This is a genomic window from Pseudomonas fluorescens (assembly GCF_005938625.1).
In the GTDB taxonomy this organism is placed as follows: Bacteria; Pseudomonadota; Gammaproteobacteria; order Pseudomonadales; family Pseudomonadaceae; genus Aquipseudomonas; species Aquipseudomonas fluorescens_BD.
The window spans coordinates 1-40,982 of record NZ_VCNJ01000051.1 but is presented as its reverse complement, the minus strand read 5'-3'; the positions used below and the strand labels follow the sequence as shown (position 1 = coordinate 40,982).

The window sequence follows — 40,982 nt, the reverse complement described above, 5'->3', positions numbered from 1 at the left end:
CTGTGGGAGCGAGCCTGCTCGCGAAAGCGCCCGGACAGCCGACCAATCTCTGTCGTATGTACTCAATCCCTGTGGGAGCGAGCTTGCTCGCGAAAGCGCTCCCACAGTCACCTCATCTCTACTTGTCGACCCGCGCATTGGCATACAGATAATCCGTCGCCAACGAGGCCAATGTCCTCACGCCCACCACCAGCGCCGACTCATCCACAAAGAACCCGGGATTGTGATTCGGCGCTGCCTTGCTCATGTCTTGGTCTCGTGGTGTCACGCCGAGAAACACAAACAATCCCGGTACTTCCTTGGCGTAGAACGAGAAGTCTTCCGCGCCCCCCACCAGCGGTGCATTCACCACATCATCCTTGGCGGCCCACTTCAGCGTCGGTAGCATCTTTTCCGTCAGCGCCGGGTTGTTAATCGTCGGGTCGTATTTTTCGATGATGGTCACGTCGGCTTTTGCACCGCCGCTTTCGGCGATTTTTTCCACGGTCTGGCGTACGTCGGCATGCAGTTTCTGGCGGATGCCGTAGTCGTAGGAGCGGATCGTGCCGGTCATGTCCACGGATTCGGGAATGATGTTGTAGCGCTTGCCGCCGTTGATGGTGCCGATGCTGACCACTGACGGATACGACGAGATGTCGGTGCGACGGCTGACCACGGTTTGCAGGCCGACGATGGTTTGTGCGCCGACGGTGATCGGGTCGATGCCGTCCCAGGGGCGGCCGGCGTGGGTCTGTTTGCCGAGGATTTTGATGCGCAGGTCGTCGGAGCTGGCGAGGGTGGCGCCCGGACGGTAGGCGATCTGACCGGCGGGGACGCCGGCCCAGACGTGCAGGCCAAAGACCGCGTCGGATTTTGGTGATTTCATCACGCCTTCCTCGACCATCATTTTCGCACCCCAGGTGTTTTTGCCGTCGGGAATGAAGTCGCTCGGGCCTTCTTCGGCGGGCTGGAAGTAGAACACCACGGTGCCGGGTAATGTGTCGCGCATGCCTGTGAGAATTTTCGCCGTGCTGAGCAGGATGGCGGTGTGGGCGTCGTGGCCGCAGGCGTGCATGACGTCGACTTCTTTGTCGAGGTAAGTGCCTTTGGCTTTTGAGGCAAACGGCAGATTTGAGACTTCCTTGACCGGCAGTGCGTCCATGTCGGCGCGCAAGGCCACGGTAGGGCCGGGCAGGGCGCCTTTGAGGATGGCGACCACACCGGTGCGGGCGACGCCGGTTTTCACTTCCAGACCCATGGCCTTGAGTTGTTTGGCGACCAGCTCGGCGGTGCGTTTTTCCGTATTGCCGAGTTCCGGGTGGGCGTGGATGTCGCGGCGGGTTTCCAGCAGTTCCGGTTCAAGTTGTTTGGCTTGTGCGGCGATTTGTTCGCGGGTGCTGTCCAGCGTGGCAGCACCGGCGTGACCAGCGAGCAGGGTAATGAAAACGGCTTGGGCAATGCGTGTCAGCTGCATCGGGATTCTCCTTGTTTATTGTTCTTGGCTTCCCTGTCTGTGACAAACGCCCAGCAGGTAAGTGCTCTTGGGTGATTGAAGCGCTGCGCTACCTTCCAAAGTTGCTGAAGAAAAAGAGTAGTAGAGAAACTTCCTACTGCTTTATCAGTTCCGTCCGGCGTGACAGAAAAACCGCGCACGATAAATATGTACCGCACTGCGCAACATTTATTTTCATAAATTTCTCTAGGTGCCGGTCACGTTATTGGCTGTTTGAAGGTGACCGGCCAACGCGACAAAACTATTGTCCATGGAGGGTTTATAAATGCAGCGTAATGGAATAACGCTTCCGCCGAGTGTGGTGCGTCCGGATAAACAAGATGAATATTTACATTATTTAGGGGCGGGAGACGGTTCGGGGCAAAATATCAACTTTGCGCCTTTGGGTGAAATACTCGATATGGAAAGTATCTATAAAGATACTTCCAGGAATATTGCTCAGGTCATTGAATATGAACTGGCAGAAGTGCGGGCAGCAGGTGATCAAAGTGTATTGCCTCCTTTGGATGCGCTGGCGCGGGAGATGCGATTCAGGGAGTCGCTGACGACACGAAAATTCAATGCGTTTTTCGTGGCGAGAGACGTTGCCATTCAACGTTTCAGTCATGCCCAAATTGAAACTTTTTTTAACGGTGGCCGGTTACCACAGGTAAATCGGCGAGGCAGCGGTGTCAGCGTTCGGCAGGCCTATAGCGCCTTGTTTAATGCCAAGTTGCTGGTCGAAGGCATCAACTTGTTGAACAGCCAGTCGGACACGGTCAAAGGCATGATTGCTGTGGTGCAAGCGCAGGAAGCCGAGCGGATTGCCCAGGAGCAGGCGCGGTTGGCGGCGGAACACGCCAGGCAGGTTGCACAGGAACAGGCCCGCGTCGCTCAAGAGCAGGCTCGACGGCTGGCGGAAGAACTGGCGCGGCAGGCCGCCGCCAATGAACTCAGGCGACTTGAAGAAGAACAGGCCCGCCTGGCGGCTGAGGCACTGGAGCGCAAGCGTGCCGAGGTACAGGCGGCGCTTGAGGCTGAAGCCGAAGCGCGCAGGGTTGCTGAGGAGCAGCATCGGCGGGAGGCCATCGAAGAGGCCAATCGCCTGCTTGAGGAGCAGCAACGTAGCCGCGGTCATGGCAGCCTTTTACGCCTTCAGGGCAATGTCAGCCACGCCCAACTGGTATTTGCGACATCCAGCGGTGCGGTTGCGATTGCGGACAATCTGATGGCGGGATTAGCTGCCGTCATTCGCTCGGCAGTTGCCGGCCTGTCGGGTCTCGCGGCAGGCACGGCGTCGGGTCTGATGGTGGGTGTGAGTGCATTCATCTACTCACCGACGCTGGGCAATGGTGAGTTGCCTGAACGCTTTCTGCTCAGCCATCCGCTGTCGGACCTGCTTCCCGGGCCTTTACCGGATCTGCACAGGCTGGCAAGCGAAAGGGCGTTGCTGGATTTACCCGTACGTTTAAGTCCCCGGCCATTGACAGGCAATCTGGCGGAACTGCTCGTTGTTCCGGTAGGCGGCAAAAGACTCCCTTCCGGCGTGCGAGTGATTGCAGCCGGTTATAACCCCGGGGAAAACACCTACGGCACCACGCTTACTGACCTTCCGCCAACAACCGTGGTCTGGACGCCTTCAGTAACGCCGACTGACAGTTCAACGCAGTTGCCCGTCGAAGAATCAGCTCCACCGCGATACTTCGGCGGCAATCTCGTCCCGATTGAAGGACGGATCGATACCTATCCTGTCCCGGGCAACATTCACTTCGACGACTTCATTCTGGTTTTCCCGCCGGAATCGGGACTGCCACCGCAGTACGTCATGTTCCGGGATCGCCGGAATGATCCGGGGGTTGCCAGCGGCTATGGAGAGCCGGTACCGAGTAGATGGCTGGAGGCGGCTGCGCAAGGCGAGGGCGCGGCGATTCCTTCGCAGATTGCCGATCAGTTGAGGGGGAAAGAGTTCAAGAGTTTCAGGGTTTTTAGAGAGACGTTCTGGAAGACTGTTTTCAATGATGGAAAGTTGGCTGATTTGTTTAATGCGACAAGTTTGAACGAAATGAAAAAGGGCAAAGCCCCGATAGTTAGATTTGGCGATACAGCAGGGGCAAGAGTGAAATACGAACTACATCACAAGGTCGGCTTGGCAGAGGGAGGGGATTTATATAATGCTGACAACATAAATATCGTTACCCCGAAGGCACATGTTGAAATTCATAAAGGGCTTTGAAATGAAATCGATACAGGATATGAGAGAGGAAGATTTTCTTGAGTTTGTCAAGAAAATATATAATTCCGGGTTTGCTACAGAGAAACAGCAAATTACTGCCATTCTTGAGTTCTCCAGGCTAGTTGAGCATCCTTCTGGTCACGATTTGATTTACTACCCAGAGGAAGGCAAGGATGGGCCTGAAAATGTTGTCTTGGAGGTAAAAAACTGGCGCTCCGCTAACGGTAAACCCGGTTTCAAAGACAACTAAAAAAACAAGCCCCCTATTGGTTTTATCTTCCAATAGGGGGCCATCTCTGTTCAGCTTTCCTTTTTTTGATTTCCACTCTAGGCGTAATCACCTGCACACTCATCCGCGGCGTCGCCAGATCCAGCCCTGCCTCGTCCAGGTGACGTTTTAGCGACAGGTGAAGGCTCGGGAAACTTCCCACTGTTTGATCGGCTGGCCGACGTCGCGTATCAGTTTTAACGCGTCATCGATTTCCATGTTGTACGGCGCGGCAACGCGGAAGATCGCGTAGCCGAATTCCCGTGAATAGTCTTCCCGCCGGAATCGGGACTGCCACCGCAGTACGTCATGTTCCGGGATCGCCGGAATGACGCGGGAGTGGTCAGCGGTTATGGAGAGCCGGTTGTCGGCCGATGGCTGGAGGGGGCTGCGCAAGGTGAGGGGGCGGCGATTCCTTCGCAGATTGCTGATCAGTTGAGGGGGAAGGAGTTCAAGAGTTTCAGGGTTTTTAGAGAGACGTTTTGGAAGACTTTGGTTGCTGATACCGAACTAGCGATCTGATTTGATCCAGGTAGCTTAAAAGAAATGAGCAACGGGCGATCGCCGTTTGTAAAAAGAGATAATCGTGTTGGAAAAAGAGTGAAATTTGAGTTGCATCACAACGTTGCGTTGTCAAATGATGGGGGGTTGTATGATATGGAAAATTTGCTCGTACTGACTCCAAGGCAACATGTTGAAGTTCATAAAGGAGGTGTGTAGTGGCTAATTCGATTAGTGATATGTCCGAGAAGGAATTCTTGGATTTTGTATGGAAAATATATCAGTCCGAATATGCGACTGAGAAACAGCAAATTGCAGCTGTGATGGAGTATGAGAGGCTGAGCGAACATCCTGCGGGGTCTGATTTGCTTTACTACCCCGAGCCAGGAAAAGAAGGCCCGGAGCGTGTGGTCTTGGAAATAAAGAATTGGCGCAAAGCCAATGGAAAATCTGGTTTCAAAGATCAATAAAACTCTATTTTCTAAAGCGCACGTCGAAGTTCATAAAGGAGTTTGATATGAAATCGATACGTGAAATGAGTGAGGAGAGTTTTCTTGAATTTGTCAGAAAAATCTATAACTCAGAATTTCGTACAGAGAAACAGCAAATTGCTGCCATTCTTGAGTTTAAGCAGCTAGCTGAGCATCCTTCTGGCTCAGATTTGATCTACTACCCGGAAGAAGGTAAGGATGGGCCTGAGAAAGTTGTAATCGAGGTGAAAAAATGGCGCTCCGCTAACGGTAAGCCTGGTTTCAAAGATCAGTAGAAGTAACCCCCTATTGGCGTTTTCTGCCATAGGGGGCACCCTTCGGTTCAGTTGTCCTTTTTATACTCCGCGCCCGGTGTGATCACCTGCACGCTCATGCGCGGCGTTGCCAAGTCGAGTCCTGCTTCGTCCAGGTGACGTTTGAGCGACAGGTTGAAGGCCCGCGAAACTTCCCACTGTTTGATCGGCGCGGTCTTGAACCGTGCGCGCAGAATCGCGCTGCCGGACTCGAAACTCTCGACCCCCTGAATCTCCAGCGGCGACCAGATATTGCGCCGCTGCAGCGGGTCGGTGCGCATCTTCTGGCCGACTTCGCGCATCAGTTTGATCGCGTCGTCGATTTCCATGTTGTACGGCACCGCGACGCGGAAGATTGCGTAGCCGAATTCCCTTGAGTAGTTCTTGATGCTTTTGATTTCGCTGAACGGGATGGTGTGGACGATGCCGTCGATGTCGCGCAGGCGCACGGTGCGGATGGTCAGGCCTTCGACGGTGCCGAGGTGGCCGCCGACGTCGACGTAGTCATCGATGGCCAGCGAGTCTTCGATGATGATGAACAGGCCGGTGATCAAGTCCGCGACCAGCGACTGTGCACCGAAACCGATGGCCAGACCGATCACACCGGCACCGGCCAGCAGTGGCGTGACGTTCATGCCCATGTTCGCCAGGGCGACGATCAGCGCGATGATGAAAATCGCTACGAACAGCACGTTGCGGATTAGCGGCATCATCGTTTGCGCGCGGGCATTTGCCAGACCTTTGCGCGAGCGGGTGAGGGCGTGGTGCACGGCGGTGTCGGCGAGGATCCAGATCAGCCAGGAGAAAATCAGTGTGCCGATCAGGCTGAACAGTTTGACGCTGACGTCGTGCCCTTCGCCCTCGGCGAAACCGATCAGCGACTGGCCCCACACGCGCAGGCCGAGTTCGATGAAGACCAGCCAGACCACCAGGTGCGCGAGGGTGTAGAAGAAGCTTTTCAGGCGTTCGGAGTAGAGCGCATGACGTTTTGGCCCACGCTGTGGTTTCAAGGAGTGCCGGCGGACGAGGCCGTTGATCACCATGCACATCACCAGCAACACGGTGCAGATCAGTGACTGGCGCAATGCGGTGCTGGTGTCGCCGGCGGAAACGAACGTGGCGAACAGCGAGATGCCGACCAGTACCAATGCCGGCACGTACCAGAAGGTGCCGAGGATTTCGATGGTGTCGCTGAGGGCCCGGCGGGTCAGGCGTCGTGACAGCGGCTGATTGCGGATCAAGTGCGCGATCGGTCGACGGAAACGCAGGATGAAGAGGCCGGTCGACAGTGCCGCGAGTACATTGGCGATGGTCGCGGCGGTGTGGGCCAGATGCACGCCGAGGCTTTCGATCAGGCGTGGATCATTCAGCGCTTCACCGAACGCGGCGAAGCTACCGATCAGCCACAACGGCCGGAACGCCTGATGACGCAGGATGTAAAGCGCGCGATGGCGGTGCGGGCCGTCGAGCAGGGAAAACGCGATCACGCAGATTGCCGAGAAACAGGTGCCGACCACCAGCGCATAGGCCAGCACCATCGCCAGGCTTTTGCCCAGTGACGACGGCAAGGCGTAGCTCATGTAAACGGTCATTACCAACGCAATCAGCCACGGCCCGAGCTTGCGCAAAGCGAAGCGCAGCATGTCGAGAGCCTTGGGATGTTGCGGCAGTTCCTCGGTAAGGCCGAAGCGCATGCGCACCCGATGGCCGAGCCAGATCAGCGCGGCAGCGAGCAGGCTCCACACTGCGAGGATCATGGCGAAGCCGAAGATGATTGGCAGCCACTCGTTGGCCGGCAGCATCATTGCGCTCAGTTCGTCCTTGGCCAGGTCGAACTCGTTGCCCCAGCGATTGAGCGGGCTGTCAGCGCCGGTGAATTGTTTTTCGAAGTTGGACAGAGTGCCGCCGATCAGGCCAAGCACGCCTTCTTCGGGACTGGTTTGGGCTTTTTTGGTGGCGTCGCGCAGCTTCTTCAGATCGGTCAGCAACTGTGCGCGTTGCTTGTCGTTTTCCAGCGACTTGATGACTTCGTCGAGGGACTGGCCGAGCGGTTCCTGGGCTTCGGGTTGCGCTTTGTTGGTGTTGAGCAGGCCGGGCAAACCGACCGCGTGGGCGGGCGCCAGCGGCAGCAGCGTCATCAGGCAGACAAGGAACAGACTGGGCAAAGCAAAAAGACGAGCGAACACTAGGCGGTCAACCTCGCAAGGGGCGGATTCGCTGGAGTGTACGAGGCCCACTAAAGCAATGCGAGCCGGGCGCGGATTTATTCGTTGAGTTTGGCGAGGATCTTGTAGACCACAGTGGCGAGGATCATCAGCATGCCGACCCACATGGCGAACACACCAGCGTTCTTGTCACGGAAGTTGAAGCCGACCGCCAGCAGGAGCATCCCGGTCAGGATCGGGACGAGCATGGCGTGGAACGAAGACATCGAGATCATGGAGACTGCCTTGTCGAAATGAATGATGTAAGTCTAGGTCGGTTTCTGCCGGCCGGTATTGATCTGAGTAGGAGCTGCCGAAGGCTGCGATCCTTTGATTTTGTTTTTAAGATCAAAAGATCGCAGCCTTCGGCAGCTCCTACATTGAATCGCATTTTGCCGAAGCTTTTAAGGCAACTCGCGGCAGGCGTAGAACGCGCTCAGCACTTTGACCAGATGCGCCAGGTCGTGGCTGCCGCACAGTTCGCGGATCGAGTGCATGGCGAAGGTCGGCAGGCCGATATCGACGGTGCGCACGCCCAGGTGGCTGGCGGTGATCGGGCCGATGGTCGAGCCACAGCCCATGTCGCTACGCACCACGAAGCTTTGCACCGGCACTTCTTCGGCCATGCACAGATGGCGGAAGAAGCCTGCAGTTTCGCTGTTGGTGGCGTAGCGCTGGTTGCTGTTGACCTTGATCACCGGGCCGGCGTTGAGTTTCGGGCCGTGGTTGGCGTCATGCTTTTCTGCGTAGTTGGGGTGCACGCCGTGGGCGTTGTCGGCCGACACCAGCAGGGATTTCTGGATGGTGCGGACGAACTCGTCACCTTCCGGCAGCAGACGACGCAGGGTCTGTTCGAGCATCGGGCCGTCGGCACCGCAGGCCGAGCAGGAGCCGACTTCTTCGTGGTCGTTGCACACCAGCACGCAGGTTTCGTCGGTTTCGGCGGTGAGCAAGGCTTGCAGACCGGCGTAGCACGACAGCAGGTTATCGAGGCGTGCGCCGGCAATGAAGTCGCCGTTCAGGCCGATGACTGCAGCACTTTGCGTGTCGTAGAAGCTCAGCTCGTAATCGAGCACGACGTCGGCATTCAGGCCATGTTCGCGGGCCAGTTGATCGGTGAGCACGGCACGGAAGTCAACGCGCTCGTCACCGGCGAATTGCGCGAGGATCGGCGGCAGCTCGGTCTGCGCGTTGATCGCCCAGCCCTGATTGGCTTCACGGTTGAGGTGAATGGCCAGGTTCGGAATGATCGCGATCGGTGCCTTGAAGTCGATCAATTGGCTTTCGACTTTGCCGTCGCGGCGGAAGGTCACGCGGCCAGCCAGCGACAGGTCGCGGTCGAACCAAGGTGCCAGCAGTGCGCCGCCGTAGACTTCAACGCCCAGTTGCCAGAAGCCCTGACGCTGCAGTTCCGGTTGCGGCTTGACCCGCAGGCACGGGCTGTCGGTGTGCGCACCGACCAAGCGGATGCCGCCGTGCAGCGGCGAAGTGCGGCCCATTTTGATCGCGACAATCGAGGAGTCGTTGCGGGTGACGTAATAGCGGCCGTTCGGCTCGGTGGTCCATGGCTCGCGCTCGTCGAGGCGCACGTAACCGGCGGCCTCCAGACGCTGCACCAGACTGGCGGTGGCGTGGAACGGGGTAGGGGAGGCCTTGAGAAAGTCGATCAGGCCTTGGTTCAACTCTTCGCGCATAAGAAACTCCAGACAGCAATGGGCGGGAGTTTAACGCATCGGCTTGAAGCTTGGGGCATGACATGCGGTCTTGAAATGCATGCAAAAAACTGTGGGAGCGAGCTTGCTCGCGAAAGCGGTATCACATTCAACATTAATGTCGACTGATCAATTGCTTTCGCGAGCAAGCTCGCTCCCACAGGGGGGCGGCGTTGCTGTCAGAACGGGGCGGGACACTCGAAGCGCAGGCGTTCGCCGGTTTGCGGATGGGTGAAACTGAGCATGCTCGCGTGCAGGCACAGGCGTGGCCATGCCGCCAGTGCCTGTTCGTGGGCGTAGAGCCCGTCACCGAGCAGCGGATGCCCGATCGACAGCATGTGTACGCGCAATTGATGCGAACGGCCGGTGATCGGTGTCAGCTCAACGCGACACCAGTCGCCGCAGCGCTCCAGCACACGCCAGAAAGTCAGCGCATGCTTGCCGAATTCATGATCAACCACGTGGCGCGGCTTGGTTGGCGGGTCGTAGCGAAGGGGCAAATCGATGCTGCCACTGTCGAGTTCCGGCTGACCCCAGGCCAGTGCGGTGTAGGCCTTTTCGGTTTCGCGGTCGTGAAACTGCCGCGACAGTTCGCGATGCGTGTCGGCGTCACGCGCGAGCAAAATGATGCCGGAGGTTTCCCAGTCCAGGCGATGGACGATGCGCGCTTCCGGGTAGCCGTTTTCCTGCAGACGGGTAATCAGGCAATCCTTGTTGTCGTCGGCGCGACCGGGCACCGAGAGCAGTAATGTCGGTTTGTGCACCACCAGTACGGCGGCGTCCTGATGGATGATGTGGATGTTGGACAGCGGCATTAAAACAGCCTCGTAACAAATGCCAACGGCGGCTCGGAACTGCTGATAACCCTGTAGGAGCTGCCGAAGGCTGCGATCTTTTGACTTTGAAGATCAAAAGATCGCAGCCTTCGGCAGCTCCTGCACAAGCATCAATAGTCCGAGCCGCCGTAGCGACTGCCAAATCGACTCAGCGATCAGGCAGGGTGATGTTGAGTTCCAGAATCGAGCAACTGCCCTGGCTTTCCAGCGCAACATGTACGTCGTCGTTGCCGATGTTGACGTACTTGCGGATCACGTCGACCAGTTCCTTCTGCAAGGCTGGCAGGTAATCCGGCGTGCTGCGCTGGCCGCGCTCATGCGCCACGATGATCTGTAGACGCTCTTTCGCTACCGAGGCGGTACTTGGCTTTTTGTTGGCACGAAAGAAGTCAAAAAGGTTCATTACCTACCTCCAAACAGGCGCTCGAAGAATCCCTTCTTCTCGACATCGAGGAAACGGTGGGCTTTTTCTTTGCCCAGCAAACGGTCGACGGTATCGCTGTAAGCCTGACCGGCATCGCTCTGGTCGTCGAGAATCACCGGTACGCCCTGGTTGGATGCCTTGAGCACGGCCTGGGATTCCGGAATCACGCCAAGCAGCGTTACCGAGAGGATTTCCTTGACGTCTTCAACGCCCAGCATTTCGCCCTTTTCAACGCGCTCCGGGTGGTAGCGGGTGATCAGCAGATGTTCCTTGATCGGGTCTTCGCCACGTTCGGCGCGACGCGATTTGCTCGCCAGCAGGCCGAGCATGCGGTCCGAATCTCGTACCGAGGACACTTCCGGGTTGGTCACGACGATCGCTTCGTCAGCGAAGTACATGGCCAGGTGTGCACCTTTCTCGATGCCGGCCGGGGAGTCGCAGACGACGAACTCGAATTGTTCCTTGAGCTCCATCAGGACTTTTTCCACGCCTTCGACAGTCAGCGCGTCTTTGTCGCGGGTCTGACTGGCGGCCAGTACGTAGAGGTTTTCCAGACGCTTGTCTTTAATCAATGCCTGTTGCAGGTTGGCTTCGCCGTTGACCACGTTGACGAAGTCATACACCACGCGGCGCTCGCAACCCATGATCAGGTCAAGGTTACGCAAGCCCACGTCGAAGTCGACGATCACTGTTTTGTGGCCGCGCAGAGCGAGGCCGGTACCGATAGCGGCGCTGGTGGTGGTCTTACCCACACCACCCTTGCCGGATGTAACCACGAGAATCTTGGCCAAGGTGTTTCACCCCTAAGGAAGAAGGACTTTTTAGCCCCTGAAAAACATCTCTTGAAAACTACTGCAGTCGGACAGCCTTGGCTGGAATTCGGCGTTGAGCCTTTTTCCTACTTCGTTTGAGCCGTTTTCGCTACGTTTTAGAGATGCTTGGAAAATGCGGCAGTATCCGTTAAAGCCGAATGATGTTCAACACGTCGCCCGACAGGCTGACCTGTACGCCCGAGCCCCACATAGGGTCGCGGCGCAAATCTTCGGAAACCTTGTAATGACCGGCGATGGAGATCAGTTCAGCGCTCAATTGCTGACAGAAAATCCGTGCCTTGGTGTCACCCTTCACGCCGGCCAGCGCCCGACCGCGCATCGGGCCGTATACATGGATGTTGCCATCGGCGAGAAGTTCCGCCCCCGGACTGACCGAAGACACCACGACCAGATCGCCACCTTGGGCATATATCTGTTGGCCACCACGTACTGGCGTGGTGATGACGCGGGTCGGTTTGATGGTCGGTTCCGGCGGTTTTTCCGGTTTCTTTTTGACTTCGGCTTCCGGAGTTTCCAGCGGCCGCTCGCGGGCGCCCGACGGCGGCAGCACGGGAATGTCGATGGCAATGGCGGCGGCGATGTCTTCGATGCGGCTGGCGCGAATCGCCAGGGTGCGCAGGCCATGTTGACGGCAGACGCGCATCAGGCCCGGCAGATCGACGGCGCCTTCGCTCGGCGGCAGTTTGTCCAGCGCCAGAACCAGCGGCGCGTTGCTGAAGAAGTTCGGCGCCTGGGCGACTTTGGCGGCCAATTGCCGATCGAGGCTTTCGAGGTCGTTACGGGCCAGTTCCAGCACAGTAATGGCCAGCATGCTGCCCTTGAGCTGGAATACGGGATCTTGGTCTAACGGTTCGGTTTGGCTCATGTCGGCATACAACGGCTTGTCACTAAAAGTGCCGAGACTTATAACGAGAACGCCCGCGAGCCGCAAGCCGGGTCGAACGATGTAGAATGCGCGGCCACTGTATTTACGGAAGCTTTAATGGATCGCCCGCGTTTTCGAAAAGCATTTTTATCGCCACGCTTCTGGCCGCTCTGGTGCGGTCTGGGGCTTTTGTGGCTGATCGTGCAGTTGCCGTATCCGGCATTGCTGACCATCGGTCGAGTTTTGGGCGCCTTGATGTATCGCGTGGCCGGCGACCGGCGGCGCATCGCCAAGCGCAATCTTGAGCTGTGCTTCCCGGAAAAATCCGCCGCCGAGCGCAAACGCCTGCTCAAGGAAAACTTCGCCTCCACCGGCATCGCTTTTTTTGAAATGGCCATGAGCTGGTGGTGGTCGCGCGAGCGTCTGGCCAAGCTGGCCCACGTTGAGGGCCTGGAGCATTTGCAGAAGGCCCGGCGCGAAGGCAAAGGCGTGATCCTGATGGCGGCGCATTTCACCACGCTGGAAATCGGCGCAGCGCTACTCGGCCAGCAGCACACCATCGACGGCATGTACCGCGAACACAAGAATCCGTTGTTTGACTATGTTCAGCGTCAGGGCCGTGAGCGGCACAACCTCGATTCGCTGGCGGTGGAGCGTGACGACGTGCGCGGCATGCTCAAGTTGCTGCGCTCCGGCCGCGCAATCTGGTATGCACCGGATCAGGACTATGGCGCCAAACAGAGCATCTTCGTGCCGCTGTTCGGCATTCAGGCGGCGACCGTGACAGCGACGACGAAATTTGCCCGCCTGGGCAAGGCGCTGGTGGTGCCGTTCACTCAGGAACGTCTGGCCGACGGCAGCGGTTATCGCTTGGTCATTCATCCGCCGCTGGAAGATTTTCCCGGCGAGACCGAAGAAGCCGACTGCATCCGCATCAATCAGTGGGTCGAGAGCGCCTTGCGCGCCTGCCCCGAGCAGTACCTGTGGGCACATCGACGCTTCAAGAGCCGGCCACCGGGCGAGCCGAAGCTGTACGCCAAACGCGGTTGATGCATCCATCTTTTTAAGCACCATGGAGTGTTGCAATGAGCCCAGCTGAACCGGTCACAGGTTTGATTCTTTCCGGCGGCGGGGCTCGGGCGGCGTATCAGGTGGGGGTGCTGGCGGCGATTGCCGAGTTGCTGCCGTTGGGCGCGGACAATCCGTTTCCGGTGATCGTCGGCACTTCGGCCGGGGCGATCAACGCCGTCAGTCTCGCCAGTGGCGCTACCGATTTTCGTGCCGCCATCGAACGGCTCACCTTGTTCTGGCAGGGCTTTCGCAGCCATCGCGTGTTGCGCAGTGACTGGCCGGGGGTTATTCGTCAGGCCAGCCGTTTTGTCAGCCACAGTCTGCTAGGGATGGGCCGGCAACTGCCGGTGGCGCTTCTCAACAGTTCGCCCTTGCGCGACCTGCTCAATGAAAAACTGCACATGCCCGGCATCGCCGAATCGATCGCGCGCAAGCAATTGCATGCGGTGGCGGTGACCGCGTTCGGCTATGAATCCGGACAAGCGGTAACGTTCTATCAGGGTGGCGGCACGATTGATTCATGGCTGCGGCATCGGCGCATTGGCGTACCGACGCAACTGTCGGTGGATCACCTGCTGGCCAGCTCGGCGATTCCGTTGTTGTTCGCGCCGGTGAAAATCGGTGATGAATATTTTGGCGATGGCGCGGTGCGGCAATCGGCGCCGATCAGCCCGGCATTGCACTTGGGCGCGAGCCGGGTGCTGGTGGTGGGCGTCAGCGGCAACCCGCGCGGGTTTGATCCGCAGCAGCCGCTGGAGCGTGCCTACACGGGGCAACAGCCGACGCTGGCGCAGATTGGCGGGCACATGCTCAACAGCACGTTCATTGACAGCCTCGAGAGCGATATCGAGTTGCTGCAGCGTCTCAACCAGTTCAGTCATCTGATGCCCGCCGGCACGCCGACTCGCGAGCTAGGGGTGGCGCCGGTGGAGGTGTTGGTGATTTCGCCGAGTCAGCCGATCGATGAGATCGCGGCGCGGCACCGTCAGGAATTGCCGGCGGCGTTGCGCTTGTTTCTGCGTGGGCCGGGGGCGACGAAGACCAGTGGGGCAGGGGTGTTGAGTTATCTGCTGTTCGAGGCGGGGTATTGCAGCGAGTTGATTGATCTGGGGCGAAGGGATGCGTTGGCCAAGCGTGAGGAGTTGTGCCGGTTTTTGGGTATTAGCGAGGCGGTGGCTCCCGCCTGAAATCTTCCTTGAGCCCATTCGCGAGCAAGCTCGCTCCCACAGGGTTCGGCGTCGTATGCGGCATTTGCATTCGACATAGAACCACTGTGGGAGCGAGCTTGCTCGCGAAGGCGTCCTTGCGGACGCCGCCGGATCAGAAGTGGAACTTCACCAGGAAGCTGGTCACGTTCTGATTGGTGGTGAACGCACGGGTGTCGTCGATCCCGTACTTGTCTTTCCAGTAGTCGTACTCAACACCGACGTACAACTGCTTCTCGCCAAAATTCAGCGCCTTGCCCAAGTCGTATTTGACCTGTGGGTTGAAGTGCAGGTTGGCGTGGTATTCGCCACGGTTGTTGACGTCGTTGTCGACGACCCAGTCCATGTAACCATCGATCAGCACGTTCGAATCGCCAACCGGGATGGTGTAGGACCAGACCGGGGTGATCTGCCAGACGTTGTCACCCGGGCGCGAGCCTTCGGTGTGGCGCTGGTAGAAGTTCAGCTGGAAGTAGTCGAAACCCGGGATGGCCAGGTCGAAGCCTGGACCGATCAGGTAGGACTCGGTGTCACCCTCGCCGAACTCGTAGGTCATCGCCAGCAGGACGTCTTTGATCGGGCCGAATTCGATCTTCTGGTCGAGCACTTTACCCAGCGAGATACGCGGGCTGAATTCACCGTAGTAGGTGTTCGGACCGTTGTTGAAGTCCTTGTCACCGTTGTAGAAGATCTTGTCGACGAACAGGAAGTTGTCCCCATACTTCCAGGCATCGGCGTGCTCGAAGGTGACGGTCTGCTGGATCGCCGGGTTGACCTTGAAGTCTTTGCCGTAGAGGTAGGTCAGGCTGTTGTTCTGCCACTGCAGCAGACCATCGGCCATGGCCTGGCCGCCGGCCAACATCGATCCCGCGAGCATCAGGCTGGTGCACATACGTTTCATTCGGTTGCTCCCAAAGTAGGTGTTCCACGTTTATTTTTTTAAGATCGGCGCTCTGGTGTGGCGCCTTTTTTCGTTGCTGCAAAAGTCATCCGATCGGTCAGCTTCGTTGCTGTTAGCAAGAGCCGAGCCAAGGCTTTCGAAAAGCAAAAAAACACCCGCTCGGCTGCTGAAAAACAGTCGATTGAGTGTGTTTTCGGGATGCCTCGGTACTGACCGGGGCCGGGATAAGTTGGCTTTTCGGTCAGGAATTAAATCCGGGCTTTTTTTTAGACCGAATTCATGAGGCCGCGGAGAATACTGACTCAACGGCCAGGTCTCAAGTGCCCCGCAACAGAGCACCGACGACAGGCATGGGGCACGGTTGCGGGCCATCTTAAAAGTGCACCTTGACCAGCAGGCTGGCGGTGTTCTGATTGGTGTCGAAGTTGTGGGTGTTTTCGACGCCGTATTTATTTTTCCAATAACTGTATTCGGTGCCGACATACAGTTGCTTGTGGCTCCAGCCCAAGGCTTTGCCCAGGTCATATTTGATCTGCGGGTTGATGTGCAGGTTGGCGTGGTAGGTACCGCGCGAGTTTTCATCGTTGTCGACCACCCAATCGAGATAGCCGTCGATCAGCACGTCGGAATTGCCCAGGGGAAAGCTGTAGGACCAGCCGGGGGTGATCTGCCAGACGCCGTCGCCGGGGCGCGGGCCTTCGGTCTGGCGGCGGAAGATGTTCAGCGTGACGTAGTTGAAGCCGGGCACCTTGAGGTCGAAACCGGGGCCGATCAGATAAGCCTCGCTGTCGCCTTCGCCGTATTCGTAAGTCATCGCCAGCAACAAGTCCTTGATCGGGCCAAATTCGAGCTTCTGGTCGAAGATCTTGCCGAACGAGAAACGCGGGGTGAATTCACCGTAGAAGGCGTGCGGGCCTTTGTTCGCGTCTTCTTTGCCGTTGTAGAAGATCTTGTCGACGAACAGGAAGTTGTCGCCGTATTTCCACTTGTCGGCGTGCTCGAAGGTCAGCGTCTGCTGGATCGACGGGTTGATCGCGAAATTCTTGCCGTACAGGTAGCTGAGGCTGTTGGTCTGCCACAGCAGGAGATCGCCGGCCATGGCTTGACTCGCGGCCAGCAGGCCGCCACTCAACAGAACGTTGGTTTGCGTGCGAATCATCTGTTGCTCCCTCTTGTTTTTATTGTTTGAGGCAGGGTGTTGCACAGTCCCTGTGGGAGCGAGCTTGCTCCGGGCGGCGTTCCGACGAAAGCGGTGTGTCATTCAACAGTGATGTTGACTGACATGGCCTCTTCGCGAGGAAGCTCGCTCCCACAGGGTTACTTCGTTAATGCTGTTAATGCGCATGGCAGTCGTTGATCGCTGCGCGCTCTTTGCCGCCGAGAATGTTGAACAGCAGGTTCAGCGTCAGCGCGCTGAGCGTGGCCATGGCGATACCACTGTGGGTAATCGGGCTCATCCACAGCGGCAGATGTGCGAAGAACTCCGGACGCACCACCGGGATCAGGCCCATGCCGATGCTCACCGCGACCAGCAACTGGTTGCGACGATCACCGATGTCGGCTTCCTGAAGAATCTTGATGCCGGTGGCCGCGACCATACCGAACATTGCAATCGCTGCGCCGCCCAACACCGCTGGAGGAATCGACGCCACCAGGAATGCCGCTTTCGGCAGCAGGCTCAACACGATCAGCAAACCACCGGCAACGATGGTCACCGAACGGCAGCGCACGCCGGTCATCTGCACCAGGCCGATGTTCTGCGCGAAAGAAGAGTGGGTAAACGTGTTGAAGAAACCAGCGACAAACGAGGCGCCGGCATCACATAGCAAGCCGCGACGCAGCATGCGTGGGCAGACTTCCTGGCCGGTGATCTTGCCCAGCGCGAGGAACATCCCGGTGGATTCAACAAAGATGATCACCACCACCAGACACATCGACAGGATCGGTGCGAGTTCGAATTTCGGCATGCCGAAATGCAGTGGAGTGACGAACTGAACCCACGGCGCGTTGGCCATGCCACTCAGGTCGACCATGCCGATCGCGCCGCACAGGATGTAGCCGAAGCACATGCCGATCAGTACGGAAATGTTGACCCAGAAACCGCGCATGAAGCGGTGGACCAGCAGAATAGTGCCCAACACCAATGCGGCGATGGCCAGATAAATTGGTGAACCGAATTGAGCAGCAGCAGCGCCGCCACCGGCCCAGTTCACGGCCACGGGGAACAGCGACAAACCGATCGAGGTGATGACCGTGCCGGTCACCAGCGGCGGGAAGAAGCGTACGACTTTGGACATGAACGGCGCGATGAGCATGCCGAAGAAACCGGCGGCGATCGTTGCACCGAAGATGCCTTGCAGGCCGATACCGGGCATGCCGGCCATGGCGACCATGCTGCCGACCGCAGCGAAACTGGCGCCCATCATCACCGGCATGCGGATGCCCATCGGGCCGATGCCCATGGACTGGACGATGGTGGCGACACCGGCGACCAGCAGGTCGGCGTTGATCAGGAAGGCAATTTCTTCACGACTCAGGCCAGCGGCCTGTCCAATGATCAGCGGCACCGCGATGGCACCACCGTACATCAGCAGAACATGTTGCAAACCGACCAGGATCAGTTGCAAAAGGGGCAATCGCTGAATGGCGGGTGCGTCGGGGATGCGCGCTTTGGACAGCTCGGACATGCAACACCTCGGATCTTTTTTATTCTTGTGATTGAACAGCTGCCGGGTTGCTCACAGCTGTTTCTTTGCATCAGGTCGACCGCGTTGCGGCCATTCGCGAGCAAGCTCGCTCCCACAGGGATTGAAGGTGTCCTTGTGGGAGCGAGCTTGCTCGCGAAGTTTTACGGCTTAGTTGGTCTGTGCTCCCTGAGCGATCCATGCACCGATCAGGTCACGTTCCTGCTGGGTCATCTGAGTGATGTTGCCCAGTGGCATGATCTGCGTAGTGATGGCTTGCGCCTGGATGCGTGCCGCGTTCTGACGGATCTGCTCTGGGGTGTCGAACATCACACCGGCAGGCGCCGCACTGAACAGCGGGCTGGTTGGCTTGGCCGAGTGGCAAACAGCGCAGCGTTCCTGGATCACTGTGTGCACTTTGTCGAAACCGGGGCCAGCATTCGACGCCTGTGCCGGTGCAGCAGGTGCTTCTGCGGGTGCAGCAGGTGCCGCCGCTTCAGCCGGTTTCGCGCCACCGCCCAGCGCCGTTTCCGGCAACGGTTGGTACTCGATTTTTGCTGGAGCCTTGGCCACTTCCGGAGCGGTCGACATCGGCGTTGGGCCGGTGACGTACGCCAGGGTGATCATGCCTACCGCTGCCACTGGCAGAGTCCAGGCAAACTTGTGGCTGTCGTGACGGGTGTTGAAGTAGTGACGCACCAACACCGCCAACACCGCGATCCCGGCCAGGATCAACCAGTTGTACTGGCTGCCATAGGTGCTCGGGAAGTGGTTGCTGATCATGATGAACAGCACCGGCAAGGTGAAGTAGTTGTTGTGACGCGAACGCAGCAAGCCTTTGGCTGGCAGCGCCGGATCCGGCGTGCGGTTCTCGGCAATCGCTGCGACCAGTGCACGTTGCGCCGGCATGATGATGCGGAACACGTTACCGACCATGATGGTGCCGATGATCGCGCCGACGTGCAGGTACGCACCACGACCGCTGAACACTTTGCTGAAGCCATACGCCGCGCCGATGATCAGCACGAACAGGATGAAGCCCAGCAGAGCAGGGCGTTTGCCCAGGGCCGAATCGCACAGGAAGGAGTAGATGAACCAGCCGAGGAACAGCGAGCCGATACCGATGGCCACGCCTTCAGGGCCGCTCAGGGTGCTGCCCGGAGCCAGCAGGTAGAGCGTTGGATTGGAGTAGAACACCACGCACAGCAGCGCGATCCCCGACATCCAGGTGAAGTAGGCTTCCCATTTGAACCAGTGCAGGTTCTCCGGCATTGCCGGCGGAGCCAGTTTGTATTTTTCGAGGTGATAGATACCGCCACCGTGGATCGCCCACAGGTCACCGGCCAGACCGGTTTTCGGGTTGACGCGGTTGAGGTTGTTCTCCAGCCAGACGAAGTAGAACGACGCGCCGATCCAGGCCACGCCAGTAATCATGTGAACCCAGCGCACGCTCAGGTTCAGCCATTCCAACAGATGTGCTTCCACAGTCTTTACCTCTCGCCTGTCACTCTTGTTGTCGAGTGATCAGACCTTCTCTTATTGGTGGGGGGCGAGGATCAAACGCTCATCCTCTTTGAAAAAATGCTCATCGCAGTTATTGCCTGTGCCACTGCGATCAACCACCAGGAAGTCATCCCGCTTTTCGATCGTCAGCACCGGATGGTGCCAAACGCCGCGATGGTAATTAATGCCCTGCCTGCCGTTGGTGACGAAGGCGCGGACCAAGCCTGATACAGGTTCATCGCCAATTGGCGCGACCACGATCAGAAAGGGGTTGCCGAGCAGCGGTATGAAAGCCTGGCTGCCCAGCGGATGGCGTTCCAGCATGCAAACGGTCAGCGGCATGTCCTGCGCGTCGGCGCGGAAGATGCTGATGATCGCGTTGTCCTCGGGCTGAGCGGTTTCGACCGTCGCCAGTTTATGGAAGCGCATGGTCGAACCGTTGTTGATCATGAAGTGATCGCTGCCGTCGGTTTCGATCACGTCACCGAAAGGGGCGAAGGCTTCTTTGGTCAGCGGTTCAATCGTTAGTGTGCGCATGCTGTTCTTCTTTTCGTTGAGTGATCGTTCCCACGCTCCGCGTGGGAATGCAGCCCGTGACGCTCCGCGTCACATCCAGAACGGACGCAGAGCGTCCAGTGATGCGTTCCCACGCAGAGCGTGGGAACGATCATTACGGTGTTATTTAGCGACCTTGCCGAGAACGCGCAGGCGACTCACACCACCATCCGGGAACACGTTCAGGCGGATGTGGGTGATCGGGCCCAGTGCTTTGATCTGCTCGACGAAAGTGTGTTCGGCGTGCATTTCCAGCTTCTGGCTCGGCAGCAGTTCGCGCCAGAACAGCGACTGGGTTTCGATCTGGCTGTCAGTACCACCTTTGACGAACGCGCCCTGGATCGAGCAAGTGTCCGGGTAGTTGCCTTTGAAGTGCAGGGTGTCGACGACGATCTTCTCGATCTCGCCCGGGTGACCCAGCGCGACGATGACCCAGTCATTGCCCGGCGTGCGACGACGTGCAGTTTCCCAGCCGTCGCCCATGTTGATGCCACGGCCCGGGTTGAGGATGTTGCTCATGCGGCCGAAGTGTTCGTCGGAGCAGGCGAGGGCGCGGCCACCATTGAGGGCTGCTGCCAGATCGACTTGCTCGTTGTCGCCAACCGCCGACCAGTCGCGATGCGGCACACCGTACACGCGCAGACGGGCAACACCGCCGTCCGGGTAGATGTTGAAGCGCAGGTGGCTGAACGCTTGGTCGTTGCTGATTTCGTGGTAGTGGTGGCTGTTGCCCTGCAGCTCGACGGCCGACAGCACTTCAGTCCACTGAGTGTTGTCATCAGGCTCGCCCGAGGCCAGGAAGCACGCTTCCAGCGAGGCCGATGGCGGGAAGTTGCCGGTGAAGAATGAAGTGTCGATGTCCACGCCTTTGATCGAGCCCGGTACGCCCAGACGGATCACTGCGCTGTCGAAGCCTTCGAAGCGCTTGCGGCGCGATTCCCAGCCGTCCATCCACTTGCCGTTGTCATCGAACACGCCCTCCTTCCATACGGCCGGGGTCGGTTGGAACAGACGATTGGCGTCTGCGAACCAGTCATCGGTGACCGAGATGATTTTGGTGCCCAGACGGGCATCGGCCAGGTTGACGAATTTTTCGAAAGGTACGGCGTAAGCTTTCATTCTTCTTGTCTGCCTTTAAATAAGTGGCTGGGGATGCTTGCAGGGCCCTGGGCATTCTCCGCGTCTGACATGCTCGGGCCAGGCTTGCTAAAGAGTCAGTAAACGGAACAGGGCGATCTTGTTGATCTCCGCCAGCGCGCATTTGAACTCGGTGTCTTCCGAGTTGTGAATGCGCGTTTCGAACGCCGCGAGGATCTGATGCCGGTTGCTGCCTTTTACCGCCATGATGAAGGGAAACTTGAACTTGGCTTTGTAGGCGTCGTTCAGCTCGGTGAAGCGCTGGAACTCTTCGGCCGTGCATTGGTGAATACCGGCGCCAGCTTGTTCATTAGTGCTGGCTTCGGTCAGTTGGCCCTGGACGGCGGCTTTGCCGGCCAGGTCCGGGTGAGCGTTGATCAGGGCCAGCTGACTGGCGTGATCGGCGCTCAACAGGATGTCGCTCATGCGCTGGTGCAGGGTTTCAATCTCGTCGATCGAAGCGTCCGCGCCCAGGTCGTAGGCCTTCTCGGCCACCCATGGCGAATGTTCGTAGATGTCGGCGAAGGCTTTGACGAAAGCGTCGCGGCTCAGGGTCGACGGTTGCAGGGTTTGAAAGCGGCTCATTTCGCGGCCCCTTGGTACGGCTGGGTTTCGTGCCAGTGACGCGCGATGTCGACGCGACGGCTGAACCAAACCTGTTCATGACTTTTGGCGTATTCGATAAAGCGTTTGAGCGAGGCGATGCGACCCGGACGACCGATCAGGCGGCAGTGCAGACCGATCGAGAGCATCTTCGGTGCTTCAGCGCCTTCGGCGTAAAGCACGTCAAACGCATCTTTAAGGTATTCGAAGAAATCGTCACCCTTGTTGAAACCCTGCACCTGGGTGAAGCGCATGTCGTTGGTGTCGAGGGTGTACGGGATCACCAGATGCGGTTTGCCGGTCGGGTTGTTCGGTTCCCAGTAGGGCAGGTCGTCATCGTAGGTGTCGCAGTCGTAGAGGAAACCACCTTCTTCCATGACCAGACGACGGGTGTTCGGGCCGGTGCGGCCGGTGTACCAGCCCAGTGGGCGCTCGCCGGTGATTTCGGTGAGGATGCGGATCGCTTCGAGCATGTGCTCGCGTTCCTGCGCTTCGTCCATGTACTGATAGTCGATCCAGCGGTAGCCGTGGCTGCAGATTTCGTGGCCGGCATCGACCATCGCGCGGATCACATCCGGGTGGCGCTGAGCGGCCATGGCGACGGCGAAGATAGTCAGCGGAATGTCGAATTCCTTGAACAGTTTCAGGATCCGCCAGACACCGGCACGGCTGCCATACTCGTAAAGCGATTCCATGCTCATGTTGCGCGCGCCTTGCAGCGGCTGAGCAGCAACCATTTCGGAGAGGAAGGCTTCGGATTCTTTGTCGCCGTGCAGAATGTTGCGCTCGCCGCCTTCTTCGTAATTGAGTACGAACGACAGGGCGATGCGGGCATTGCCCGGCCAGTGTGGGTGAGGAGGGTTACTGCCGTAACCGATCAGGTCGCGTGGGTAGTCAGCGCTCACTGCAGTCTTCCTTCTTGTTCGTTGACAGATGGGTGTGGCGGCCTGGCAGGCTGGCGTCACAGCGATGGGCTGATTGTATACAACTTTATTCGCAATTTGTAAGCCTGAATTTTCGCATTTTTCACCGACTGTCATCTTTTGCTGCTATTGGCGTAAGCCTGCAAGAAACCTGCCTGACCAGTCAGCTAATGGATAGGAGGTTCAATGAATAGGCGTGTTGCTGGCAGAACGCGAGGAAACCCCCGAATGGCGGGGGCGACGTGAAAAATGTCGTTTTTATTGTGTACAATTTTTTTGAAAAGTGTCTTAATCGGTCGCTCGCCGCAGCTTTTCGTGCTCCGAATTGGTGCGGTCTCCTTTTCAACTGACTTCGGGAGGCGCGAAGTCTGACTGCTCCATGCAGGCAGGCGCGCAGAATCAATGGGACGTTTGACAACACACGTTTTGGACGCTGCACACGGTTGCCCGGGCAGTTCGATCAAGGTCGAGCTGTACCGCGTTGAAGGTTCGCAACTGGAATTGGTCGCCAGTGCGGTCACCAACAGCGATGGCCGGGTCGATGCACCGCTGCTGCAAGGCGATGATTATCGTACCGGGGTTTATCAGGTTCAGTTCCACGCCGGCGATTACTATCGCGCCCGTGGCGTTCAGTTGCCGGAACCGGCATTTCTGGACGTGGTTGTGTTGCGCTTCGGCATCTCTGCCGAACAGGATCACTACCATGTTCCGTTGCTGATTTCGCCGTACAGCTATTCCACGTATCGGGGCAGCTGACCCCCAAGCAGCTGCCCCCACCGGGAAGCGACTGCGCATATAGCTTCTTTGGTCTTTCGCCCGCCCACACTGCGGGCTTTTTTTATTCAAATGATCGCGTGTTGCGCGAGCTTCTAGCCCTCCCTGACGATAAACAGTATTCGCTGATCAGGTTCAACGCGCTGCACGCCCCCCACAAGATGGACGGCTTTTCCCGGGACGAGCATGTGCCGCCATTGCGAATTCTCGATATGTACGCTGAGTGCGGGATCACGCAGTTCTGCGCCAGGCTCGAGCGGCCGCTCCAGGTGGGCGCTTTCGTTGTGAGAAGGTAACTTCAATATAAAAACTGCATCCACTTTCGCCCGGCGAAAGAGCAGTGCATCCTCGCTGAACAGACGATTGTCACGATCCACTTGATAGCCGTTGTCCTCCAGAATGTCGGCAAACATTCCGCGCAGGCTGAATTCCGGGCTATCCAATTCATAAAGTTCGTTTTCCACTTTGCGAAGGTCGTAGTCAATTCGCAGTAACGCAGTTGAGTGGGGAGAAGGTAGGGACATCGACCGTTGCGTCAGATCTGCGCTCCATCGAGCGGGGAGTTCCGGCAACATCACCAGAGGGTCGGCAAGGTCGCGTCTCGCAGAGCGGGAGACGCTTTTTGTCAGCCAGACCTTGAGGGTGTCGTGCAGCACTGCCAAGCCTTCTCCCTGCATGACGGGAGCAAAATTGTTGGCCCGGTCAAATACCGCGCGGGCAATATTGGTCGAGGTTTGATCACTCAAGTACGAGAAGCACTCGGTGACTGTTTCAACCAGCTTCTTTCGGTAGGCAAGCGGCTCCACAACACTCCAGCGAAGGCGGAATCTTTCAGCTCGCCTTGGTTGCAGGTCGAGATTGCTGCCCAGCATCTGTTCGAATGCTTCGTAACTGCCCGGAGAAAAATCCGGATGCTTGAGGTAGGCAAAACTGGTGTAGCTGTTGCGTTTTTGCGGGACGATGACGAAGTGACGACCTTCAATCTCTATGGAGTCGGCTTCTTGGGGGAGAGTGTCCTTGCCCCAGTTTTCCCAATCGGGCCTGGTGACAGACACGGTTTTAAGTTGGGTTTCAGGCCGGGTCGTAGAGGCGTCTCTTTTCTTCCAAAGATTTGTAAGCTGGATGCGTTCTATCGGTAGGCCGTAAGTCGTGTTGATTGAGGAAATCTTGTAGCTTTTCCGCCCGTCCTTGCGTACCAGAAACGTACCTTCTTGCAGGTCGGCGTACGGCCTTGCGCGCTGGTCGTAGCGAAGCCCCTCAGGGGAGTACGGTTCATTGGCAAGCATGGCCAATTGTTCCGGCAACAGGGGCGCGGGCATTTGAATCGTCATTTTCGGAACATCACTTCCCTTGTCCACCCCGGGTGCCTGATCAGCCATTTCGAAAACCCGGACAGAACTGGAATGCGAGGCCACTTGCGACGGGTCGTGCATTTGAAGTGCGGACGAAGGACCGGGAGCCGGCAAGGATCGGTTGACATGATTGTCGGGGTATCGCTGAGCTGTTGTGTGATCCGATTCCGATTCAATGATCGGGGTCGGTTTGCGTGAGTCGGGAATATGAACTTTCTTTGGCGGTTTAGTCATTGCCGTTGTTCCGTAAAGATGTCGGTAAAATTAATCGTCGAGGCGCTGCGTTTATTTTTTTCATGCCAAAGTCGGACGCTTCAATCAAAGCGTCCTGTATCAATGGGTATTAAGTTGGTGCGCAAGTTGATAGTTTGGTCAGCGAAGCCGGGTGATGACCAGGTTGTCTTGCCACGATGGCGCAAGGCGCATGTTAGTGCAGGCCAGATAGATTATTTTATTGGTCGCGTGATGATCTTGAAGGGTGATTTTATCGTCGGGATCAATCTTGTTGACCAGCGCTTTTCTTTTGAGCCAGATAGTTGGATCAGTTGCAAGCGTGGTGGCGTTGTCGAATCGATCCGTGAACAAAATGAATACGCTATCAATACCTGCTCTCTGGATCAGCAGCGCGTCTTGTGCGTTACTGCGAAAGCTGGTTGAAACGTTGTAGCCATGGCCTCTAAGAATACCTAGCGCCAGATCTCGTGTTGACGCGCGATCAACTTGATACTGCGATGCAGAAAACAACTGGGCATTGAAGTCAATTCTCTGTAGGCCCTCAGCGGCCAGCAGTGGCATGTGCATGTAGCCGTTTTCGTCCGTCGGCAGCGGGGAAAGAAGCATCAATGGATCGCTCAGGTCCTGACGTAAAACTCTCTTTTCGTGCATATACGTCGAACGGTTTTCCCAATACCTGAACGTCTCGAACAAAGCATTGAGTCCGGGTCCTGTTATTGCGTCGGAGTGATTGGCTCGATTGAACATTTCGCGTGCAGCTTTGTTGGCGGAGGCGTAAGAAAGATAGGCGAACTGATCGCTGACATATTGAGTCAGGCATTTGCCAAAGGGCAGACCCTCCACCATTCTCCATGTTTCACCGCCTCGCCCCGTCCACCTGTCCGCCAACTTCACCACGCCCCTGGGTTGTAACTCAGGCGTCGTCAGTAGCATCTGTTCGAACGTATCGAAGCGTGTCGCGGAAAACTGCGGGTGTTTGATAAAGGCCAGGGCGTCAACCGCATGCGTTGGCTGTTCAAGTATGGAAAAGTGTTTGCCATCGATTTCAATGAAGTCACCGGCTAACGGTTTCGTAGCTGTGCCCCAGGTTTTCCAGTCCTCAATGGGGCGACGTGGAGCAAGCGGGTCACTCTCGCCAGGCAGTCGCGCACGCTTGCTCGGCCCAGGACCGGTTTCTTCAGGCGTGGCATGGGCTGGAGATCGATTGGGTTGCGCACCAGCGGCATCCAGCGGTTTGCGGCGCCATAGCCATCGTCCGGGAATCTGTTCGAGGGTTATATCGGGCACGTTCATTGTCGTTGCGCTGGCCAGTTTGTATTCGCCTTGTGCGCTTTTACGAATCATGACGGTTCCGTCGGCGAGGTCGACGTAGGTTTTTCCGCGTGGTCCTTGCCGAATGCCGTCCGTGGATTCATGCACGGCCGGGAGCAGAGTGGCCAGGTTTGGGTCAACATGGAAAATCGCTACCGGATCTTCGGCGGTCAGTCGAGGCATGAACAGACTCCCCGGTGCAGACTCGGCCGCGTACCACTGTGCCTCGATGCGCCAGCGCGGCTGGCCTGCGATTTTCCTCAGAATCGGCGGTGTCACCCCCGGTGCTGCGGGCCAGGGGATCTGGTAATCACCGTCGGTGTTGAGTTCGGCCCGGTAATAACCGCCTTCTTCCAGATGGGCATACGTCTGGCCATCCGGGGCAAGGTATAAACCGTCGAGGGATTCGTGCGGCCGTAACAGGTGTGTCTGCAAGCCTGGCAGGGAAATCTCTGCCAGCCTGGCATTGGCTTCGGTGATCACCGGATCGGTGATGTAATTCACAACCACACGCGGCTCGACAACGATGTCGGCGCCCCTCTCGGTCAGACCGGAAGTGTCGGGCAGTCGATGGCTGTCTGGCGCAGAAGTGTCAGGACTGCCGGTGTTTCTTCCGCTGCCAGTGACAGTATCGGATCTGGTCAGGGTGGACGTGTCAGGTGAAACAGGACGAACAGTGATTTTCGTGGATTTAGTCATTGAAGTGTCTCTAGGCGATTCATGGCCACTGTCTGGATGGGTTATTTGTCTTTGAAAATAAACAGCGTTGTTTGCCCCAGAACATCTGTCTGGGTTCCACCCAGCAAGTAACTGAGCTTTTTTTCCTGGCTGTACATCGACAATGGCTTTTGTTCATTCGCGGAGGTCTGCACGCCAACTTCACTGAGGTGAAATTGTTCAGGTTCAAATCGCTTTAGTCTTCCGTTGATAACAAGCGGCAGTTTCAGCACAAACACATGGTCGATTTTTTCCCGGTGAAACAGCAGTTCGTTCTCACCCGAGAAATCCGCCGAGTTGTTCACCACGTAGCCGTCATCTTCCAGAATCTGCCTGAACAGTCTTCGCAGATTGGGCACAGTGCGAGCAGCGGCGTACTCGTTCCAGTGTCGGGGGAAGCGTCCCGGATCAAAATCCAGTCGCATCAAGCCTTCACCCAGCGAGGAAGGAATCGCCAGGGTTTCTTCGGCTCCGGCAAGCGGGCGCAGCATTAATAGCGGATCAACAAGTTCTCGTTGCGGTGCTCTGCGCATATCTCGGTTTGCCCAGTAACGAAACACCTGGTTGAGCAACGCCAATCCGGGGGCAATGATGATTTCGGATCGATTTGCCTGATTGAACATGGCCCGGGCGAGTGAGTTGACCGATTGATCCGACAAATATTTGAAGGTTCTGCAGATGTACTGGGTGATCGGCATCTCGAAGGGAACCACGCTGTCGAGTACCGTCCACTGGTTTGTTCCTTTTACCGCCCATTTAGGCTGCAACGACGGGTTATCCCGCAGCATGTATTCGAAAGCGTCATACAAGGCAGGTGAGAACAATGGATGTTGTAGATAAACCAGTCGTGGGTTGGCGCCCAAATCCTGTTGCATCACCCGGTAATGCTGGCCGTCGATCTCGATATGCTGGCCCAGTTGTGGTCGGACACGTTGTCCCCAGTTTCGCCATAAGCCGAAACTCAAATTGATCGCGTCGGGATTGGCGGACAGCAAGCTCTCGGTCAGCGCTTGGGTAGCGTCAGGGCTTTCTTCCAGGTGCAGTCGCTTGCTTGGGCCGGCCGTTGGTTGCGGCATGTCGGTCGGGGCCTGGCGTTTTTCCGGTGACGAACGCTGCGCGACAGAATGCGTGACATCGTTCTTGCGACGCCACAGCCGCGTCCCGGGAATCTGTTCGAACAATAAGGCGGAAACATCGCGGACTGTCGCGGAGGTTTGTTGATATTCACCGGCGGTGTTCCTACGCACCATCACGGTTCCTTGTGCTGTGTCGACATAGGTTTTGCGGTGTTTGTCGTAGCGGATTCCGCTCGCTGTGTGCAGGGCAGGAGAGAGCAGGGCGGCGGCGTCGGGGGCGAGATAGATCGGCTGTTCCGCAGGAAGTCCTTCAGCGGCCGCATTGCGTCTGTCGCGCTCTGAATTGTGCGCCAGCCAGTTTGGTCGTTCGAACGTCCAGAGGGTTTGACGTTCTGTCTTGATCAGGAACGGGCCGGGCAGATGTGGGGTGAAGTTGAAGGGAATCTGGTAGCGACCATCGCGATGGCTCTCGACCAGCAGATGCCCTTCGTTTTCAACATGGGCATACAACTTGCCATCCGGGCTGGTGAACAGTCCGCTGTCGGCATCCAGACGCTGTAACAGGTGTACTTGATCGGCAGGCCAGGTGATTGATCGCAGAGCTGCCTCAACTGACAGCAAGTGGGAGGCAGGTATTTCGTTGACCTGGACCGACGGATGATGTGCAGGGGCGCCCGGCAGACCAGAAGAGGACTCTAGGGTTGCCTGGTGTTCGCCCGGAAGTCTGGGGCCAGTGCTACCGGTATTTGGACGGATTTCGGGCGGAGTAACACCCGCCGCGCGCTTGGGTGGTTTGACCATTGATTCAATCTCGAAAATGCAAAGGTGAGGGGGCGGATGCTTCCCGGAAAACTGCGGGTGATCCGTTCAGCGCTCGGAGACGGTCACCCCTCCCGCACAATGAAGAGCGTCGGGTTGTCGGGGGATATCTGTTGCAGGCCCCCGACCAGATAGATGACTTCGGTATGCGCCAGGTGGCTGTCCAACTGCTGTTTCTGCGCGGTGCTGAGCCGGCTCTGAAAAGCCGGATCGGTGAGCTCGTGTCCGGCGGGCGTAGTGCGAGGCACCTGATTTCCAGTGATGGGGGGCAGCTTCAGCACGAAGACTGCGGCAACGCCTGAGCGGTGAAAGATCAAGGCGCCTTCACTGAGCCGGCGCGTGGTTGGGTTGATGCTGTAACCGTTGTGCTGCAGGACGCTCACCAGTAATGCGCGCAGACTGCCTGCGGTCGGCGCCGCTGCATACACGGCCCATTCCTGAGGAAACCGTTTCGGATTGAAATCCAGACGCTGCAGCCCGACTGAATCGTGCGCAGGCAAGGTGAGTAATCCGCCACCCGCCAGGCTGCCGGGCGGTGTCGGCAGTTTTGCAAGCATCACCAATGGGTCCGACAGACCGTGCATGGGGGCTTCGTTATTGACTCGATCGATCCAGTGACGAAAGGTCAGTGCCATCACTGAAAGTCCGTGAGCGTTCACTCCCTGAGGTAGAGAAACTCGATCGAATACCGCTCTGGCGAGGTTGTTGGTCGAATGTTCCGACAGGTAGTTGTACGCGGTGGAAACATATTGGGTGGCGGACATTGCGAACGGCGGATGGTTGTCCAGAACCTTCCATTGGCCTTGGTGTTTCAGCGCCCATTTCGGCTGTCGCGAGGGCTCATGGCGTAACATGTTTTCGAAAGCGTCATAGCTGTCCGGTGAAAAACCGGGGTGTTGCAAGTAGACCAGCCCGGTGTCGGCTCGCAGACCTTGAGCGATGATCGGGTAATGTTGCCCGTCGATCTCTATCGACTCGCCCGAGTCGGGCTTGATGGTTTTTCCCCAGTTTTTCCATTGGCCTGCGGATAGGTCCAGGGCGACGTTTTGTCGGGAGAAAAGCTGTTCGACCAACGTGCTGGCATTGATCGCGGCATAAGCGTGCTCGTCCAGGCCGGGACGTCTCCCCGGATCGGTGACGGAGTGCGGGCCTTGTTGCGTCGCGTCAAGTTCACGCCAGAGTCTGGTGCCCGGAATCTGTTCAACCCGCTCCCCCGTCGGAGTCGATTCCCCGGCATGGGTCTGTCGCCAGCCGTCCAGGGTTTTGCCCACCATGACCATGCCGCCGTGCATTTCGACATAGGCCTTTTTGTGTTTGTCGTATCGAAACCCCTCTGCGGTACTAACCTGCAATTTGAGTTGGCTTGCCGATTCGGTGTTGATGAAGACCGGCTGCGGCGGTGCTTCACTCATGGACGTGCCGGCATGCGCGGACGGTTGCACTTCGATGGAGTGCTGCCTCACCCACTCCGCTGCGCGCGATAGGCCCAATTGGCTTTCCCGGCTCAGTGCAGGTCTGATGATGACGCTGGGACGGGCGGCGGCTGCGTTTGGCGACGCGTGTGGGGAATAGGCATCGGACAGCGGATTGCCGGTCGTCCCGCTCGGCTCGGCATGCCCTGTTTCACCGGGAAGTGCTCCGAGTGGATTCAGCACAGGATTGGTCGAGGTCACGGACGTTTCCGGTGATGTGGCCCGAGGAATTTTCTTGGGTGGTTTTGCCATTGAATTGCTCCGATGATTCGCTGATCAGTGGTAGGCCGGCGTATCAACAAGCTGACTCGATGTGCGCTTGCGCGACATCGCGTTCGCCTGACCCGTTGGCTTCAAGGGAGTGATGTTCGGCAAAAGGTCACCAAGGCGTGCGGTATATATGTATTGATCCGAGGGCAAGTGCTGCGAGGTGTTACGAGGATTTCGAGAAACCAGTCCGCTCTCACCGGCAGAGCCGGCGAGAGTTGGAGAGGGAACTTAGCGCTCTCGGATAATGAATACCGAATCCGGATTCGACTCGACCTTCAAGACACCGCCAATGAGCCACACCACTTTGTTTTGTGCGGTGGCTGTTGTCAGGGCAACAAATGCATCGTTGCCAATCCTGTCGGGCAAGCTTGCGTCTGCCAGCTCGTTGCCGGGAGTGTGCGACAGGCCGACATGTTCAACTGCGCCCAGTTTCATGAAGTAAACCTGGTCATGGGTGGCCCGCCTGAATACCAGCGTTGGCATACGATGTTCGTGAGTCAGGGGGAAAACGTCGTAGCCACTGCGCACCAACAGGGCACCGAGCAGGCGTCTGAGGTTCAGGTCCGTCGGATAGGTTTTGTAGTGATTCCACTCCGTGGGGAATCGCTTGGGATCGAAGGTGAGCCGTTGCAGTTCACTGTCGACCTGGGACGGCATCGGGATGATTTTTTTACCGCCGACATCGATGTCTGGCGCTATCGCCAGCATGTTCAGCGGATCGGCGTAAGCAGGTGCGGTGGGAAACGGCCTTTGTTTCCACTGATGCAGGACGGCCTGAATATTGACCAGCCCGGTGCCGGTAATCACCGGTGAGTTGTCCGCGAGTTCGAACAGTCTTCTGGCGACGCTGCGAGCAGTGGCGTCGGAAAAATCGGGGAAGGTATTGGCAACGGATTGCGAGATCGGCTCATCGAAGAAACGTTTGCCGGGGTGTATTTCGCCCGGATCGTTACCGATGCGAAACGTTGCTACAGGCTGCATGGCAGGCGCTGTCAGCAGCATGTGTTCGAACGCCTCGAAGTGTGTTGGCGCAAAGTCGGGATGCTGCACAAAGTAGACTTTTGGCGTGGGATTGGAGCCAGTGGGCACAATCGGATAATGGAACCAGCCGAGCTGAACGGACTCCCCCGTGGACGGTTTGTTCAGATGCCCCCAGGACAACCAGAAAAACGGTGTTTGCTCGGCGGGGGCGTTGGTCTGGAGGGTTATGGGTCTTGCTGGATCTTCGGGGGCACCGAGCCGCGCTCGTTTGCTTGGGCCGGGTTGCGGTTCGTCCGGTTCGAGGATTGGCCGAGGTCGGCCTGCAACGGGCGTTTCATGGGCTGGCGAGTCCGGTGTTTTTCGGCGCCAGAGTGTCGAACCGGGAATCTGTTCAAAGTAGACATCAAGCACGTCTCGGGTCGTCGCAGAGCTATATTGATACTCCCCTTGTTCGTTTCTACGGACCATGACCGTGCCTTCAGCCGTATCGACGAAGGTGTGTTTGCGCTTGTTGTAACGGATGCCAGCCGTTGAGAGTTCTGCTTTGGTCAACGTGTTGGCGTCATCAGGTGCCAGGTAGGAAAGCGCATGTGCCAGGGCAGGAGTACCGGCCCGAGTCTGTGTTGATTGCCAGCCGGGTCGCTGGATGTGCCAACTGGCCTGGCCTTCCATTCTGGTCAGCACCGGGCCGGGAACACCGGGCGCAAAGGTCAGTGGAACGTAATAGTTGCCGTACAAATCCCGCTCGACGACGAACCGGCCTTCGCTGCCGATTTGCGCGTAGGTGCGCTGATCCGGGCCGGTGAACAAGCCGTTGTTTTCTGCGCTCGGCGTCAGTTCGTTCAATCGATTCTCAGGCCAGGCAATTGCATTGCGCGCGGCACTGTAGGAATCGGGGATCTCGTTGACGATGATGGCAGGCTGGCGAGTGGTACTCGGTCCTGGTGACCCTGTGGTTGAATCGATACCTGACAGTGGGGTGTCGGGCGCGTTTGTGGTGATGCGGCTGCCAGAGCCTGATTGCACCGGTCTTGTTGTAACCGTTGTATCAGCTGCTGCTGTCACAGAGATTTTCTTCGGAGGCTTTGCCATATGGAGTTACTCATTGAGTGGTGACGCCGAGTGCACGTCAGTGCCTCGCCGTATTGTTCAGGCGCACTCGTCTACACCCCGGAAAATTCAGGCCGGGAAGGCGATAGAGAAGTTCGGTTACTTCAACTGCAGAGTGCGCACGTGGTTATCGGTCTTGGCGGAAACCGTTATGCGGGAGGGACATTGATCAATGGCGGTGGCGTAAAGATCCGAGGATCTTGATGGCTGCATCGGTTGATCACTTGCAGATCTGCAAACTCGATACGGGATTTGTCGCTGCGCAGGATCCAGCCGTGTGCGGCAAAACTGTAATTCAGCGCGCCGGGCCTGTTGTCGGCAAGGGCGATGTTTCTCACTTTGATGTCTTTATTGGCCATTGGCGCAAAGACTTCCGGCAAGGCTTTTGTCGAGTCGGGCTCGTCAAAGAACCGCGCATCGAGGCCATCCAGGTAAACCCTGTCGAAGGAGAGATCGACGGTATGGACAACGCCTTTCTCCGTAATGACGCGTATCTGATCTATCAGGTCTTCGCTTTCGTAATGGGGCAGATGAACAATGCACGTGCCGACGTGCAACTGGTTGTTTTCCAGTTTGATTTCAACCTTGCCAAGTGCTGTCGCATCGAGTTCCCAGGTAGAGGAATAAGGCAGGCGGACTTTGGCGTCGGCCAGAGCACCCGGGGTCGAGAGCTTGATGGTCATGTTGGCAACCAGATGAACCAGGTAGGTTGAACCTTCGCCTTCCAGGCTTTCCATGGCGGTTTGGCCGCTGTATGAAGTGAGCATGGCGCATCCGTTTTTTGCGCTTAGCTTGTAGGCTTCGTTTGTCGGCAGGTCATAAGGGTAGTGGCCTGTTCGAAGTTTCAACGGCAGCTTCATCTGCGTTGTCCAGCGTTTGAATGAATGAACCTCGTAGTGACTGTCGGCAGGCGCGACATCCGTTTCTGGTGTGAGACCTGCGTTCAAAGCAACAGCGTCGTTGAATATCAGTACGTATTTATGATGGGTGCGCATGGCCATGGTCCGCAGGATCTTGGTCATGTTTTTGGGGTCGGAGCCTCCTCGTGCACCGGCAAAATATTTGAGCGTTATGGTTTTTTCGCCAAGGTGATAAGTGAGATCGCATCCGGCCATCAAGTCATGATCTTTATCCGACTGTCTTGCAAGGAAATGCGCCTCGACTTTTGTCAGTTCGGTACTGGCATAGTCCAGGTAAAGCGTGGTCACCGCGTCAGCGCGTTCAACTGAATAAAACACCTTGTCATGTGTGGATCGCGGGAGGTAATAGCGTGCATCGTTCTGATGCATGATCCAGCAATCAGGGGTGTAAAGAATGGTCGGCTTTACCGGATGCCCCTGTTTTATGATGACAGCCTTGATGTCGAGATTTTTGTCGGTTGCGATTTTTTCAGGCAGTTCAGGTTTTAGAAAAAAGCCGTCTTTGGTAATGATCGTCAGCTTATTGTTTAGAAGCCGCGCTGCTTGCTCGTCTGGTTGGTAGATGTCGCGAAAGATCACCACGTTTTTGCGGTTGTCGTGGAAGTCGAAAGCTGAGGTGATGACGAGTGAGTTGTTGGTGATGCCCCAGCTTTCAATCAACATCATCGGCCATTTCAATACAACGATGCTTTCTTGCTCACCGTCCTCATTGACGACAGTCTGGCCTGCTTCGTGGGCAATGAGGTATTCGTCGATACCGGCTTCGCCCGCAGCAACAGCCCCCGTATGCCATAAGTGGATCTGATCGTTTCCCGGCCCGGCATTGATCGTGTCCTGTCCACGGGAAATGATGATGTTGCTCGCCTGTGTGCCGGTCACGACGCTGTCGGCACCTCTGACGGTTTCAACGTTTTCGAAACCTTCCAGGAAACTGTGGAATGTATGTTTTTTCCCGTCGTCGACAGCGGGATCGGTCGTGATCGTCTGGAGCGTTTGTGCCAGTAAATCGACGTCGTATCCCGCTCTGTCTTTTCCGCTGTAAATGCCGCCCAACACCAAGGTATCGTTGCCTGCGCCTGCCTTTAATGTCGAAAATCCAGAAATCCGGGTGCCTTGTTTAAGCGAGTCCCCGGCACTCTCGAACACGAACCGGTCGTCTTGTTCGCCACCGGTCAGTTCCTTTCTTCCGGATCGGTAATGGAAGGTATTTGGTTTTTTTTCAACCCCCCTGATCGAGTCACGTCCGTCACCGATCAACCACAGAACCCCCTTGTTCTCGGCGGCTGCTCCCAACACCGCGCCAGGTGTGTCCTTGGTGACACCATTGCGGGCATCGATGGTGTCATCGCCTCCCACAACCTGCGGGATGTTGACGGTTTTCCAGCTGGCTTGTTTGGTCCACCAGTTACGTGTCCATACCTGGGTAGGTTTCATGTGTACTTCGAACGAACCATGGACGATGGCTTCGATCGTTTCCTTCAAGGCGCCGGCCAACAATCTTTTTGCTGTTTCTCTCAATTGGGTCGAGTGTTGCAGTCTGGTTTTTGCCTGGCTGTAACGATCCTGCACGTCTTGGTCGATATCTGCCATGCAGAACGAAAACCAGCCAGTGCGCCAACGCTCGTCGAGGGTAAGTTCGATGTAGTCGTCAATGTCATCGACGACGCGTACCGCGCCATAAACCTGCGAGCCAATCGCCAGAATGGCACCCGCCGCAAGCCCCACAGGACCTGCGAACGAGAAACCTGCCATCGCGGCAGTGCCCAGAATCACAGTCATGGCCGCACTGGTGATGCTCAGACCGGCACTGACGTAGTGATCCATGGCTTCTTTGCCAGTTACATTTTTTGCAGCGCTGAAGGACCTGACGGCGGTAAAGATATCGAATGGCAATGTCAGCGCACCGCCGATCAAACCACCGGAGCGACCCAGTCTCAGAGCGAATCTGGTTTTGGCAAAATCCTTGAAGGCGTGCTGTCCGGCGGTCAGCATTTCAGTCGCGATTTTGCTCACGGCCACGTCAACGGCGATGGAGCCAAGTTCAGAGGCTATGCCAACGCTGTTAATTGCAATTTCGGCACTGTTATTGGCCTTGATGGCGTCGACCACTCCACGCAATCCCATGAATATTCCGAAACCCTGAATGCCTACACTTGAACCCAGGGTCGAATAGCTCATGGCCATTGCCACCCATCGCGGGTTGTTTTTTGGCAGGTAGGCATGGCGCAAGTCGAGTCTTTGTGCGGAACTTAAAAGCTTGACCAGTTTGTTGCGATAGTTGGCCGCAGCCGTATCGGCTTCGAGGCTTTCCCTGATCATGTGAGGAGCGGTTAACGGGCGTCGGCTGGCCATTTCAAAAAGCAATGTCGGCAACAGGTAATTATCGCCACCTTTTGATAATTTTATGTGCTGCTCGATATCGCTTGCGTTGAATTGTAACGAGTTGATGAATGATCGCTTGGGAATTCGGAAGAAAGTGTTTTGGCCGTTCAAGGGGTGGCCGTCAATCGTTGCGCCCAGCGCATCGAGGGACACTCTTGTTATTGATATGTCGCCAAATTGTAACGGGCCAAATACCGAGTCGGTGACTTTCAGCTGCTCGATTTTACTTTTGATCCGCGGATCTGAAACTGAATGGATATCAGCACTTATGTCGATGGTAGAAGCATTACGTTGATTGGCCTCAACCTTCATGTCCGTCATGACGATCGGGTCAGTTTGTATTGAGGCTTCACTTATGAGGGTGGCCATTTGAACTTCCTTGTTCTGGCAGGTTGTCGTTAAAAACAGACAGAGATAGTACGGGGGGCATTCGCGGGATGTATATCAATGGGTTGTTGCGGTGTATTGCACATCAAACCATGCATTGACTGTTGTGGGACGCTGAAGTGCGCGACGCTGATCGGTCGTGGAGGGGGGCCGCCTGACTTGGTCTTTCACGTCAGGCGGGTTGTAACCGAATAGGAAATCAAAAGTGGGTCAGTGGCTGCTGAGCAGCGATGCAGCGCCGGCGCCGCCGAACAACCCGGCACTGATCCGGTTAAACCAGCTCTGCCCTTTGCCACTGCGCAAGTAACGTGCAGCGCCGTGGGCACCGAGACCGTAGGCCAGCTTGCACAGCAGATCCAGCAGGGTCCAGGTGGCGATCATCACCAGCAACTGTGGCAGGAAGGGCTGCTCGGCGCTGAGAAACTGCGGCAGGAAGGCGGCGAAAAACAGGATGTCTTTCGGGTTGCTGGCGCCCAGTACAAACGCGCGCCCAAACAACGCGCGAAAGCGTGGGACGGCTGCCGCTTGCGGCACGACGGCGCCCACCGATGGCTGACGCGATTGCTGCCAGCTCTGCCAGGCCAGATAGAACAAGTACAGACCACCGACGATTTTCAGGGCACTGAACAATTGCTCCGATGCCAGCAACAAGGCACCCAGCCCCAGCGCCGAAGCACTGAGCAAACAGATCGAGGCGAATACGCCGCCGAGAAATGCCGGATACGAGCGGCGCAATCCATAATTCAGGCTGTTGCTGATCATCAACAGCGACAGTGGCCCCGGAATCAGAATCACCACCAGCGCAGCGCCGCTGAACAGCAGCCAGGTTTCCAGACTCATCACTTCCTTCCTTTTTGTTGTATTGAAAAATGCACAAAGCCCCACCCATCAGGGTGAGGCTGTTTTGAAGCTTGAACCGCGTAGCGCTTACAGGAAGATGAACTTGGCGATGAAGATCGCGCAGAGCACCCACAGGCTCACGGAAATCTCCTTGTACTTGCCGGTCCCGGCCTTCAACGCCACATAGGTGATGAAGCCCAGCGCGATGCCGTCGGCGACCGAAAAGGTCAGTGGCATCATGATCGCGGTGACGATGGCCGGGATGGCGTCAGTGGCTTCGTCCCATTCGATGTGGGCCATGCCGCCCATCATCAGCATCGCAACGTAGATCAGTGCACCGGCGGTGGCGTAAGCGGGAATCATGCCGGCCAGCGGTGCGAAAAACATTGCCGCTATAAATAACACACCTACGGTGACTGCGGTAAGACCAGTCCGACCACCAGCGGCCACACCAGCAGCACTTTCCACATAGCTTGTTACTGGAGGGACACCGACCACGGCGCCGAACACGCTGGAGGCACTGTCGGCTTTCATCGCACGGGAGAGGTTTTCGATGCGGCCGTCAGCGTTGACCAGATTGGCGCGCTGGGCGACGCCCATCAGGGTGCCGGCGGTGTCGAACATGTGCACAAAGAGGAAGGCGAGTACCACGCTGATCATGCTGACGTTAAACACGCCGGCAACATTCATCGCCATGAAGGTCGGCGCCAGACTCGGCGGGGTCGACATGATCCCTTCGTAATGCACGATACCGAGGCCCCAACCGGCCAGCGTTACGGTGATGATGCTGATGAGAATTGCACCGAATACCTTGTGATAGCTGAGGATCGCAATCATCAGGAAGCAGATGGCCGCGAGCAGCGGGCCAGGTTCACGCAGGGAGCCGAGTTTGATCAGCGTGGCCGGGCTATCGACGACGATGCCTGCAGTTTTCAAACCGATGAGGCCGAGGAACAAACCAACGCCGGCCCCCATCGCAAAGCGCAGGCTGACCGGAATGCTGTTGAGCAGCCACTCACGAATCCGCGAGAAAGTCAGGATCATGAACAGCACACCGGAGACAAACACCGCACCCAGCGCAGTTTCCCAGTTGTAGCCCATGGTGCCGACCACGGTGTAAGTGAAGAAGGCGTTGAGGCCCATGCCCGGCGCCAGCCCCACCGGCCAGTTGGCGTAGAGGCCCATCAACAGGCAGCCCAAGGCAGCGGCGATACAGGTGGCGACGAAGGCTGCACCGTGATCGATCCCGGCATCGGCCATGATGTTCGGGTTGACGAAGATGATGTAGGCCATGGTGATGAAGGTTGTCAGACCGGCAATCAGCTCGGTCTTCACCGTGGTGCCATGCAAGCTGAGTTTGAACAGACGTTCCAGCAGACCACTGCGTAATGGTGGCGAGAGGTCCAGCGTCGATGCTTCGGATTTGCGGCTTTCCACAGCGAGTACTCCTCAAGAGTTTTATTGTTATTTCCAGGGCCGGACCCATGAGGGGTGGCAGCGGCCCTTTGAGGCATACGCGAATTTGTTGACCATGCGGTCAGGAACTCGCACGCTGTGGATTATGCTTTTGTGTACAAATAAAGCAAATATTGTTTTTGGTTTTGTTTACGAAAGTTCCGTCGATAGGGATATATCGCCCTTGAGGGCCCCATCGCTGGCAAGCCAGATCCCACATTGATCTGTGGCGTACACAAAACCTGTGGGAGCTGGCTTGCCAGCGATGAGGCCCGAGCAATCAATCGATAACTGTCTGGGCATTCCCCAACGCCAAATTCACCGCCAACCAGCCATTCACCGCCGCTTCCCCAGCCTCGGCAAACACCCGCTCCAGTAACTTCACCTGCTCACGCCGCAAAGCCTGCTCAAACTTTGCACCTTCCGCCGTCAACTCCAGCAGGCGCTTACGCTTGTCAGCTTCCGACGCGACGCTGTCGACCAGATGCATTTCCTGCAACTGCCGCAACGGCATGTTCAATGCCTGTTTGCTCACACCGAGCAATCCCAGCAATTCCTTCACGCTCAAATTCGGATATCGGGCGATGAAAAACACAATGCGCTGATGCACCCGCGACAGCCCACGGCGCTCGAGCATTTCATCCGCCTTGGCAGTGAACGCCTGATAGCCGAAGAAGAACGCTTCCATCGCCTGTTGCTGACTTGATGGGTTTTTAAGGTCAAGCATGTTGACGTACTCGCTCAAGCTGTCGTAATTTCAGTCAACCAGTTTGACTTATTTTTCCCATGCCTTGCTACCGGTGACTTCCATGGCTTTTTCCGAACGTGTCTCGCGCCTCAAGAGTTCTCTGATCCGTGAAATCCTCGCCGCCGCCCAGCGCCCGGAAGTCATGTCGTTCGCTGGCGGTTTGCCCGCTGAAGCCATGTTGCCGAAGGTCGAGTGGTCCGACATGCCGCTGTCGCTCGGCCAATACGGCATGAGCGAAGGCGAGCCGGCATTGCGCGAGGCTCTGGCGGCGGAGGCGAGGGCGCTTGGACTGGAATGTCAGGCGAGTCAGGTGCTGGTAGTCAGCGGCTCTCAACAAACCCTCGATCTGGCGGCCAAACTGTACATCGACAAAGGCACGGAAATTCTGCTGGAGGCACCGACTTATCTGGCCGCACTACAGATATTCCAGCTGTTCGGCGCCGATTGCCTGACCGTGCCGCAGGAGTCCGACGGCCCGAATCTGGCGCAGTTGCGCGAGCGTCTGGAACAACATCACCCGGCCTTCATCTACCTGATTCCGACGTTCCAGAACCCGTCCGCCGTGCGCTATAGCGAAGAAAAGCGTGCAGCGGTAGCGGCTTTGCTCGACGAATTCGGCGTCACGCTGATCGAAGATGAGCCTTACCGCGAACTGACGTTCGATGGCGGCAGCGCGAAACCGATTGCCGGGCGTCTGAAGACGGCGAGTTGGATCTACACGGGTACCGTGTCGAAAACCTTGCTGCCCGGTTTGCGCGTCGGCTACCTGATCGCCAGTCCCGATCTGTTCCCGCATCTGCTCAAGCTCAAGCAATCGGCAGATCTGCACACCAACCGCATCGGTCAATGGCAGGCGCTGCAATGGATCGGTACTGAGAAATATCAGCAGCACTTGAGCGAATTGCGCGGCTTCTATCGACAGCGGCGGGATGCCTTTCAAGCGGCGCTGGAAACCCACTTTGCTGATCTGGCCGACTGGAACATGCCGCAGGGTGGGTTGTTTTTCTGGCTGACGTTGAAGCAACCGCTGGACACGCGAACGCTATTGAATGAGGCGCTGGCTAATGACGTGGCGTTTATGCCGGGGGAGCCGTTCTTTCCGGAACCGGAAAATCATCACGGGCATTTGCGTCTGAACTTCAGCCACATCGACCCGGCTAGACTGGACGAAGGGCTCAAGCGATTGGCGGCAGTGGTGCGGCAGGCGCAGCTGGATAAAGCGGCCTGATGAAACAGATAAACCGGCTCATGGGCTGGTTTATTTTTGTCTGGGATTTGCTGTGTCTGTGCGGGCCTCTTCGCGGGCAAGCCAGCTCCCACATCTATGGTTACCCCCTTTTCTGCAATACTGTTTTTTGATGTCGTGTTTGGCTTGCTTTCATCTATCCGGCGTCTGAGTGGGGGTGCAACCCCGCGCCTCG

Annotated in this window: 33 protein-coding genes and 2 pseudogenes; 9 read left to right on the top strand and 26 right to left on the bottom strand. The window is 57.2% G+C overall.

What is annotated here, in order from left to right; genetic code table 11:
• Nucleotides 1-118 precede the first annotated feature (118 nt).
• Nucleotides 119-1,453, bottom strand: coding sequence for an amidohydrolase (locus FGA82_RS26340; RefSeq protein ID WP_141129354.1), 1,335 nt, complete (start codon nucleotides 1,451-1,453; stop codon nucleotides 119-121).
• A gap of 304 nt (nucleotides 1,454-1,757) precedes the next feature.
• Between FGA82_RS26340 and FGA82_RS26335 the strand changes: the two genes are divergently transcribed.
• The gene (locus tag FGA82_RS26335) at nucleotides 1,758-3,704 is read left to right on the top strand and encodes an S-type pyocin domain-containing protein (protein WP_141129353.1); all 1,947 of its coding nucleotides are present in this window, start codon (nucleotides 1,758-1,760) and stop codon (nucleotides 3,702-3,704) included.
• 1 nt (nucleotide 3,705) lies between these two features.
• Nucleotides 3,706-3,954 carry a bacteriocin immunity protein gene (locus FGA82_RS26330; RefSeq protein ID WP_141129356.1) on the top strand — a complete coding sequence of 83 codons (249 nt, stop codon included), beginning with the start codon at nucleotides 3,706-3,708 and terminating at the stop codon, nucleotides 3,952-3,954.
• A gap of 22 nt (nucleotides 3,955-3,976) precedes the next feature.
• Here FGA82_RS26330 and FGA82_RS26325 read toward each other — a convergent pair.
• Nucleotides 3,977-4,248: pseudogene (locus FGA82_RS26325) on the bottom strand (hypothetical protein); the annotation flags it as partial.
• A gap of 33 nt (nucleotides 4,249-4,281) precedes the next feature.
• On the opposite strand from FGA82_RS26325, the pseudogene FGA82_RS32985 reads away from it, so the two are divergent.
• The 3 genes and pseudogenes from FGA82_RS32985 (at nucleotide 4,282) to FGA82_RS26315 (ending at nucleotide 5,239) form a co-directional block, all read left to right on the top strand.
• Nucleotides 4,282-4,692: pseudogene (locus FGA82_RS32985) on the top strand (HNH endonuclease signature motif containing protein).
• Nucleotides 4,692-4,943 (top strand): bacteriocin immunity protein, encoded by a 252-nt coding sequence (locus FGA82_RS26320; RefSeq protein ID WP_249384290.1) that lies wholly within the window; start codon nucleotides 4,692-4,694, stop codon nucleotides 4,941-4,943. Before FGA82_RS32985 ends, FGA82_RS26320 begins: the two are co-directional and overlap by 1 nt.
• Nucleotides 4,944-4,990: 47 nt before the next feature.
• Entirely contained in the window at nucleotides 4,991-5,239 is a 249-nt protein-coding gene (locus FGA82_RS26315) for a bacteriocin immunity protein (RefSeq protein WP_141129352.1), read from the top strand.
• Nucleotides 5,240-5,286: 47 nt separating this feature from the next.
• Here FGA82_RS26315 and FGA82_RS26310 read toward each other — a convergent pair whose 3' ends face one another.
• The 7 genes from FGA82_RS26310 to minC form a co-directional block, all read right to left on the bottom strand.
• The gene (locus FGA82_RS26310; protein ID WP_141129351.1) at nucleotides 5,287-7,443 is read right to left on the bottom strand and encodes a mechanosensitive ion channel family protein; all 2,157 of its coding nucleotides are present in this window, start codon (nucleotides 7,441-7,443) and stop codon (nucleotides 5,287-5,289) included.
• Nucleotides 7,444-7,520: 77 nt separating this feature from the next.
• Nucleotides 7,521-7,697 (bottom strand): hypothetical protein, encoded by a 177-nt coding sequence (locus FGA82_RS32205; RefSeq protein ID WP_171057362.1) that lies wholly within the window; start codon nucleotides 7,695-7,697, stop codon nucleotides 7,521-7,523.
• A gap of 168 nt (nucleotides 7,698-7,865) precedes the next feature.
• On the bottom strand, nucleotides 7,866-9,155 hold the full coding sequence (locus FGA82_RS26305; RefSeq protein WP_034151767.1) for a M18 family aminopeptidase: 1,290 nt from the start codon (nucleotides 9,153-9,155) through the stop codon (nucleotides 7,866-7,868).
• A 197-nt stretch (nucleotides 9,156-9,352) separates the two neighbouring features.
• A complete protein-coding gene (locus FGA82_RS26295) occupies nucleotides 9,353-9,988 on the bottom strand; it encodes an RluA family pseudouridine synthase (protein WP_141129350.1) in 636 nt (211 codons plus the stop codon).
• Nucleotides 9,989-10,157: 169 nt separating this feature from the next.
• Nucleotides 10,158-10,412 carry a cell division topological specificity factor MinE gene (gene minE / locus FGA82_RS26285; protein WP_003223146.1) on the bottom strand — a complete coding sequence of 85 codons (255 nt, stop codon included), beginning with the start codon at nucleotides 10,410-10,412 and terminating at the stop codon, nucleotides 10,158-10,160.
• Nucleotides 10,412-11,224: a septum site-determining protein MinD gene (minD, locus tag FGA82_RS26280; RefSeq protein WP_007913953.1), complete on the bottom strand. Its 813-nt coding sequence runs from the start codon at nucleotides 11,222-11,224 to the stop codon at nucleotides 10,412-10,414. Before minD ends, minE begins: the two co-directional genes overlap by 1 nt.
• A 169-nt stretch (nucleotides 11,225-11,393) precedes the next feature.
• On the bottom strand, nucleotides 11,394-12,131 hold the full coding sequence (gene minC, locus FGA82_RS26275; protein WP_038367080.1) for a septum site-determining protein MinC: 738 nt from the start codon (nucleotides 12,129-12,131) through the stop codon (nucleotides 11,394-11,396).
• Nucleotides 12,132-12,248: 117 nt separating this feature from the next.
• Here minC and FGA82_RS26270 point away from each other — a divergent pair, with 117 nt between their 5' ends.
• Complete coding sequence (locus tag FGA82_RS26270; RefSeq protein WP_016982867.1) at nucleotides 12,249-13,181, top strand: lipid A biosynthesis lauroyl acyltransferase; 933 nt, start codon at nucleotides 12,249-12,251, stop codon at nucleotides 13,179-13,181.
• 35 nt (nucleotides 13,182-13,216) lie between these two features.
• Nucleotides 13,217-14,389, top strand: a complete 1,173-nt coding sequence (locus FGA82_RS26265) for a patatin-like phospholipase family protein (RefSeq protein WP_141129349.1) — start codon at nucleotides 13,217-13,219, stop codon at nucleotides 14,387-14,389.
• Between the two features lie 133 nt (nucleotides 14,390-14,522).
• Here the strand turns inward: FGA82_RS26265 and FGA82_RS26260 are convergent, their stop codons facing one another.
• From FGA82_RS26260 to puuE, 8 genes are all read right to left on the bottom strand, one after another.
• Nucleotides 14,523-15,308, bottom strand: coding sequence for an outer membrane protein OmpK (locus FGA82_RS26260; RefSeq protein ID WP_064118621.1), 786 nt, complete (start codon nucleotides 15,306-15,308; stop codon nucleotides 14,523-14,525).
• 373 nt (nucleotides 15,309-15,681) lie between these two features.
• On the bottom strand, nucleotides 15,682-16,467 hold the full coding sequence (locus FGA82_RS26255) for an outer membrane protein OmpK (protein WP_141129348.1): 786 nt from the start codon (nucleotides 16,465-16,467) through the stop codon (nucleotides 15,682-15,684).
• A gap of 175 nt (nucleotides 16,468-16,642) precedes the next feature.
• Nucleotides 16,643-17,995 carry a nucleobase:cation symporter-2 family protein gene (locus tag FGA82_RS26250; protein WP_141129347.1) on the bottom strand — a complete coding sequence of 451 codons (1,353 nt, stop codon included), beginning with the start codon at nucleotides 17,993-17,995 and terminating at the stop codon, nucleotides 16,643-16,645.
• Between the two features lie 168 nt (nucleotides 17,996-18,163).
• On the bottom strand, nucleotides 18,164-19,477 hold the full coding sequence (locus FGA82_RS26245; protein ID WP_141129346.1) for a urate hydroxylase PuuD: 1,314 nt from the start codon (nucleotides 19,475-19,477) through the stop codon (nucleotides 18,164-18,166).
• 51 nt (nucleotides 19,478-19,528) lie between these two features.
• Nucleotides 19,529-20,032 carry an ureidoglycolate lyase gene (locus FGA82_RS26240; protein ID WP_127926402.1) on the bottom strand — a complete coding sequence of 168 codons (504 nt, stop codon included), beginning with the start codon at nucleotides 20,030-20,032 and terminating at the stop codon, nucleotides 19,529-19,531.
• A 141-nt stretch (nucleotides 20,033-20,173) separates the two neighbouring features.
• Nucleotides 20,174-21,169: an allantoicase gene (gene alc, locus FGA82_RS26235; RefSeq protein ID WP_141129345.1), complete on the bottom strand. Its 996-nt coding sequence runs from the start codon at nucleotides 21,167-21,169 to the stop codon at nucleotides 20,174-20,176.
• Nucleotides 21,170-21,256: 87 nt separating this feature from the next.
• Nucleotides 21,257-21,772 (bottom strand): 2-oxo-4-hydroxy-4-carboxy-5-ureidoimidazoline decarboxylase, encoded by a 516-nt coding sequence (uraD, locus tag FGA82_RS26230; protein WP_108226900.1) that lies wholly within the window; start codon nucleotides 21,770-21,772, stop codon nucleotides 21,257-21,259.
• A complete protein-coding gene (puuE, locus tag FGA82_RS26225; protein ID WP_034151757.1) occupies nucleotides 21,769-22,695 on the bottom strand; it encodes an allantoinase PuuE in 927 nt (308 codons plus the stop codon). The genes uraD and puuE overlap by 4 nt, the downstream gene beginning before the upstream one ends.
• Before the next feature lie 420 nt (nucleotides 22,696-23,115).
• Here puuE and uraH point away from each other — a divergent pair, with 420 nt between their 5' ends.
• Nucleotides 23,116-23,469 carry a hydroxyisourate hydrolase gene (gene uraH / locus FGA82_RS26215; RefSeq protein ID WP_008080901.1) on the top strand — a complete coding sequence of 118 codons (354 nt, stop codon included), beginning with the start codon at nucleotides 23,116-23,118 and terminating at the stop codon, nucleotides 23,467-23,469.
• A gap of 113 nt (nucleotides 23,470-23,582) precedes the next feature.
• Here uraH and FGA82_RS26210 read toward each other — a convergent pair whose 3' ends face one another.
• From FGA82_RS26210 to FGA82_RS26170, 9 genes are all read right to left on the bottom strand, one after another.
• Nucleotides 23,583-25,073 carry a hypothetical protein gene (locus FGA82_RS26210; RefSeq protein ID WP_141129343.1) on the bottom strand — a complete coding sequence of 497 codons (1,491 nt, stop codon included), beginning with the start codon at nucleotides 25,071-25,073 and terminating at the stop codon, nucleotides 23,583-23,585.
• 138 nt (nucleotides 25,074-25,211) lie between these two features.
• Nucleotides 25,212-27,083 (bottom strand): hypothetical protein, encoded by a 1,872-nt coding sequence (locus tag FGA82_RS26205; RefSeq protein WP_141129342.1) that lies wholly within the window; start codon nucleotides 27,081-27,083, stop codon nucleotides 25,212-25,214.
• 41 nt (nucleotides 27,084-27,124) lie between these two features.
• Nucleotides 27,125-28,978, bottom strand: a complete 1,854-nt coding sequence (locus FGA82_RS26200) for a hypothetical protein (protein WP_141129341.1) — start codon at nucleotides 28,976-28,978, stop codon at nucleotides 27,125-27,127.
• A gap of 83 nt (nucleotides 28,979-29,061) precedes the next feature.
• Entirely contained in the window at nucleotides 29,062-30,720 is a 1,659-nt protein-coding gene (locus FGA82_RS26195) for a hypothetical protein (RefSeq protein ID WP_141129340.1), read from the bottom strand.
• A gap of 246 nt (nucleotides 30,721-30,966) precedes the next feature.
• Nucleotides 30,967-32,811: a hypothetical protein gene (locus FGA82_RS26190; RefSeq protein ID WP_141129339.1), complete on the bottom strand. Its 1,845-nt coding sequence runs from the start codon at nucleotides 32,809-32,811 to the stop codon at nucleotides 30,967-30,969.
• Nucleotides 32,812-32,978: 167 nt separating this feature from the next.
• A complete protein-coding gene (locus FGA82_RS26185; protein WP_141129338.1) occupies nucleotides 32,979-36,500 on the bottom strand; it encodes a calcium-binding protein in 3,522 nt (1,173 codons plus the stop codon).
• Between the two features lie 228 nt (nucleotides 36,501-36,728).
• Entirely contained in the window at nucleotides 36,729-37,358 is a 630-nt protein-coding gene (locus FGA82_RS26180) for a LysE family translocator (protein ID WP_038366975.1), read from the bottom strand.
• Between the two features lie 87 nt (nucleotides 37,359-37,445).
• Nucleotides 37,446-38,795, bottom strand: coding sequence for an NCS2 family permease (locus tag FGA82_RS26175; protein WP_141129337.1), 1,350 nt, complete (start codon nucleotides 38,793-38,795; stop codon nucleotides 37,446-37,448).
• Between the two features lie 298 nt (nucleotides 38,796-39,093).
• Nucleotides 39,094-39,540, bottom strand: coding sequence for a MarR family winged helix-turn-helix transcriptional regulator (locus FGA82_RS26170; protein WP_141129336.1), 447 nt, complete (start codon nucleotides 39,538-39,540; stop codon nucleotides 39,094-39,096).
• Nucleotides 39,541-39,622: 82 nt separating this feature from the next.
• Between FGA82_RS26170 and FGA82_RS26165 the strand changes: the two genes are divergently transcribed.
• Nucleotides 39,623-40,789, top strand: a complete 1,167-nt coding sequence (locus tag FGA82_RS26165; protein WP_141129335.1) for a PLP-dependent aminotransferase family protein — start codon at nucleotides 39,623-39,625, stop codon at nucleotides 40,787-40,789.
• Nucleotides 40,790-40,982 lie beyond the last annotated feature (193 nt).

Excerpts from the sequence above, each read along its gene's own strand:
- FGA82_RS26340 (WP_141129354.1), bottom strand. The coding sequence starts at position 1,453 with ATGCAGCTGACACGCATTGCCCAAGCCGTTTTCATTACCCTGCTCGCT.
- FGA82_RS26335 (WP_141129353.1), top strand. The coding sequence starts at position 1,758 with ATGCAGCGTAATGGAATAACGCTTCCGCCGAGTGTGGTGCGTCCGGAT.
- FGA82_RS26330 (WP_141129356.1), top strand. The coding sequence starts at position 3,706 with ATGAAATCGATACAGGATATGAGAGAGGAAGATTTTCTTGAGTTTGTC.
- FGA82_RS26315 (WP_141129352.1), top strand. The coding sequence starts at position 4,991 with ATGAAATCGATACGTGAAATGAGTGAGGAGAGTTTTCTTGAATTTGTC.
- FGA82_RS32205 (WP_171057362.1), bottom strand. The coding sequence starts at position 7,697 with ATGATCTCGATGTCTTCGTTCCACGCCATGCTCGTCCCGATCCTGACC.
- FGA82_RS26305 (WP_034151767.1), bottom strand. The coding sequence starts at position 9,155 with ATGCGCGAAGAGTTGAACCAAGGCCTGATCGACTTTCTCAAGGCCTCC.
- FGA82_RS26295 (WP_141129350.1), bottom strand. The coding sequence starts at position 9,988 with ATGCCGCTGTCCAACATCCACATCATCCATCAGGACGCCGCCGTACTG.
- minE (WP_003223146.1), bottom strand. The coding sequence starts at position 10,412 with ATGAACCTTTTTGACTTCTTTCGTGCCAACAAAAAGCCAAGTACCGCC.
- minC (WP_038367080.1), bottom strand. The coding sequence starts at position 12,131 with ATGAGCCAAACCGAACCGTTAGACCAAGATCCCGTATTCCAGCTCAAG.
- FGA82_RS26270 (WP_016982867.1), top strand. The coding sequence starts at position 12,249 with ATGGATCGCCCGCGTTTTCGAAAAGCATTTTTATCGCCACGCTTCTGG.
- FGA82_RS26265 (WP_141129349.1), top strand. The coding sequence starts at position 13,217 with ATGAGCCCAGCTGAACCGGTCACAGGTTTGATTCTTTCCGGCGGCGGG.
- FGA82_RS26260 (WP_064118621.1), bottom strand. The coding sequence starts at position 15,308 with ATGAAACGTATGTGCACCAGCCTGATGCTCGCGGGATCGATGTTGGCC.
- FGA82_RS26255 (WP_141129348.1), bottom strand. The coding sequence starts at position 16,467 with ATGATTCGCACGCAAACCAACGTTCTGTTGAGTGGCGGCCTGCTGGCC.
- FGA82_RS26250 (WP_141129347.1), bottom strand. The coding sequence starts at position 17,995 with ATGTCCGAGCTGTCCAAAGCGCGCATCCCCGACGCACCCGCCATTCAG.
- FGA82_RS26240 (WP_127926402.1), bottom strand. The coding sequence starts at position 20,032 with ATGCGCACACTAACGATTGAACCGCTGACCAAAGAAGCCTTCGCCCCT.
- alc (WP_141129345.1), bottom strand. The coding sequence starts at position 21,169 with ATGAAAGCTTACGCCGTACCTTTCGAAAAATTCGTCAACCTGGCCGAT.
- uraD (WP_108226900.1), bottom strand. The coding sequence starts at position 21,772 with ATGAGCCGCTTTCAAACCCTGCAACCGTCGACCCTGAGCCGCGACGCT.
- uraH (WP_008080901.1), top strand. The coding sequence starts at position 23,116 with ATGGGACGTTTGACAACACACGTTTTGGACGCTGCACACGGTTGCCCG.
- FGA82_RS26210 (WP_141129343.1), bottom strand. The coding sequence starts at position 25,073 with ATGACTAAACCGCCAAAGAAAGTTCATATTCCCGACTCACGCAAACCG.
- FGA82_RS26205 (WP_141129342.1), bottom strand. The coding sequence starts at position 27,083 with ATGACTAAATCCACGAAAATCACTGTTCGTCCTGTTTCACCTGACACG.
- FGA82_RS26200 (WP_141129341.1), bottom strand. The coding sequence starts at position 28,978 with ATGGTCAAACCACCCAAGCGCGCGGCGGGTGTTACTCCGCCCGAAATC.
- FGA82_RS26195 (WP_141129340.1), bottom strand. The coding sequence starts at position 30,720 with ATGGCAAAACCACCCAAGAAAATTCCTCGGGCCACATCACCGGAAACG.
- FGA82_RS26190 (WP_141129339.1), bottom strand. The coding sequence starts at position 32,811 with ATGGCAAAGCCTCCGAAGAAAATCTCTGTGACAGCAGCAGCTGATACA.
- FGA82_RS26185 (WP_141129338.1), bottom strand. The coding sequence starts at position 36,500 with ATGGCCACCCTCATAAGTGAAGCCTCAATACAAACTGACCCGATCGTC.
- FGA82_RS26180 (WP_038366975.1), bottom strand. The coding sequence starts at position 37,358 with ATGAGTCTGGAAACCTGGCTGCTGTTCAGCGGCGCTGCGCTGGTGGTG.
- FGA82_RS26170 (WP_141129336.1), bottom strand. The coding sequence starts at position 39,540 with ATGCTTGACCTTAAAAACCCATCAAGTCAGCAACAGGCGATGGAAGCG.
- FGA82_RS26165 (WP_141129335.1), top strand. The coding sequence starts at position 39,623 with ATGGCTTTTTCCGAACGTGTCTCGCGCCTCAAGAGTTCTCTGATCCGT.